This window comes from Streptomyces sp. NPDC001231, from assembly GCF_042896885.1.
GTDB lineage: Bacteria > Actinomycetota > Actinomycetes > Streptomycetales > Streptomycetaceae > Streptomyces.
In genome coordinates this window covers 1-41,429 of the sequence record NZ_JBIAXS010000048.1, presented here as the reverse complement: position 1 = coordinate 41,429, position 41,429 = coordinate 1, and the positions used below count along the sequence as shown (strand labels likewise).

36 protein-coding genes and 12 pseudogenes are annotated in these 41,429 nt (G+C 68.0%); 21 read left to right on the top strand and 27 right to left on the bottom strand.

Annotated elements, in window-relative coordinates; all coding sequences use genetic code 11:
- Positions 1 to 288 precede the first annotated feature (288 nt).
- The 4 genes from ACFY3J_RS36740 to ACFY3J_RS36725 form a co-directional block, all read right to left on the bottom strand.
- Positions 289 to 1,035: a Nif11-like leader peptide family natural product precursor gene (locus ACFY3J_RS36740; RefSeq protein ID WP_384183215.1), complete on the bottom strand. Its 747-nt coding sequence runs from the start codon at positions 1,033 to 1,035 to the stop codon at positions 289 to 291.
- Complete coding sequence (locus ACFY3J_RS36735; protein WP_384183212.1) at positions 1,032 to 1,490, bottom strand: NUDIX domain-containing protein; 459 nt, start codon at positions 1,488 to 1,490, stop codon at positions 1,032 to 1,034. Before ACFY3J_RS36735 ends, ACFY3J_RS36740 begins: the two co-directional genes overlap by 4 nt.
- A gap of 235 nt (positions 1,491 to 1,725) precedes the next feature.
- Entirely contained in the window at positions 1,726 to 2,280 is a 555-nt protein-coding gene (locus tag ACFY3J_RS36730; protein ID WP_384098232.1) for a dihydrofolate reductase family protein, read from the bottom strand.
- Positions 2,281 to 2,376: 96 nt separating this feature from the next.
- Positions 2,377 to 3,105 (bottom strand): helix-turn-helix domain-containing protein, encoded by a 729-nt coding sequence (locus tag ACFY3J_RS36725; RefSeq protein WP_390842692.1) that lies wholly within the window; start codon positions 3,103 to 3,105, stop codon positions 2,377 to 2,379.
- Positions 3,106 to 3,304: 199 nt separating this feature from the next.
- Between ACFY3J_RS36725 and ACFY3J_RS36720 the strand changes: the two genes are divergently transcribed.
- Entirely contained in the window at positions 3,305 to 3,940 is a 636-nt protein-coding gene (locus ACFY3J_RS36720; RefSeq protein WP_390842691.1) for a hypothetical protein, read from the top strand.
- A gap of 130 nt (positions 3,941 to 4,070) precedes the next feature.
- On the opposite strand, the gene ACFY3J_RS36715 is transcribed toward ACFY3J_RS36720, so the two are convergent.
- Together ACFY3J_RS36715 and ACFY3J_RS36710 are read right to left on the bottom strand one after the other, a co-directional pair.
- A complete protein-coding gene (locus ACFY3J_RS36715; RefSeq protein WP_390842690.1) occupies positions 4,071 to 4,319 on the bottom strand; it encodes a hypothetical protein in 249 nt (82 codons plus the stop codon).
- 37 nt (positions 4,320 to 4,356) lie between these two features.
- A complete protein-coding gene (locus tag ACFY3J_RS36710; RefSeq protein WP_390842689.1) occupies positions 4,357 to 4,563 on the bottom strand; it encodes a hypothetical protein in 207 nt (68 codons plus the stop codon).
- Between the two features lies 1 nt (position 4,564).
- On the opposite strand from ACFY3J_RS36710, the pseudogene ACFY3J_RS36705 reads away from it, so the two are divergent.
- From ACFY3J_RS36705 to ACFY3J_RS36690, 4 genes and pseudogenes are all read left to right on the top strand, one after another.
- Positions 4,565 to 4,951 (top strand): annotated as a pseudogene (locus tag ACFY3J_RS36705) (transposase family protein); the annotation flags it as partial.
- Positions 4,951 to 5,363 (top strand): annotated as a pseudogene (locus tag ACFY3J_RS36700) (alkaline phosphatase family protein); the annotation flags it as partial. The pseudogenes ACFY3J_RS36705 and ACFY3J_RS36700, both read left to right, overlap by 1 nt.
- Positions 5,364 to 5,756: 393 nt before the next feature.
- Entirely contained in the window at positions 5,757 to 6,467 is a 711-nt protein-coding gene (locus ACFY3J_RS36695) for a DUF4232 domain-containing protein (protein ID WP_390842688.1), read from the top strand.
- Positions 6,468 to 6,948: 481 nt separating this feature from the next.
- Positions 6,949 to 7,716 (top strand): transposase, encoded by a 768-nt coding sequence (locus ACFY3J_RS36690; protein ID WP_390842696.1) that lies wholly within the window; start codon positions 6,949 to 6,951, stop codon positions 7,714 to 7,716.
- Between the two features lie 59 nt (positions 7,717 to 7,775).
- On the opposite strand, the gene ACFY3J_RS36685 is transcribed toward ACFY3J_RS36690, so the two are convergent.
- The 4 genes and pseudogenes from ACFY3J_RS36685 to ACFY3J_RS36670 all read right to left on the bottom strand — a co-directional run bounded on the left by ACFY3J_RS36685 (position 7,776) and on the right by ACFY3J_RS36670 (position 9,791).
- Positions 7,776 to 8,084, bottom strand: coding sequence for a GNAT family N-acetyltransferase (locus tag ACFY3J_RS36685; protein WP_384183196.1), 309 nt, complete (start codon positions 8,082 to 8,084; stop codon positions 7,776 to 7,778).
- 72 nt (positions 8,085 to 8,156) lie between these two features.
- Positions 8,157 to 8,662 (bottom strand): annotated as a pseudogene (locus ACFY3J_RS36680) (carboxymuconolactone decarboxylase family protein).
- 34 nt (positions 8,663 to 8,696) lie between these two features.
- Positions 8,697 to 8,970: pseudogene (locus tag ACFY3J_RS36675) on the bottom strand (IS6 family transposase); the annotation flags it as partial.
- 248 nt (positions 8,971 to 9,218) lie between these two features.
- Positions 9,219 to 9,791 carry a dihydrofolate reductase family protein gene (locus tag ACFY3J_RS36670; RefSeq protein ID WP_384183194.1) on the bottom strand — a complete coding sequence of 191 codons (573 nt, stop codon included), beginning with the start codon at positions 9,789 to 9,791 and terminating at the stop codon, positions 9,219 to 9,221.
- A gap of 881 nt (positions 9,792 to 10,672) precedes the next feature.
- Between ACFY3J_RS36670 and ACFY3J_RS36665 the strand changes: the two genes are divergently transcribed.
- Together ACFY3J_RS36665 and ACFY3J_RS36660 are read left to right on the top strand one after the other, a co-directional pair.
- Positions 10,673 to 11,791: a ferredoxin reductase gene (locus ACFY3J_RS36665; RefSeq protein WP_390842687.1), complete on the top strand. Its 1,119-nt coding sequence runs from the start codon at positions 10,673 to 10,675 to the stop codon at positions 11,789 to 11,791.
- Between the two features lie 70 nt (positions 11,792 to 11,861).
- Positions 11,862 to 12,929, top strand: coding sequence for a fatty acid desaturase family protein (locus tag ACFY3J_RS36660; protein WP_390842695.1), 1,068 nt, complete (start codon positions 11,862 to 11,864; stop codon positions 12,927 to 12,929).
- A 322-nt stretch (positions 12,930 to 13,251) separates the two neighbouring features.
- Here ACFY3J_RS36660 and ACFY3J_RS36655 read toward each other — a convergent pair whose 3' ends face one another.
- Entirely contained in the window at positions 13,252 to 13,806 is a 555-nt protein-coding gene (locus ACFY3J_RS36655) for a TetR/AcrR family transcriptional regulator (RefSeq protein ID WP_384183188.1), read from the bottom strand.
- 330 nt (positions 13,807 to 14,136) lie between these two features.
- Between ACFY3J_RS36655 and ACFY3J_RS36650 the strand changes: the two genes are divergently transcribed.
- From ACFY3J_RS36650 to ACFY3J_RS36640, 3 genes and pseudogenes are all read left to right on the top strand, one after another.
- Entirely contained in the window at positions 14,137 to 15,063 is a 927-nt protein-coding gene (locus ACFY3J_RS36650; protein ID WP_390842685.1) for a zinc-binding dehydrogenase, read from the top strand.
- Positions 15,064 to 15,625: 562 nt separating this feature from the next.
- Positions 15,626 to 15,826: pseudogene (locus ACFY3J_RS36645) on the top strand (helix-turn-helix domain-containing protein); the annotation flags it as partial.
- A pseudogene (locus tag ACFY3J_RS36640) lies at positions 15,817 to 16,125 on the top strand (transposase); the annotation flags it as partial. The pseudogenes ACFY3J_RS36645 and ACFY3J_RS36640, both read left to right, overlap by 10 nt.
- Before the next feature lie 219 nt (positions 16,126 to 16,344).
- Here ACFY3J_RS36640 and ACFY3J_RS36635 read toward each other — a convergent pair.
- Positions 16,345 to 17,085 carry an SDR family oxidoreductase gene (locus tag ACFY3J_RS36635; protein ID WP_384183182.1) on the bottom strand — a complete coding sequence of 247 codons (741 nt, stop codon included), beginning with the start codon at positions 17,083 to 17,085 and terminating at the stop codon, positions 16,345 to 16,347.
- A gap of 592 nt (positions 17,086 to 17,677) precedes the next feature.
- Between ACFY3J_RS36635 and ACFY3J_RS36630 the strand changes: the two genes are divergently transcribed.
- Positions 17,678 to 18,361 (top strand): CatB-related O-acetyltransferase, encoded by a 684-nt coding sequence (locus ACFY3J_RS36630; RefSeq protein ID WP_384183179.1) that lies wholly within the window; start codon positions 17,678 to 17,680, stop codon positions 18,359 to 18,361.
- 261 nt (positions 18,362 to 18,622) lie between these two features.
- Here ACFY3J_RS36630 and ACFY3J_RS36625 read toward each other — a convergent pair.
- A pseudogene (locus ACFY3J_RS36625) lies at positions 18,623 to 18,922 on the bottom strand (integrase core domain-containing protein); the annotation flags it as partial.
- Between the two features lie 134 nt (positions 18,923 to 19,056).
- Positions 19,057 to 19,974, bottom strand: coding sequence for a zinc-binding dehydrogenase (locus ACFY3J_RS36620; protein ID WP_390842684.1), 918 nt, complete (start codon positions 19,972 to 19,974; stop codon positions 19,057 to 19,059).
- A 136-nt stretch (positions 19,975 to 20,110) separates the two neighbouring features.
- Between ACFY3J_RS36620 and ACFY3J_RS36615 the strand changes: the two genes are divergently transcribed.
- Positions 20,111 to 20,563 (top strand): winged helix-turn-helix transcriptional regulator, encoded by a 453-nt coding sequence (locus ACFY3J_RS36615; protein ID WP_384183172.1) that lies wholly within the window; start codon positions 20,111 to 20,113, stop codon positions 20,561 to 20,563.
- Positions 20,564 to 20,750: 187 nt separating this feature from the next.
- Here ACFY3J_RS36615 and ACFY3J_RS36610 read toward each other — a convergent pair whose 3' ends face one another.
- The 7 genes and pseudogenes from ACFY3J_RS36610 to ACFY3J_RS36580 all read right to left on the bottom strand — a co-directional run bounded on the left by ACFY3J_RS36610 (position 20,751) and on the right by ACFY3J_RS36580 (position 27,989).
- Positions 20,751 to 22,091 carry an insulinase family protein gene (locus ACFY3J_RS36610; RefSeq protein ID WP_390842683.1) on the bottom strand — a complete coding sequence of 447 codons (1,341 nt, stop codon included), beginning with the start codon at positions 22,089 to 22,091 and terminating at the stop codon, positions 20,751 to 20,753.
- A gap of 1,000 nt (positions 22,092 to 23,091) precedes the next feature.
- Positions 23,092 to 23,850, bottom strand: a pseudogene (locus ACFY3J_RS36605) (metallophosphoesterase family protein).
- Between the two features lie 74 nt (positions 23,851 to 23,924).
- Positions 23,925 to 24,446, bottom strand: a complete 522-nt coding sequence (locus ACFY3J_RS36600; RefSeq protein WP_390842682.1) for a hypothetical protein — start codon at positions 24,444 to 24,446, stop codon at positions 23,925 to 23,927.
- A gap of 157 nt (positions 24,447 to 24,603) precedes the next feature.
- Positions 24,604 to 25,008, bottom strand: a complete 405-nt coding sequence (locus ACFY3J_RS36595) for a hypothetical protein (RefSeq protein ID WP_390842681.1) — start codon at positions 25,006 to 25,008, stop codon at positions 24,604 to 24,606.
- Between the two features lie 196 nt (positions 25,009 to 25,204).
- Complete coding sequence (locus ACFY3J_RS36590; RefSeq protein WP_384183162.1) at positions 25,205 to 26,266, bottom strand: hypothetical protein; 1,062 nt, start codon at positions 26,264 to 26,266, stop codon at positions 25,205 to 25,207.
- Complete coding sequence (locus ACFY3J_RS36585; protein ID WP_384183160.1) at positions 26,263 to 27,138, bottom strand: patatin-like phospholipase family protein; 876 nt, start codon at positions 27,136 to 27,138, stop codon at positions 26,263 to 26,265. The genes ACFY3J_RS36590 and ACFY3J_RS36585 overlap by 4 nt, the downstream gene beginning before the upstream one ends.
- Positions 27,139 to 27,662: 524 nt before the next feature.
- Complete coding sequence (locus ACFY3J_RS36580; RefSeq protein ID WP_384183157.1) at positions 27,663 to 27,989, bottom strand: hypothetical protein; 327 nt, start codon at positions 27,987 to 27,989, stop codon at positions 27,663 to 27,665.
- A 116-nt stretch (positions 27,990 to 28,105) separates the two neighbouring features.
- Here ACFY3J_RS36580 and ACFY3J_RS36575 point away from each other — a divergent pair, with 116 nt between their 5' ends.
- Entirely contained in the window at positions 28,106 to 28,879 is a 774-nt protein-coding gene (locus tag ACFY3J_RS36575; protein ID WP_390842680.1) for a hypothetical protein, read from the top strand.
- A gap of 157 nt (positions 28,880 to 29,036) precedes the next feature.
- Here ACFY3J_RS36575 and ACFY3J_RS36570 read toward each other — a convergent pair.
- The 5 genes and pseudogenes from ACFY3J_RS36570 to ACFY3J_RS36550 all read right to left on the bottom strand — a co-directional run.
- Positions 29,037 to 29,360 (bottom strand): annotated as a pseudogene (locus ACFY3J_RS36570) (phosphatase); the annotation flags it as partial.
- A gap of 71 nt (positions 29,361 to 29,431) precedes the next feature.
- Positions 29,432 to 29,968, bottom strand: a pseudogene (locus ACFY3J_RS36565) (mandelate racemase/muconate lactonizing enzyme family protein); the annotation flags it as partial.
- Entirely contained in the window at positions 29,965 to 30,096 is a 132-nt protein-coding gene (locus tag ACFY3J_RS36560; RefSeq protein ID WP_390842679.1) for a hypothetical protein, read from the bottom strand. The pseudogene ACFY3J_RS36565 and the gene ACFY3J_RS36560, both read right to left, overlap by 4 nt.
- 332 nt (positions 30,097 to 30,428) lie before the next feature.
- Positions 30,429 to 30,782: a site-2 protease family protein gene (locus ACFY3J_RS36555; RefSeq protein ID WP_390842694.1), complete on the bottom strand. Its 354-nt coding sequence runs from the start codon at positions 30,780 to 30,782 to the stop codon at positions 30,429 to 30,431.
- A gap of 55 nt (positions 30,783 to 30,837) precedes the next feature.
- Positions 30,838 to 31,134 (bottom strand): annotated as a pseudogene (locus ACFY3J_RS36550) (site-2 protease family protein); the annotation flags it as partial.
- A gap of 312 nt (positions 31,135 to 31,446) precedes the next feature.
- Here ACFY3J_RS36550 and ACFY3J_RS36545 point away from each other — a divergent pair.
- The 8 genes and pseudogenes from ACFY3J_RS36545 to ACFY3J_RS36510 all read left to right on the top strand — a co-directional run bounded on the left by ACFY3J_RS36545 (position 31,447) and on the right by ACFY3J_RS36510 (position 40,364).
- Entirely contained in the window at positions 31,447 to 31,743 is a 297-nt protein-coding gene (locus tag ACFY3J_RS36545) for a hypothetical protein (RefSeq protein WP_384183152.1), read from the top strand.
- Positions 31,744 to 32,908: 1,165 nt separating this feature from the next.
- Positions 32,909 to 34,189, top strand: coding sequence for a lyase family protein (locus ACFY3J_RS36540; protein ID WP_390842677.1), 1,281 nt, complete (start codon positions 32,909 to 32,911; stop codon positions 34,187 to 34,189).
- Between the two features lie 169 nt (positions 34,190 to 34,358).
- Positions 34,359 to 35,012 (top strand): GntR family transcriptional regulator, encoded by a 654-nt coding sequence (locus ACFY3J_RS36535; RefSeq protein ID WP_384183147.1) that lies wholly within the window; start codon positions 34,359 to 34,361, stop codon positions 35,010 to 35,012.
- A gap of 354 nt (positions 35,013 to 35,366) precedes the next feature.
- A complete protein-coding gene (locus ACFY3J_RS36530) occupies positions 35,367 to 36,419 on the top strand; it encodes a PotD/PotF family extracellular solute-binding protein (protein WP_384183144.1) in 1,053 nt (350 codons plus the stop codon).
- A complete protein-coding gene (locus tag ACFY3J_RS36525; protein WP_390842676.1) occupies positions 36,416 to 37,312 on the top strand; it encodes an ABC transporter permease in 897 nt (298 codons plus the stop codon). Before ACFY3J_RS36530 ends, ACFY3J_RS36525 begins: the two co-directional genes overlap by 4 nt.
- A 2-nt stretch (positions 37,313 to 37,314) precedes the next feature.
- Positions 37,315 to 38,127, top strand: coding sequence for an ABC transporter permease (locus tag ACFY3J_RS36520; RefSeq protein ID WP_384183138.1), 813 nt, complete (start codon positions 37,315 to 37,317; stop codon positions 38,125 to 38,127).
- A complete protein-coding gene (locus tag ACFY3J_RS36515; RefSeq protein ID WP_384183136.1) occupies positions 38,124 to 39,248 on the top strand; it encodes an ABC transporter ATP-binding protein in 1,125 nt (374 codons plus the stop codon). The genes ACFY3J_RS36520 and ACFY3J_RS36515 overlap by 4 nt, the downstream gene beginning before the upstream one ends.
- Before the next feature lie 272 nt (positions 39,249 to 39,520).
- A pseudogene (locus ACFY3J_RS36510) lies at positions 39,521 to 40,364 on the top strand (IS5 family transposase).
- 24 nt (positions 40,365 to 40,388) lie between these two features.
- On the opposite strand, the gene ACFY3J_RS36505 reads toward ACFY3J_RS36510, so the two are convergent.
- Complete coding sequence (locus tag ACFY3J_RS36505; RefSeq protein ID WP_390842693.1) at positions 40,389 to 40,973, bottom strand: Clp protease N-terminal domain-containing protein; 585 nt, start codon at positions 40,971 to 40,973, stop codon at positions 40,389 to 40,391.
- Between the last annotated feature and the right edge of the window lie 456 nt (positions 40,974 to 41,429).

Here is a 41,429-nt window from a genome sequence, read left to right as displayed (position 1 = left end):
CACAGCAACCTCGTCCGGAGTCACACACTCCCAACGCCACACCGGCCCAGAAGGACACGCACCACCACACCCGACCTGACCAAGCCCTACTAGGAGCGGGGTATGACAGCCAACCCACCCGGTCCCTCGAACCCCGCTCCGCGACTTCCCCCGTCGCCGTGACCAGGCACTCGGGGCGGCACGCCGCATGGGCGCTCTCAGAGCTCGGCAACATTGAAGCGTCCCGACCAAGCAGGCGCTGTCCGTATCTGTCGAAGAACGCTCTCCGTTGTCACATACGTAGCCACTCTAGCGGCGCGGAAAGAGGAAGGACTCAATGATCCGGGTGTCGTACTCGTACCCGTGGACCCGGATTTCAGCAATGGCTACGAAGTCGCGCTGGTCTACTTCCGCCGCCAACTGAGCTGCCAGACTTGGGTTTTTCAGAAGTTGCGCTGAGCCAGCCGTGCCGAAGCCGTGGCAGCCCATCACGACGAAGGCTGCGGTCTTGTGCGAGGGATCAAAGGGGTTCTGGCATCGCACTACCAAGCCGTAGTCCTTGACCACCTTCTGGCCTCCAGCGCCGTACTCGGGCGCGTATCTACGGTTGGCGATGGTGATGGCGACCTCGTCCAAGCTGATGCCCACAGGCAAGGTGTCCTGAATGGCGTCGAAGGTCCGCCGGGAGACGTCGTTGACCGCCGGGCCACCCAATATGAGCAAATTCGCCGAGGAAAGCTCTGAGACCGGAGCTTCCAACGAGTCCGTGATCTTGTATTCGATGCCGATGTTCTCGAAGGTCGGAGTGAACTCCAGCAGGACCCTGACCTCGTTGATGCTCGCACGGTGCGTGCTACGAGGAAGCGGCCCCTCCCGACAGGTGAGTACCAGTCTCAGAGGGCGGCCGTTCTTCAGGATGGGCCGCCAAATCCTTCGCTCTGCCCGTGTCTTCCACGCTCCGGCCATGCGATGTGCGGTGGCGGTACCCACGACCAGGAGCAGGCCGCCAACAACCTCCGATGCAACAGACGGCACCCCGTCCATCAGCACGCTCACCGCTCCGCCCGGCCTTCTCTCGCCAGGAGCAGGATTCCCGCCACCGTGGGCGCATGTGTGAGCGTTCCTTCCAACACCTGGCCGAGCGCCTCCTCGACCGACATCCACACCAGACCGAACTCCGCGGTATGACGGGCGCCCATAACGAGCTTGTGTACTCGTACGAGATGTGTCCGGTGTACGGATACCGAGAAGTCCATGTCGAGGGTGAGGATCTCCTCAGCGTCGTCAGCAACGCATCCGGACTCCTCGAACAGCTCACGTAAGGCGGCCTCAACGTGCGACTCTCCCTCTTCCACCTTCCCCCCGGGCAGTTCCAGGGTGTAGCGGTCGTGCGTCGCACGGTCCTGGCGAACCAGCAGCATCTCGCCTGCACCGCTCACATGAAGGACACACACTGAGTCGGGGAAGATCAGCCGCCCGTCAATGAGGCGAAGGCTGTCTGGAAGTTGCATGGCCCCCCGTTCCATCGCGCTGCTTTCGAGGTACCAGTGGCTACCCCTCCGCGAAGGTCGACATGCCCAACGCCCGCGGATGGGTCACCCAGTGGTCTCCACAGCAAGTAGCGCGCCCGCCGTCGCAGCCAACCGGCCTTGGGGAACATCAACCCGTACGGCACGTTCCGCCTCGACATGGACAAGCGGATCGATCTCCTGCCCGTCCCTGTACCAAGCCCGCGCCGAGCAGCGCTCAGCGCGTCGGACGGTAGGTCGCGATGATCACTCCGCTGCTGGTCGGCCGGGCGCTCACCAGCTGCAACTTCTTCAGGGTGGCGTCGTCGGCGAACAGCTTCTTGCGGTCCTCGCCGGCCACCACCGGGTGGATCAGCAGTACCAGTTCGTCCAGCAGGTCCTGCTCCAGCAGCGAACGCACCAGCGTCGGGCTGCCCGCGACGGTGATGTCCTTGCCCTCGCCCGCCTTGAGCTCCTCGATCGCGGCCGCCAGATCGCCGTTGATGAGCGTGCTGTTCGCCCAGTCCTCGACACTGTCCAGCGTGGAGGAGACGACGTACTTGGGCGAATCGTTGATCCACTTGGCGAAGCCGGCGTCCTCGCCGCTGGTCACCGTCGGCCAGTACCCGGCCCACTCGGTGAAGGTCACCCGGCCCAGCAGAATCGTGTCGGCCGTCTCCAGCGTCTCCCCCAGCGCCGCGCCCATCTCCTCGTCGAAAGCGAACTGCCACTCGTTCGGCGACTGGGCGACACCGTCGAGCGAGACGAACAGACCCGAAACGACCTTGCGCATGATTCCTCCGTCATGAGTTCGGGGTCGTCTGCCCGGTCCCGGCCAGGACGGCCCTCTGACCGGGACGAGCCGACCCCGTCGGCTACGCCAGGAAGACTATGCGGGTATCGAAGCTGAGGTCTTGTACAGAAGCGACAGGGGCTCCGCCCTGTCCGGAGCGCTCAGCCGAGTGGCGGTCCGGCCGATGTACCGGGTCAAGGACCGCGCCAGATGCGGCTGGTCGAAGTAACCCAGCCGGTGCACGACGTCCTGGGCCGGCGCACCCTCCTGGATCAGTACCGCCGCCTCGCGGGCGCGGCGGATCTGCCGGATGGCGCCCCAGGTGAGGCCCGTCGCAGCGACCAGGCGCCGCTGGAGGGTGCGCTCGGAGACGTCGAGGGTGGCGCCGTCGAGCATGGCGGGCACAATCGGGTCGCAGTCCACGATGCCCTCACGCACCATGCGCCGTACGAACGCCTCCGCGTTGTCGTAGTCGGGCGGGTGCCAAGCGGAGCCCTTCAGCCAGACGGAGTGCCGCGTCACGTCGGGTATCTCCGCGCTACCGCCCACAAGCTGGCTGATCGGTATGTGCGGCATCGAGGTGCCGAGGGCAAAGCTGATGCCGAAGAACGTGGCGTCCTTGGGGACGGGGGCCAGACAGGCCTTGGGCTCCGGGCCCAGTACGGCCGCCTGGCCCTGACCGTGGTGCTCCCAGAAGACGAGCTCCCAATGCGATGTCGCGATCGACGTCATCCGGCCCACGTCGTCGCTGCGGCTGCGCCACACCCGCTCGATGTACGGCAGCTCCGACGGCCGGCTCTCGATCTCCAGACCCAACCGGATCATCCCCCGTTCACCGCTGCCTGAGCCGCCAGTGTGTCACGTCGTCCGGACGGCCAGAGCGCGTGCGAGATGCGCGGGGAGGATCGGCGCGGCTCGGCCTCAGCTCCTGCTGAGGCGGTCACGGCACCTTCCTCGCGGCGCAACCATGAGCGGCCTTCAGGCATGATGATCACCAACGAGTGATCCATGAGAAGGGGTATCCGTGCACGCAGACAGGCGCTGGGCCAGATTCGCCGTTGCCGCGGCGGGGGCGGCGATTTTCTTCATCACCGCCTGCGAGGGGCCGTCAGCCCTGGCAGACGGTGAGAGCTCGCCGAATCCCGACTTCGCGGCTTTCCAGGCCAAGCCCTGTCCAAAGCTGACCGATGCCGACAAGGCCAACGGCCACCTGATCACCACGACCGCCGGCCCGCGCGAAGGCATCACCGTCCGCCCCGGCGGCGAACCGCAGACCGTCCTCGTCAAGCTCTGCAACACCACCGGCAAGGCACTCCGCGACATCGCGCTCTCCGCGCAGATCGAGTCCAACTACGCGGGCGAGCAGCCACCCAAGCTGACGGTGGAGCGGCGCGAGGCCCCCGACGGCGACTGGCACCCCGTCGAACTGGTCGTGGCCAACGACTACCAGCCGTTGACCGGCGCTTCCGGTGCGCAGGACCTGCCCGCCCAGGGCACCCGCACCGTGGAGTACCGGATCAGCGCCGCCGAGGGCGCCCCCGCGGGCCGGGGACGGCTCGGTATCCATGCCGTCCGGGCCGACGCAGACCCGTTCGACATGGAGGACATGCGGGGCGGCGGCAGCGGAGGATTCCCGCTCACCACCGCCTCTCGCGAGTGATGGGTCCGACAACATCCGACGCACGGGGGCCAATCCTCACGAGCGGATGCGGGAGCTACGCACGACAAGAGCCGCGCTTCAGCAGGTCAGCGAATTCCTTCGGTCCCTCCACCCCGACGGCCCGCCGCCCTCACGGGCGGCTGGGCGCTTCGGACCCGCGACCCCGCCGGACCCGCTCCTGCACCTGTGCATGGAGTACGGTCATGCCCTCCGGCGGCACTGGGACCGGGCTTCCGGTGAGGGTGTACCACTCGTCGGCGTCCGTGTACTGGATCGCGATACCGGCGCGCCCGTCGGGCAGGAGACTGGTGGTGACGGTGAGCTCGCCGGTGATGACGCCGACCTCGTCGGTCATCGCGCCGCCGGGCCCGGCTTTCACCTCGTCGATGAGTCGTCCTGCTGGGGGCCGTGGTCGCTCATGAGGAGCAGGTACCCAGCATCTCGGTGAGCGTGTTCTTCTCGGCTTTGGTCACCGACAGCTCGTACGTCGCCTTCACGGACACCCAGGTCCGGGCGTAGGCGCACCAGTAGGTCTTGGACGGCGGCTGCCACTCGTCCGGGCCCTGATCGCCCTTGGACCGGTTCGACGTCGCAGAGACGGCCAGCAGCTGCGGGTGCGTCACGATCAACGTCAATCGGGCGGTCCTGGCACATCCGCTGTTCACGGCGATCTCCCGACGTCATCTGGCCTGCCTGATCGAGGAGTTGGCCCAGCCGTGGCAGGCCGGTGTTGAAGGTCGCCGTCACGAGGCACGGGGAGGGCCGAGTAAGCGGGCGGCGGGAGCCGGTGCCCGGCATCAGCTGGTCTTCGTCGACCGGCTGGTGGTCACCCTCATCCACCTGCGGCACGATCTCCCGCACTCGGTGCTGGGGCTGTGGTTCGGCGTCGACCACTCAACCATCCGCGCGATCGGAGAGATCCGGGCCCTCCTGGCAGGTCGGGGATGCGCGGTCCCCGACCGGTCCGGTCTGCGCCTGCGGACCCTGTCGGGCGTGTTCGCCTACGCCCAGGAACCGCGGTCGTCATCGCCTACGACGACTCCGACGGCTGGTACGACCATGCCTACGTCGCCCCGCGCAACGACTCCAAGGACACCTCCCTCGACTCCAACGGCAAGGCCACCGACAGCCCCGCCTGCCAGAAGGGCCCCAACATCCGGCGGCTACGCCGACCGCTGCGGCCCCGGCACCCGCCAGCCGCTGCTCGTGGTCTCGCCGTACAGCAAGGTCAACAAGGTCGACCACACCCTGACCGACCAGGCGTCCATCACCTGGTTCCTCGAGGACAACGGGCATATCGGCCGCCCCGGCGACCATTCCCTCGATGCCACGGCCGGCTCGCTGAAGGGCATGTTCGACTTCCGGCACCCGAACAACAAGCAGGTGCTGCTGAACGCGGACGGCTCGATCAAGCACGTCGGTCCGATCAAGTACGTTGCGCCGCTGACCATCAGCATCACGCCGGATCCGGCGATGGAGAACACCGCCGCCACCACCGATGCCTCCGCCTCTTCGGCGTGACATCACCGGCGCTGGCCGGGGCGGCACTGGCGGTGTTCCGCGGACGGGGCGGGAGCGCCTGGTGGCCTCCTCTGTGCTGCAGTAGCCGGAGGCGCTGCACCGATGACGGGCACGGCGTGAACACCGGTGTGCCTGCGCCCAGTTGCCTTGTTACCGAATGTGGACAGACCCGAGTGAACTACGCCCGCCCCGGCGTCATCTCATGGGGTGCAGCGAAACAGTCGATGTGGCCGGTCGCCCTGCAGGAGCAGGGGGGAGACGCCGCGTCCTGACAGACCATGGGGGAGCTTTCATCATGACCACGCACCGTGCCCGCCGTACCGCCCGTTCCGCCACCCTGGCCGCCGTCACCGCCGCGCTGGCGCTGGGCCTGACCGCCTGCGGCGGCGCCGACGATGGCTCGAAGGCGGCGGGCGGCGACCACGCCGCTGGTACCGCGCAGAGCCGGCCCGCGTCCAACGGGGACGGCAAGGGCAGCGCGGAGCAGGCCAACAGCGGTGGTGACACCAAGGAGGGGGCGCGCTCGGCGACCGCCTCGGGCGGGACGGACGAGGCCGTGAGCAAGGGCACAACGGCCGGCGCCCAGCAGTGCCGCGGAGACGAGATGCTGGTCACCGCGGTGCACCGGTTCGCCGGTCAGCAGGGCGACCACCTGCTGGTCACCGCGTCGAACGAGGGCGCCAAGCCATGCTGGGTCACCTCGTACCCGGCCGTGAAGCTCGGCGAGGACGTCGACGGCGCCGCACTGCCGCACTCGAAGAAGGACAACCCGGGCGGCGACAAGCACATCACGCTCCGGCCCGGAGGCAAGGCATACAGCGCGGTGAACCTCTTCGACTACGGCTCGAAGAACCACACGGCGCACTCGTTCGCCATCGCGCTGCGCGGCGCGGACGGTCACCACGGCCCCTTCTACTCCGTCGACACCAGGGGCCAGAAGCCGCAGTTCAGCTGGAACGAGGCCGACGTGCTGAACTGGAGCACCAAGAAGCCGTACGACTTCTGACGGCCCGTCAGCCAGTGACGCGTCACCGCCTTGCAGCACGTCTACGGTCAGCAACTCGCAAGGCTCCCCGGCGGCCAGTGACTCGGCGAGATCACCGGAGACCGCCCTTTGGATCCCGCTCGCCCTACCCTGCCCACCCACACGCTCAACTGGCCAATCGCAACGCTCAGTCACACGTATTCGGCGGGCCGCCGTACAGCGCCCTGGCCTCGGCCCCCTCCCGCTGGCGCACCACGAATCGAAACCAAAGACGACCAGCCGCGCGATGGGCATGGACGCCTGCGCCGTCGCGGCCGCCTTCGAGGAAGCCCGGTTCGAGGCGCGCCAGGACTCGCGGCACGAGCACTTGGCCGACGATGAGCGCGGCCAGGCGGAGCTTGCGGAATGGGAGCGCATCGGCCAGGTGCTCGCCGACACGGCGCCGGGCACCGTCGACGACCCGGACACCGACGACGTCGTCCAGGACGAGCTCGCCGGCCCGCTGGGTGTGGTGGTGACGGCGGCTGAGACGCAGTGGGTGGGCCTGTTCGCGGGACTGAACGGGTGGCAGTTCCGCAAGCTCGTGGGGCTCGTACGGCGTCGGGGCGGCGGCAAGCCCACCGGCGGACGGCCACGGGCCTTGTCATTGGAGGACCGCATACTGCTGGTGGTGGACTGGCGGACGAACCTCACGATGCGGCAGCTCGGCCCTTTATTTGGGATCTCGAAGTCCGCCGCTGACCGGGTCATCGACGACATCGCCCCGCTTCTGGCGCTGTCCCCCGTCCGGGGCCGGCACCCGACCGGCACAGTGCTGATCGTGGACGGCACCCGGGTCCCGACCCGCGACCGGAGCGTGGCCGCCTCCTGCAAGAACTACCGCTACTTCACCAACCATCAAGTCGTCGTCGACGCCAACACCCGGCTGGTCGTAGCGGCTGGACGGCCCCTGCCCGGCAACCGTCACGACGCCCGCGCCTACCGGGAATCCGGCCTGGACCGAGCTGCGAAGAACGCGCCCGTACTCGGCGACGGCGGCTATCGCGGCACCCCTGCGCTCATCCCGCACTGGCCACGCAAAGACCGACCACTCACACCTGAGCAGCAGGCTGACAACGCCGTCCACCGCCGCGCCAGAGCCCGTGTCGAACACGCCTTCGCCCGGATGAAGACCTACAAGATCCTCCGCGACTGCCGACTACGCGGCGACGGCGTCCACCAAGCCGTCCTCGGTGTGGCCCGACTGCACAACCTGGCGCTCGCTGGGTAAGCACCCACCTCGGCCCAAGTCCATCCCAGCCATGGCCCAACACCCGCTTACGGGCGTCGTTAGTCCGCAACCTTGCTGCGGCTCTGGTAGGCGAGGTCCTGATAGTCGGGGTGCCGGGCCATCCAGGCGGTGATGAACGGGCACACGGCGAGCACCCGCAGCCCGTCCGCCCGCGCGGCGTCCAGGCCCGCGCGGGCCAGTGCCGAGCCGACGCCCTGCCCGTTGAACTCCGGGTCGACCTCGGTGTGGGTGAAGACGATGAGCCCGCTCTCGCTGGTGCGCAGGTACTCGGCGAACCCGGCGAGCCGCCCGTCCACGCGGGCCTCGTAGCGATGGGTGTCGGGGGAGTCGGTGATTTCGATGGTCATCGTGGGCCTTTCGAGCAGTAGGGCGGGAGGGTCCGGCCATCCGTAAACGTAGGTCCGGAGGGGTTCGTACGGTCAGCGGGGCACCGGCCGCGGCGTGGCGGTCCAGCGTACGGGGTGTTTGCCGAGGATGGAGACCCGGTTGAAGGCGTTGATGGTGATCGCGGTCCAGATCACGGCGGAGGGTTCGGCCTCGGTGAAGACCTCGCGGGCCGCCCCGTACGCCGGCTCCAGCGCGGCGGCGTCCTCCGGGTGCGTGACCGCCTCGGCCAGGCTGAGCGCCGCCCGCTCCCGTACGGTGAACACCTCCGTGTCCCGCCGGCCCGGCAGGACCCCAGGCGCATCGGGGACTCCCCGGCGCGCAGGGCCGCCCGGATGTGGACGTTGAGGCAGGAGGCGCAGCCGTTGAGCTGGGAGACGCGTACGTTGACCAGTTCCAGCAGGGCAGGCTTGAGGCCAGCCGCGACGGCCTCGGTGTGCACCGCCTTGGCGGCCCGCCGGAACGCCTGGTACGACGCGGGCGAGGCCTTGTCGATGTAGACCCGTCGAGCACCTTGCTCCTGTACAGCGGGGCCAAGCACGATGTCTGTCGCGTTGAACGGATGCTGAGGTTGAAAGGCTGCTCCCCGTTGATCTTCACGAAGACCTCGTCCAAGTGCCACTTGTCCCCGGGCCGGGGCCGGCGGCGACGCAGTCCGTTCGCGTAGGCCTGGCCGAACTTGGCGGACCAGCGACGGATGGTCTCGTAGGAGACGATGACGCCGCGCTGGAGCATCAACTCCTCGACCCCGCGGAAGCTGAGCGGGAAGCGGAAGTACAGCCACACGCAGTGGGAGATGACCTCGACCGGGTACCGGTGCCCCCTGTACGACGGCGACGCGCTCCCCACGGACGATCCCCTCCACCATGATCAACTCGAAGATCCTCCCACGCCATTCGCCAATGTGACAGTGCCCTCTGGCGGGTTCCGCGACGGGCACACCGAACACCTCTGCCATCAGGGGGCTTCGCCGCCGACACCTCGCTGGACTTCTTCAACGAATTTGTGGCGTAGGACGCGAGCAGGTCGTTTCCGACGGGTGCCACGTCCGTGGGCGCGGTCGCTCAGGTCGAGGCAGGGCGAGCGCGGGAGCATCGTCAGCGGACGACGTCGAAGACGTTTTTCTGCAGGCCGTTGGCGTACGCCTCGTGCTCGACAAGCTTCAGCTTCTGGGTGTCCTTGTCCGTGTCGCTGAACAGACGCTTGCCCGCGCCGAGCAGAAGGGGGAAGACGAGCAGGTGGTAGCGGTCGATCAGGCCGGCGTCTGAAAGGTTCTGGTTGAGGGCGGCGCTGCCGTGGACGATGATCGGGCCGCCCTCGGTCTCCTTCAATGCGGCGATCTCGTCGAGCGAGCGCAGGATCGTGGTCTCGCCCCAGTCCGAAACCAGGTCGTCCCCGGTGAGGGTGGTGGAGACGACGTACTTCGGCATCACCTTGTAGTCGGCGAAGTCCTTCATGCCCGGCCACACCGGGCTGAATGCCTCGTAGCTGACCCGGCCCATCAGCATCGCGGTGGCTTGCTTCTGCTCCCGGCCTTTGATGTCGAATGCCTCGGGGAGGAACTCGATGTCCTTGAAGGTCCACCCCGAGTTCCGGTAACCGGGCTCGCCGCCCGGGGCCTCCACGACGCCGTCGAGCGAGACGAAGGCGGTGCTGATCAGGGTACGCATCTCAGGTCTCCTGGTGTCTTGTGGCTGGTTCTCAGCTGGTTCGGCCGGTGCACGCTTCGGCCGACCTCGGGGCGGCAGTGCACCAACTATCACTGGATGACTGCGGATCGCGGAAAAACTCATCGCTCCTCGCTCGCCTCCCGGCGGCCTCGACCATCCGGATCATCTCGGGGAAGCCACACGTGCCCGACCGCGAGACCTACAAGCAGCGCAACAGCAACGACCGATGCATCACCCGCCTCAAGCAGTGGCGCGGCATTGTCATCCACTACGACAAGCCCGCCACCATCTAACTGGCCAGACTCCGCATCACGGGCATCTTTATGTCGCCGGCTCGGTGATCCAAACGAAACCGCCCGGGAGCCGTGGAACCCCAGCGGAGCCGCAGCGACACACGAAGGCCCCGCCCGCTCAGTGCCGGTGGCGCGCTCCGAGCTGCGGCAACCGGCCCGCACCCAAGGAGCAGCGTGGGCGGCATGAAGGCCCGCCCGGAGCCGGCGGGAGCCGGCAGGAGCCGGGTTGCGACAAGGGTTGCGCCTACTGTTGCGTCATCTGTTGCCGCTATGACATCCCCGTTGCGGCCGCTTTCGCCCATGTCCCTGGCTGGAGTGAGAGGAAGGGACGGGGCGGGATGGGCGGCGCGGCCGCGGCCGGGGATCGATTCCGCCCGGGCTCACCCCTCCCGGTCGGTCCTTCAACCATCGCCTTAAGCCCATCGGGTGATCCTGCCGACGCGCCCGACCGGTTCGCGGAGTGCGTACGACTGGCGCACGATTGATCCCGGACGGGACAGTAACGCCTCACTGTGGTGTCTGGATCTCACCGGGCTGGACCGCCGACGATCGAACCCCGCGACCAAGGCGAAGGAAGGAATCCAGAGCATGGCGTTGCCCGTTCTCTCCACCTTGCGCGATCAAGCGGGGCGGCTCGCGCACCAGGCCGCGGGCCGGCTGACCACTCCGCTCCTGTCCGATGACTATCTGGCGCTGCTCGACCCCCTCCTGTCGGCAAGGTGGCCGGCCGGGCGGGTGCAGGCCATGCTGCAGGAGACCCCGGAGGTCACGACCCTGGTGATCCGGCCGGGGCGCGGCTGGTCCGGACACCGGCCGGGGCAGTACGTGCCGGTCGGGGCCGAGATCGACGGGGTGCTCACTTGGCGTACGTACTCGATCTCCTCTGCCCCTGGGGGGCGCCCCGGAGAGCCGTTCGCCATCACCGTGAAGGCGCTTCCGTGCGGCCGGGTCTCGACGCACCTGGCGCGCCGCGTGCGCCCTGGCACCGTGCTGCGGCTCGGCCCGGTCCAAGGGGAGTTCGTCCTGCCGGCCGGGGCGCTGCCCGGGAAGGTGCTGATGCTTACGGCCGGCATCGGCGTCACGCCGGTGATGAGCATGCTGCGCGCCCTTGCCCGGTCCGGGGGTCACGACACGGCGGACGTGGATGTGGTGATGGTGCACAGTGCGCCGGACGCCGAACGCACCGTCTTCGGGGCGGAGCTGCGCGCACTGCACGCCGGGCTCCCGTGGTTCCGGTTGTACGAGCACCGCACCCGCTCCGCCGGGCACCTCACGGTGGGCCGACTGTCCGCACTGTGCCCCGACTGGCGCGAGCGGGACACCTGGATGTGCGGCCCCGACGCGATGCTCGAGTCCTTCCAGCAGCATTGGCAGCGCGAAGGCAGCGGGCACCGGCTGCGCCTCGAACGCTTCCGTCCTTTGGCGCTGCTTCCCCCGGCCCGCGCGGGCGCGCCCGGCCGGGTGCGCTTCGTCCGCAGCGACGTCGAGACGGACGCGGGTGTGGACACCCCGCTGCTTGACATCGGCGAGGCCGCCGGAGTCCTCATGCCGAGCGGCTGCCGTATGGGCATCTGCTTCAGCTGCGTGAGCCCCCTCGTGGCGGGGCGGGTCCGTGACCTGCGTACCGGCGAGGTCCGCGGCGAGCCCGGCGAACTCGTCCAGACCTGCGTGTCGGCCGCCGCGGGCGCCGTTGCCCTCGACCTGTGAGACCCGCGAGATCTGCGCGGCCCGTTCACGCAGCCACCGTACCGAGAGAGTGAGAGGCGATCCCATGACCCTGCACGCCGTCCGATCCATCGCCCCCGAGGCCCCCGTCGACGTGGAATCCTTCGGCCGCGAGCTGGACGCCCTCCGCCGCGAGGTCCTCGCCGAACGCGGGGCCGAGGACGTCCGCTACATCCGCACCCTCATCGCCGTACAGCGCGGTCTGGAGGTGGGCGGGCGTGCCGCGCTCGCGGTCTCCCTGCTGCCGCCGGCCTGGCTGGCCGGCACGGCGATGCTGACCGTCGCCAAGGTGCTGGAGAACATGGAGCTGGGCCACAACATCCTGCACGGCCAGTGGGACTGGATGCGCGACCCGGCCATCCACTCCACCACCTGGGAATGGGACTTTCCCACCCCGTCCGCGGCGTGGAAACACACCCACAACGACCTCCACCACACCTGGACCAACGTCGTCGGCCGCGACCGCGACCTCGGCTACACCATCCTCCGTATGAGCGCGGACCAGCCCTGGCACCCCGCCCACCTGGTCCAGCCCTTCTACGCTGCCGCGATCGCCCCGGTCTTCGAGTGGACCATCGCGCTGTACGACCTGGAACACGACGCTGTCCTCGACGGCCGCAAACCGCTGCGCGTCTTCCTCGGCGACCTGACGGACATGCTCCGCAAGGCCGCCCGGCAGGCCGGCAAGGACTACCTGCTGTTCCCGCTGCTGGCCGGCCCCTCGGCACTGCCCTGTCTGCTCGGCAACCTCACGGCCAACACGGCCCGCAGCATCTGGGCGCACACCGTCATCTTCTGCGGCCACTTCCCCGACGGCGCGGAGTCGTTCACCGCGGACGAGATCGAGGGTGAGACCCGCGACGAGTGGTACCTGCGCCAGGCCCTCGGCTCCGCCAACATCGAGGGCAGCCCGGTCTTTCACATCCTCACCGGCAACCTCAGCCACCAGATCGAGCACCACCTCTTCCCCGACCTGCCCAGCAACCGGTACGCCAGGATCGCCCCACGGGTGCGCGCACTGTGCGAGAAGCACGGCGTTCCCTACACGACGGGGCGGCTGGTACGGCAGTACGCCTCCGTCTGGGCACGCATCTGGCGCATGGCACTGCCGGGCTCATAGATCACGACACCAGGGCAGCCGGTCACCTGGGCAGGGGCCGGTCCCACCTGCCGTGACACCTGCATCTGGCGCCGGCCACCTGCCGTGGTCGGGCCACTGGAGGTGCCGCCGGGCGAGCCTTCCGACCGCGCCCCAGCCACGCGCGCCGAGCCTCCTGCTTTCCTGGCGCCGCACTGAGCTCTGGCGCACGAGCATGGGGACGCGGCAGGGCGGCCTTGCGGAGGCCGCCGCCTCCGGCGACAGGACGGGCCACCAGGCTGCGCGCGGTCTTCGCCGTCTGGTCCTACGAGCAGTGGGCCAGCCAGCCAGGAACAGGATGCCGCTACTCGGCCGGGGTGCGCAGGCCGGCCAGCATCACCTCGTGCGCGCTCTCACGCTGCCGGGGAGTTGAGGCCGAGTCGGCCATGCGCATGAACGCCGCCACGTCTTCGGCGGTGACATCCCCGCGCAGTTGGCCGCTTTGCCAGGCTCGGTCGGCGACCGGGGTGATCAAGGAGGCGGTGAGAGTCCTCCCCCGCTCGGCCGCCTGCGGGCTCGTCTTGCACAGAGCGTCGAACAACCGCAGCCCCGCGTCATCGAGTACGCACCCGCGGGTGAACACCGCGCAGAAGGCCTCCCAGTCGTCGGCGATGGCAGCGGCCTCCTCCGCGACCTGGCATGCGCCGCGCGCCAAGTCCTCCAGCAGCTGGAGGACAAGGTCGTCCTTGGTCGCGAAGTGCCGGTAGAAGGTGGTTGCTCCCACTCCCGCGGTCCGGGCGATGGCCTCGATGCTCAGGTCGGGTCCCTGCTCGGCGAAGGCCAGGCGGGCCGCATCGAGCAGCCGCCGCCGGTTGCGAACTTGATCTTTGCGCGGTGCACGCGGTGACGTGGCGGTCAATCCAGGCTCCTGATCGGGACACCCACCGAGGCGGTAGTGGTTGCCCCGCTCGGTAGCACGATGGATTCGGTAGTGATGCTACCGCTTCTTCCGACAGGTGCGGCCGTTCGGTCCCGCCCGCCAGAGTGCAGACGCGCGGCGCCAGGCGCCCGCACCATCCTCGCCAAAGCAGACCCGCCACCCAGGCGGCGCGCCCCGATTCACGGGATTCGCGGCGGGTGAGGCCACCCTCCGACAGTCGCACCGCAGACCGATCCGGTTGTTCCACTACCGCTTCGTGCGTTACGGTGAAACGGTAGGTGTACTACCATTTCTGCGGAAGGTGCTTTCATGCGCGCGCTCATCCCGACCGGCAACCCGGAGACCCTCGCCGAGCTAGGGGAGGTCGATCTCCCCACCCCGCAGCGCCACGAAGCGCTGATCCGGGTGACCGACGTCGCACTCAACCGGGCGGATTTCTTGTACCTGAGCGACCCTTCGACCACGTTCCGCCCCGGTATCGACGCGGCCGGGGTGGTCGCGGAGGCCGCAGTGGACGGCAGCGGACCGTCGGAGGGCAGCCGGGTGGCCCTCCACCTGCCCTCAGGAGGAGGCGCCGCCGAATACGTCGCCGCCTCGGCGGACCGCCTCGCGGTCATCCCCGACAACGTGGACTCCGCCTCCGCGGCCGCGCTCCCCCTGGGCGGGCTGGTCGCCCAGCGACTCCTCGCCCTCGCCGGCCCTCTGAAGGGGCGCAGGATTCTCGCCACGGGCGTGGGAGGCGGAGTCGGCCAGGTCCTCATCCAGCTCGCTGTTGCGGAAGGAGCCGAGATCACCGCCGTTGCCGCGCAGGGCCAGCCGACCGACCACATGGCGGCGCTGGGCGCCAAGATCGCTCTCGACATTGATGCCGTCGAGGACACTGCCTTCGATATCGTCCTGGAGTCCGTGGGTGGCGACCTGGGGTCGAAGACAGCCCACAAGCTGCGCCCCGGCGGCCAGTTCTTCTGGTTCGGTCAGGCCAGCGGCAAGCCCATCACTCTGGACTTCTTCCGGCAGGTCCAGGGGGGCGCCTCTCTGACCTTGCGCCACTTCGTCTACGGCGACGGTGACGGGAGTCGTGACGCCCAGGACATGAACGCGCTACTGGACCTGGCTTCGCAAGGGAAGCTCCAGGTCGAGATTGGTCGCCGCGACAACTGGGCCGGCGCGGACTCGCTGCTGAAGGAGATGGCAGCGGGCCGCCTACGGGGCAAGGCGGTACTCGGCGTCGGCTGAACCCTTCTGAGCCAGCCGAGCCCGCTCCGACTCGGCTGGCCAGCACGGATGCGACCGGACCCAGCACAAGATCAACCCAGCTGACGTGGGCCGCTCGCGCTCGTGACGGTGAGGACGCCATTCGGCGGAAGGATGACCTGGGCGGTTGCTGGATCGCTTAGGGGCTCTGGACCGGCAGCCCCTCCCCGCCCGTCCTCGCCGTCTACTTCATCCGGGACGGCGGGGGCGCGCAGCGGACGGGTGCCCGGGGCCGACGGTCGGGTGAAACCGTAACTGGTCAAGGCTGAGCACCTGTCGGCAAACGGCGCGACGACTGGCACACCCCTACTACTGGGGCAAGCCCGGCCGCTTCGAACAGCGCACCCCGATCACCCTGGACGCCACGACCACCCAGCACCTCATGGACGCCTCCCGCGGACTCACCGGCGCCTGACACCGCGCCCTCAAGCCTGAACCTGCGCGCACACGGCCCTGAACAGGCCCATCTGCGCGCGGGTTTCGCTGTTTCGCCGTCCGGGATCTCACGAGCCCGCACGCTTCCCTACGCAGAACAAGAAAGACCATGCCTCACCGCAATGCACACCTGACCGAAACCGGCCGCCTCCGCCTGGCCCTCTGCGTGGTACGCGACGGCCGGCCACTACGCCGGGCGGCCGAACGCTTCCAGGTCTCACCCACCACCGCGAAGCGATGGGCCGACCGCTACCGTGAACAGGGCGAAGGCGGTATGTGCGACCGATCGAGCCGCCCAGTGACTTCGCCACGGCCGGACACCTGGCCGCCTACGCCGGCCTGGCACCGGTCACCAGCACCTCCGGCTCCTCCATCCGCGGCGAACACCCCGCCCGACGAGGCTGCAAGCAGCTCAAACGCGCCTTCTACCTCGCCGCGTTCGCGTCACTCTCACAACCGGAGTCACCCGCCTACTACGACAGGTAGCGCCGCGAGGGAAAGCACCACATCGCAGCTCCGATCGCCCTCGCCCGACGGCGCATTGACGTGCTCTTCGCCGTGCTCCGAGACGGCACGTTCTACGAGCCCCCGACCCCCGCCACAGCTTGACGAAGCGGATAGAGGCGCCTTTTTAGCCCTCACGTGGGCGGAGTCGAGGACGACACGGGAGACATCGATGAGGCCGGCATCGTCCACGCCTACGAAACAGCGTCCAGAACAATATCAACTACGCTGACATCAGCCGCATGACCGTGTGCAGGACTCGGGGTGAAGGCCCGGTCCGCAGCAAGCTGACGGACCTCATGCAAGTTCGAGGTTAAACACTGTTCAGGCAAGACCGCCGTTGCTGAACAGGACCTGGCCATTGACCCAGCGGGCCGGTCCCGCGAGGAAGGCAACCGCCTCGGCGATGTCCTCGGGACGCCCCAGACGTTCGAGTGGCACCGCGTTGGCGAGGTTTTCAATGACCACCTCCTCCTTACCATCGAGAAACAGCGAAGTGGCCACGGGGCCGGGGGCGACGGCGTTGACAGTGATGTCCTTGCCACGCAGCTCGCGAGCGAGGACCAGGGTAATGGCCTCGACGGCCGCCTTGCTCGCCACGTACGCGCCATAGGCGGGAAACTGGGTGCGGGTCAGCGAGCTGGAGAAGTTGACGATCGTCCCGCCGGCGCGGAGCCGTCGGGCAGCCTGCTGGTCGACGACGAACGTGCCGCGGATGTTCGTGCGATGGATCTGGTCAAGGTCACTTAGGTCCAGGGTCGCAATCTGGCCGGGCCGCATGATGCCGGCAGCGTGCACCGTGACGTCGATGCCGCCGAAGGCGGCTTCGACGGCGTCAAAGGCGCCGGCCATCGCATACTCGTCGGCGACGTCGCCGCCAACGGCGATCGCCCGCCCGCCGCCCGAGGTGATCTCGTCGACCAAGCGGTGGGCCTCGTCCTTGTTGCTGACGTAGTGCACGCCAAGAGCCAGGCCGTCCTTGGCCAGCCTCCTGACGATCGCGCGGCCGATGCCGCCGGACCCGCCGGTCACCAGGCCGACCCGAGGGGAAGGATTTGGACTCATGAACTCTTTTCTCCATCGACGCTGTGTGAGGTCGTTGAGTGGCGGTTTGCATCTCGGATTCACCTGAATCGCAACAAATGAATTCGGTGAAAGTGGGGCGCTATCCGATGAAATAATTCCAGGCCCCCTTGCGTATGTCGAAGATTTTCAGGGGGGTGACATCACTCTCCTCCTCAGGTTCATCGTTGCAGTCCGAGGCCGACTCTGGCAGCGGATGGCAACGAGCGCCAAATTGATGGCTCCATTCGGACCACGCAAGGTGCGGCCGGTCGAGACACATCCGGCCCCTCCAAGGGAACTGTATGGAGCATCTGGTGGTAGTGGAAACGCCAGCGGCCGTAGTCCACGATGTTTCGGCCAACTGACCGCTCAACCGCTCCTTTGGAGTGAAAAGGAAGGAGAAGCGCGCGTGTCTGTGAGGGATGTGGATATTCCTCACGTGTGCACCTGGGCGTTCACAGCAGCCGCATGAGCTGGTGTGAACTTTCGAGCCGGCGTCAGCCGGGAACGGGGAATACGTGGTGCGCAGGCCATTGGGATTCCTACCCACCGGGGGGAAACTCCGTCCGCTACTAGCTGAGAGTAAACGAACATGTCGAATGACCGTCATTGGTCGAGGCCGCAGTACCTTCATGAAGCCGTAACCAACCCCAACATCCACGTGCGAGGCACCCACAGCTACTACAGTCACGCCTGGTCCGGCGACTTCGAGCAGTCTGTGGTGCGCTACCTCTACGGAGACGAATACAGTCGAACGGGTTGGGAGCCCGCTTGGCCCATTGACCAACTGCACATCGGAGACTACGTGTGCATCGGAGGCGAAGCTGTGCTCCTCATGGGTGGCAACCACATCCATCGCGCAGACTGGTTCAGTCTCTACCCCTTCCATGACGTTCGCGTCAGGGCTTACCTGGGCAAGGGCGACACGGTGGTCAAGGACGGCGTTTGGATCGGCATGCGGGCCATGATCATGCCTGGCGTGACACTCGGTGAGGGTGCCGTCATCGCTGCTCAAAGTGTGGTCACTCGTGATGTGCCGCCCTATACCGTTGTGGCTGGCGCTCCGGCCAGGGAAGTCCGTAAACGTTTCACCCCAGAGGCCATCGACCGGCTCCTGGCGCTGGAGATCTACCAGTGGAGCGACGAGAAGTTCAATGCTCTCCGGTCGGTGATCTGCGGATCCAGCATCGACGCCCTTGAGGAGGCGTCCCAGGCATGGGACGCCTCGATTTCAGCAACTGGCCGGCATGCGACAGGAGTCTTGACCCAGGGCTGACGCGGAATCCATCCGCTTGCCGCTCAGCGGGCTTGATCAGCCTTCAGTCGGGCGTCTGCGCGGGCGGCTCCAGCGCGTGGATGGTTGGCTGAATACCACACACGCGGTACTTGTACGGCTCCTGCAACGCCCGCGGTAGGCGGATGCCGCATCGGCGCCAATGCGGATTTCCTGCATTCGGTGGACGACCGGCGCTAGTACTGCAATCACGTTATGGGGTTTGGCCTCGGTGGGTCCTTGACCCCGAATCCTGGACACGGGCTATGCGGCTGGTGTCAGCGTAGTCGATGTTGTTCCGGAGGTTGTCTCGTAGGCGATCGGGCTGCGTTGCCCGAGGCGGGAGTGACGGCGTCGGGTGTTGTAGCGGTGCAGCCAGCGGAATGCGTCGAGGCGGGCCTCGCGCTCGCTGGACCAGCTTTTCCGGCCCTGGAGCGTCTCGCGTTTGAACGTCGCGTTGAAGGACTCGGCGAGCGCGTTGTTCGCGCTGGAGCCGGTCGGGCTCATGGACTGGCGGACGCCGGCTCTGCGGCAGGCGTCGGCGAACGCCCAGCTCGTGTACTGCCCGGACTCAACCGGTCGGCGCAACACCGGCTTCCTGGACCGATAGTAGATGCTCGTTCAGGGCTTCGGCCGGTGTCTTCCAACCGAGGGAGCCCTCTCGGTCACGGTCCGACTCGCGAGACGACGCCGCGCTGTCACGGGACGAGAACGATCCGGCCGCGGACGCTGCCCTTGGCCATCGCCTGGTACGCATCGGCGGCTTCGTCGAGCGGCGCGACGGCGTGGACGCGAGCCGGCAGTTCCCCCGTCGCCACCCGTGCGAGCAATCGGGCGAGAAGCGCTCCGTCGGGATGTGCGAACACGACCTCGACCGCGATGCCGCGCTCCTCGGGAAGCCGCGAGGCCGGCTGCACGCCGACGAAACGGCCACCGTTGCGCACCGCCCGAAGGGCGTGCTCCTGCAGGGCTCCGGCGTCGGCAACGGCGTCCCAGCCCCGCCCGAGATCGGTGGCGAAGTCGGCGCCGATGCCCCGAACGAACGGCTCGTCGGACGCTCGGGCCATCCCGGTCACCTGCCAGCCGCGGTCCTGGGCGAGTACGGCGACGTGCGCGCCCACCGCACCGGCCGCGCCGGTCACCAGCAAGCGCCGAGCCTCGCTCGGCGCCTCACCGAGGAGGTCGACGAGCTGGGCCGCGGCGGTGACGTTGAGCGGCACCGCCGCCGCCTCGACCAGGTCCATGCCATCCGGGACGACGGCGACATTCGCGGCGGCGACGACGAGGTGCTCGGCATGGGACCCGTGGTCGCGGTCGAAACCGTCGACGAACCCGGCAACACGGGTGCCGACTTGCAGCTCGACGCCCGGTCCGGCCGCGTCGACAGTGCCGGCGAAGTCCCAGCCGAGACCGGTGTAGTCCGGCTGGTGGACCAATCCGAGCTGGTGAAAGACGCCCCCGGCCACCCCAACGTCGACCGGGTTGATCGCCGCGGCGGCAATCTTGACGCGGATCTCCGCCGGCCCCGGCTCGACAACCGGGACGTCGATGGTCTCGATCGACCGGGGCCCGGACGGAACGCGGACCACGGCGCGCCGAGACGTCGTCTGGCTCATCGTCATCTGCTCCTTCGTGGAGGTCTTGTGAGGTGGTCTTGCACTCGCTGTTGTGCAGCACCACCATGGGGCACCTACTTCCCAAGGGAAAGTAGGCACTTTGAAGTGCGTAAGTCACTGAACGGAAAGGTGGGTCGTGCCGACCAGCACCGCGTCCCAGCGGCGGGCCGAAGCCAAAGCGGAGTACGACGCATTCCTCGCGGCATGTCCCAGCCGCCAACTCCTGGAGCGAATCTCCGACAAGTGGGTCGCCCTCGTGCTTGCCGCCCTGGGCGGGGACGGCCCGCGCCCCGGGGCTGCCTCCGGCGACGAACCGCGGCCCATGCGCTTCTCCGAGCTGTCACGCCGGATCTCGGGCGTGAGCCAGAAGATGCTGACGCAGACGTTGCGCTCACTCGAGCGCGACGGGATGGTGACCAGAACCGTGACCCCCACGGTGCCCGTCACCGTCACCTATGAGCTGACCGATCTCGGTCGCTCGCTCCAGGGAGTCATGCGGGGAATCAAGGAGTGGGCGGAGGGCCACATGGAGGAGGTTCTCACCCATCGCAACGGCTACGACCACAGGCAGAGCGACGCTGCCGACTGACGGTAGCTCCTCCTCGATAGGTGCTGCACCCGCCGACCGCAGGATCGGGTCAAGGTGGAGCGCCCGCCGGCGAAGCCGGTGGACGAACGGCCTTGACCCGGTTCGAAGGTCGGCCAGAATCACGGCCTGGCTCTCGTCGGCACCCCGGTCGGGCTAGCTCTGCTGCGGGGCAGGGCCGCGACGGCCGTCAGTCGTCCCGGCTGGGAAGGAGGCCTGATGTTTCGTAGCGCAGCGCCTCCGGTACGGCGGCGTCGATGGTGGCGACGGCTGGCTCGATCTTCGCCCACAGCTCCGGTACCACCGGGATGAAACAGCCGCGGGAGCCGAACACAATGCGGCCCGTGCCCCGCACCTCCACGCCCACCACCTCGTCAAAGGGCACATGATGCACGTCGTCGTCGGCGTCGCAGCACCACAGTCCGGAGCGGCCGACTCCGAGCCGGGCCGCACGCGCGGCGGAAGAGACGGTCCGCTGGAACAGCGAGGGCTTGAACACCCGCACGTCCGGCGGGAACACACGCGTGGTGGAGCAGATCTCCTGGGTGAGAGAGGTGCCGTTGAGCCGCCGCAGTTCCACCTCCGCATGGCACGGGACGGCGAGGAGGGCGGTGGCGAGCGCGGTGGTGAACGCCTGCCCTGCCTGTTCCGGGGTGACCTTCGCCAGGGCGTCCAGCCGTGTCGGCGCGTCTTGGTAGTCGAGCCCGAGCAGCAGGCACGCGGCCGCTTCGCCGAGTTCGGAGGACATCGACCGCGGGTCGAGCCAGGCCTCGCGGAACCCGGCTAGCTCCTCAGCGAGTTCCTCCTCGGTGACTCCGGCGCTCGCCATCCGCAGGGCCTCCTGCCACAGCAGCTCGGCCACGCGCTGTTCCTGGCCCTCCCGGGCGTCCAGACACAGGGTGTACTCGACCTGTCCCGCCCCCGTGTGGACGCGAGCGCCGCCCACCTCGTACGACAAGCCCTCCTGGTGCCGTGCCCGCTGCCGGAGCCGTTCCTGGAGCACGGCGTGGGCGAGCACGAGCGCGGGGTCGTCGAGATCGCCGTGGAAGGCCAGACCGGGACCGGGTACGTCGGCCTGGAACCAGGCCGGGCCCGCCTTGAGCACCGGCTGCGTCCTGCCGCGGTCAGGTCGTGGGCCGCGCGGCAGCGGAAGGCGCAGCCCTGCCGGCGGGGGACCCGTCAGCACCAGGACGGCGTTGTCCGCGTGGAAGTAGCGGGCAGCGACGTCGCGGACGGCTTCGGCGGGGATGCGGTCGGGCCCCGGCCCGTCCCAGGAAGCCAGTCCGGCGCCGACCGTGCCGTACCGGAACGACAGCAGTTCCGCGCTGGTCGGGTCGGTAACGCCGGCGCCCTCGGCGGCGAGTACACCGGCTTCGCGTTCCATCCGGTCCAGCGGCAGCTCGGACAGCGCCTCGCAGACCCGGGTGAGGAACTCCGCCACCTGCGCTGCGCTGCCCGAAGCGGTGAAGTCCGTGAGGGAGAGCGTGACCGACGCGTTGTGCTCGTGATGCAGCCGCGGCAGCGTACTCATCGCCAGGTGTTCGACGAGATGAGTCACTCCCAGATGCCTGAACGTCTCGTTGCTCACCCCGCACCCGAATATGAGGGCGGCTTCGAGAGGGCCGGGAGCCTCCGCCCACAAAACGGGCACGTCATCAACCACGTCACGCTGCATGGCGGGATCATACGCTCGACACATGCTACGGCCGACGCTCCACCCATCCTGGCGCCGGCCTGGGCTGATCCGGGGCTGTTCGCAGTGCCCCGATGCCTTCGAGATTCATGGCATGACCGGGGATTTTCACCATGAGCACCTCGATGCTCCCGTGGCAAGTGCCCAGTGACTTCGAAACTCGTGAACATCACCCGACTGCGGATCTGGGTGCCTCCCAAACCTGTGAACAACTGACGACGCAGCAACTCGTGAACAAAGCCAGACGGGTCTGCGGCCGACGCCAGCGCCACCATGGTCGGGGTTGGTCGGGTGGCGGGCGTGCCGTCCAGTCGGGCCGGTGGCCCTACGCGACGTATCCCGTGAAAGCTCCGGCGAGGAGAAGGACGAGGACGCGCAGATCGAGGAGACCGTTCACCGGGTCACTGCCGAGCTGGGAAGCAGGCCGGCATCGACGTGAAGCTCGCCGGGCACTCCGCCCGGGCCGGGGTTCATCGCCACGGCGATCGAGCAGGGTAAGCGCCCCGACGAGGTCCGCCACCAGAGCGCTCACGCCGCCAAGGGGGCCCGAGCAGACCGCGCCGCCAGTTGTGGTTGCGGGGGAGTAGCTTGTGCCGCGGTGTGGCCGGGGCGGGCACGTCGGTCCTGCTACCTGGCAGGTACTGGACCATCCCAGGCCCGCCTGCGGCCACTGACCTGGAGGAACGCGCGGAGCCTCACAGGGCGCTCCCAATGTCCGGGTTCCATGCTGGGATGGAAGCATCTGAAGCGCCGCTTACGAGGCCTTCGGGACTGGTAGGCGTCGTTGGTTGAGTAGTCGGTGTTCGACCTGCCTTCTGTCATCCAAAGAGATTGGGTGTCACGGTGTGTGGTCGCGTCCGTCCCGTGGGCCGAAGGCTTGGAGAGCGTCTTCGTCGGTTGCGCGAGCGTGCAGGAAGTAGTCGGCCCACTCGGTAATTTCGGGGTAGGAGGAGTCCTGGCTGACCTGGATGGTGGCGGCCTCGATGTCGAAGTTCGTGGTTCGCAGATCGACGCCTGGGCCCAGGACGGCCCAGTGGGCTCCGGATCTTCCGTAGGGCATGCCAACGCTGCCGGGGTTGATTACGAGGCGGCCGTGGCGAGGCGGACGAACGGCATGTGGGTGTGGCCGCAGACCACGGTGCGGATGTCGGTAGCGAGTCCGCTGAAGATTTCTTTCCAGCGGTCGAGGTGGGAGTCGACCAGGACGACCTCTTCATCGTCACGGGAGGTGGCATGGCAGAACAGGACCTTCCCCAGGCCGCGCACGGGCAGGGAGAGTGATCGTGGCAACGAGCCGAGAAGGTCGAGGTGGTCGTCGCGGAGCTGTTCGGCAGCCCAGGGGGCGATCGGATCGGGGATTGAGTCGCGTTGTCCCCGGCGGTACTCAAGGAGTTCGCGGTCGGCGTTGCCACTGATCCAGGCGACGCGGTCGCCGAGACTGGTCAGCAGGTCGAGAACCTGTCGGTTGCGGGCCGGCGGTGATGTCGCCGGTGAGCACGATGCGATCGGCGGCGCGCACCTCTGGTTCGGCGAGCACAGCCTCCAAGGCCGGCAGGACTCCGTGAATGTCAGACAGGACAGCTACTCGGTTCAGCATGGTCACCACTGTGGGGTGAAGACAGCCAAGAGGTGGGATCGTTCGCCTGACGCGTAGCTGAAGGTGGGGCCGCTTCAGCGGGCGTGGTTGCCGGGCGCGTAGCTCTTCCACGGTGCTCCGGCTCCGGTGGCGACCCGGGTGGCGCTCTTGTTGGGGTAGCCGAGTGCCTGGGCGACCACGGGTGGTGGGGCTTGGAGGACGAGCTGCCGGATGGCGGCTGTTCGGCCGTGTCCGGAGGGGATGCCGATGGCTTTCAGAGGGTGGCGCAGGCTGCCTGATGCCATCGGCTGACCGGCGCGACGGCCGGGGAAGAGCCATGCAGAACCGCGATTTGCGGCCGGGGTGTTGTCCGGCAACGCCGCAAGGCAGTCCAGCAGCAGGCTGGCGAGCGGTTCGGGGATCGGGGTCGGCGGGTCGCTAAGCCGGAGCGCGACGTGCTGCCCGTCGTGGAGGACGTCATCGATGGTGAGTCGGATGATCCGGTTGAGCGGCTGTGCGTAGAGCAGGACTAGGCAGGCCGCGACCCGGGTCCTGAGCTGCACGGTTTCGTCGGTGAGGACGCGTTGAAGCAGCTCGATGCGTCGGTGCAGGGCCATCGGCCCATCGCCTCGCGTGGTCCGGTAAGGGATGGTCAGTCGCGGCATCCGGTGGGTGGCCATGCACCAGCGCAGAAAGGCTTGCGCCGGCCGCCCACCGTGGCCGCGCTCTGTGGCGTCCGAAAACCAGGGGCACCTGGTTGCGGCCCTCTGCCAGTCACGAGCAGTCGAACCAGTGCCCAATGGGGCGGTCCGGGCAGGTTCGGCACTCGAAGATGTACACGCCTCCGACGTCGCCGAGGCACAGGCCTGCGGGATTGTCCGCGGCTTCTGTCCAACCGCTGTCGGTTCTGTCCTCCACCGGCAGCCACGTACGCCAGGACTCTCCGTCGAATTCCTCGCTCGCGACGGTCAGCAAGTGCTTCATGCGCTCGCCGCAGGCTTCGCAGTCGGGCCAGCAGGGTTCCTGTGTCCAGTCGGGGTAGCCCCCCAGCTTGATCCCGGGCGCCTCAGCCAAGTGATACGAGTAGTACAGGCCGGTCGTTGGCTTCAGCTCCTCGAAACGGGCCTGCAACGCGTTATGCGTGTCCCGGGAAAGGTCCCAGCTGGGGTACTCGGTCACCTGCTCCGGGTGGACCACACACGGGTCCGGATACCAGTCCTTCGGGAGGGCTTCCACCGGCTCCGGAGTAGGCAGAATGTCTCCGATAACCCCAGAGTCCCTCGAAGATCGTTGTCGTTTCACCGGGTGGGGTGGATGACGCCTGCGTGGGCGGGAGTTGGTGGATTCCGGGGCCGGGGGAGTGCGGGTCTGGACCTCACGCGCGCGTCGCGTCCGGGGTGGCGTGATCGGCGATCCAGCGGTCGACGCGGGCCCACTGGGCGAGCAGCCACTCGCTGCGGGCATCGTCGCCCGGCGGGACGCGGCTTGGGGGTATGCGCCACCAGTACACCCGCACGCTGTCGCGTAGCGGCAGCCGGCTCCAAGCGGTGCGCGCCGAGTGGACGACGTCGAGGCCGGTGTGGGCGACGAAGACCACGTCGGCCGTGGGCGCGGCGGCGATCGCGGCGAGGGCACCGGCGTCCTGCGGCGGCAGGACATGGTGCATTTGTTCCGCGCGGGACGCCCGGCGCGGCAACCCCCGGCGCCGCAGCGAGGCGATCGCGCGTCGGCGGCGGCGCGGTGTGAAGTTGCCGCCCTCCGGAAAAATCACGAGGGCGTCACCCGGGCCCAGCCCGGCCGCCAGGCCCCTGATCGCGTCCTCGGCCCGGCCGCCGAAGGGTGGAAGGAAGCAGTGGGGGACCCGCCCGATGAGGACGTCGAGAGCGGGATCGGTGCGTAGTGTCCGCTTCAGGACCGTGTGGGGGCGCAGTCCGACCTGGCTGAGCAATGTCTGAAGCAGCAGGAAGGAGTCGCCGACCCCGGCGTGGCGTGCGAAGACCAGGATCGGCGCCGCCACGTTTCCGGCCTCGCCTGGCGGCGGGGGCGTCACTTCCACCCGGAGCCGGAAGACCCGCTCGCCCGCACGTCGTAGCAGCCGCAGCAGCCTCTCCAGCACGGCGAATGCATCGGCGGCGCGCCGCTCCTGGCGGTCCCGCCTGTCGGGCAGCCGCCGCGCCCATAGGCCGGCGGCGGCCACCAGCCCGGCCAAATCCACCAGGAGGTACACCAGGGCGAAGCCGGTGATCCGAACCGGCCTCCAGGGGCCGCGCGTGGCGAGCGAGACCGGCGCACAGAGCACGCCCGTGGCGACGAGGAGCGCGGCCACCACAGGGACGAGGACGACCAGCAGCGCGGTGGTGGTCGTGCGGCGCAGCCCGGTGACCATCGCACCGGTCAGCCGCGCCGGGCGTATTCGGGGCACACCCGCATCGGTCATGGCGCGCCGTCGGGTGCGCTGAGAGCGGTCTCGAGGTACCGGGAGGTGGCCGCGTAGGCACGCTCGATGCGCTCGGCAGTCCGGCCGAAGCTGCGGTACCGCAGCTGCCGCAGAGTGGCTGTGCCCTCCTCGGGGCCCGAGCCCGAAGGCAGCACGTGGACCGTAACGCCGGGCGGCAGGTCCGCCATGTCGCGGGCGAACCGGTGTCTGCGAGCGATCTCGAACGCCACCAGCGCCACCTGCCAGGGAGCCCGCGGCGGGGAAAGGGCTCGCTCGACACGGCCGACCTGCAGGACGTAGACCTCGGTCGCGCCGAGGGCCACTGCGCGGCCGACAGGGATGCTGTTGACCAAGCCGCCGTCGACGAAGTGCTCGCCGTCGAGCCGGACGGGCGGCAGCAGCCCGGGCACTGCGCACGAGGCGAGTACCGCGTCCACCAGCGGCCCGGTGGCGAACCAGTGCTCGGCGGCCCGTTCGATGTTCGCCGCGACGCACTGGAACGGCAGGGCCAAACCCTCGATATGAGTCACCGGAAGGTGGGAGGAGAGCAATTCCCGCAGCGGCGTGGGGTGGTACAGGTGAGTGCCACTGCGCACGGCCGTGCTCAGCCGCCCGAGCAGCGACCCGGAGAACACGCCGGCACGCCCAAGGCCGGTCCACAGGTCAGCGAGCTGGGCCACCGACGCCCGCGACGGGTCGGCCGCGACGGCGGCGCCGTTGATCGCGCCAACCGAGGTGCCGACGACGAGGTCCGGGTGCACGGCGGCGGCGAAGAGCGCCTTGAGCATGCCAACCTCGTAGGCGCCGAGTGCACCGCCGCCGCCCAGCACGAAGGCACGGGTCGGCGGGCGGGTGAGCCGGCTGTCCTCCATGGCCGAAGGGTGCCCCGACACGGCGCCGCCAACCACCAAGGGACCCGTCACCGACCACGGCCTGCTGGTCCTGCGCGCCGACTCCGCGTTCTACGCGAGCGCCGATGGCTACCGGGCCGCGGCGGTCCCACAAGTCGGGACCCACCTCATGGCGGCGTCGCTGCGCGTCGTCGAAGAGACGGCCCACCCGCTGCCGGGGCCGCTGCAACTGCCGGTGCGCTTCGTCGAGCACCACCTGGTGCACAGCTATGAGGCTTACAGCCCATCGTCGGCCAGCTCGAGCGCCGCCGTGATGTGCTGGCCACCACGCGGGGCCAGCCGCCCGTATTTGACAGCCGGAGGGATCGTTGAGCAGGCCGTCGCGTGGAGGAGCATCCGTCCCCCCGGCCCATACGCGAACCCTGTGAGGGCCCGAGCACCTGACCGACTCGGGTCCTCATCCATACCCGGCCACACCGTCCCGACCACGACCGCCCGAACCCCGACCACAGCAGGTCTACGCCCATCGGCGCCCCGGGGCTGCGTCAGAAATGTGGCTGATCAGCGCCTTCCCCGCTGTTGTCGTACGCGTTGATGAACGCAAACTTGTACTTGGGTCTGCAGACGCCGCCCGCGCTGTGCAGCGCCTCATCACCAATCACCTGGTGAGGAGCCGCCGAGAAGACACCCTCAGCGTGCCCAACGACCTTCCCCTGCTTCTCGAGGTAGTCGTATCGGATGCCGTACGCCATCGAGTGCGCGGCATGGTTCTTGAGCCAAAACGTAATTTGGGGGGTAGCGCCCGTTTCACAATCGCTCTTGACCCAGTACAGGTCGCGCGTCGGGTGCAGATAGTTCTTAAACCCCCACACCGCGGACGGCGTACATGGGGGTGCATTCCCCCCGGACCTGAGTAACCGTACTCATGCCGACCGGCCGCCACGGCGGGACAATTGGCGGGAAACTGCGGCGGGAGAGTGAGGGCGGGATGGCGAGATTCATCGCGGCGGTGGTGGCGCTGGGGGTGACCGCGGGAGCGCTGGCGCTGGTGTACGCGGTGGGTGCTCCGCTGCCGGTGGTGCTGGGCGCGGCGGCCGGGGTGCTGAGCCTGCTGTGGCTGCTCGTGCTGCTGACCGTTCCCTGGAACGTGTACTTCCGGGCGCAGACGGTGCTGACCGAGATCGCGGTGAGCCGGGACAAGGGCCTGGAGGTTCCGTCTACGCGCGATGTGGAGGCGGCACGCATAGCCCGCACAATGCTGCGGGTCGCCGTGGCGGGGCATGTGCTGACCGCGGCCGGGGTGGTGGCGGTAACGTCGACAACGGGTCACCGGGCCGGGTACTGGATCGCGGGGTTCTTCCTGCTCAGCATGGTCTTCCGGCCGGCGGGCGCCTGGTTCACGCAGTTGCGCAAGCGGCTGGGCACCCTGCTGAAGGACGTGACCTTCCCGCGTGATGACGTGGTGCGGCTGCAGGAGCGCATGGGGCACACGGACCGAGGCGTCAAGGTCCTGGAGGAGAAGACCGAGGAGCAGTATCGCGCGCTGGCCGAACTGCGGCGGGCCGTGGATGCGTTGGGGGTGTCCCTGTACGGTCGCGCCGACGAGGCCGACCGCAGGATCGCCGCGCTGGCCCGGGAGTTCGAGATGACGGTGAACCGGCTCACCGACAACGAGGAGATCATCACCGGGCTCAAGGCGTTCCTGCGGCTGCTGCGGACGGGGCACGCCAGTACCATCGGCAGGGCCAGCGCGGACGCCTGACGGGCCGTTTCCTGACGCGGTGGCTTCGGCGCGCCGAGGGCCGCACAGGCTCGGACCAACAGCCCGGTTCAGCAACAGTGGAGCTTCGCCACGGCCTGGAAAAAGTTACCGGTCGTGTATGCCTTCACAGAATCGTGAAGTACAGCGTTCCGGCGTCCCCCAGCTGCTGCACACCGGCGGCGATGGGAAATGGGCCACCGTCGTCTCCTTCCCCCGCGACTCGTGGGTGCACTTCCTCGACAGCCACCGCGTCCACGATCACGTCCGGCACAGGCAGGTCCGTCCGCAGGAAACGGCCACGCACCCTGTGCTCGTCGTTCGAAGTCACCAGCGCCCAGGACCCTGGCGGCAGGCCGTGCAGCAGCTCGGATGCGCCGTCGAAAGCCGCATAGACGCCGGATCGGACGTCCTCGTCTTCCAGGTCGTGCAGCGTGGCCAGGCACTCGCGCGGATCTTGGTCCGTAGCAACCTGAGCGAACGTACTGGTGATCTCACCCCGCACCGTGGACGGCCATGTCGAGCGCATCCTGGGCAAGCTCGGCTTCGCCTCCCGACGTCAGGACCGAGGGCTTCACGCAGGGCGCGGCAGGCCGCCACGTCGTCGGCGTAGGGGCGGCGTCCGACCTTCACCTTGAACGTGGTGATGCCGTTGCTGTCCCGGATCCGTTCGGCGGGCGCGAAGCCGACCATGTGGCTGACGCGCATGCGGTCGGTGTAGCCGCCGAGCAGCCCGGAGACCGGCATCCCGGCGGCCTGGCCGAGGATGTCCCACAGCGCCATGTCGAGGGCGGACTTGGCGGTCGGGTTGCCTACGGTGCGGTCCAGGCGTTCGTGGACAGCCTCCCGCTCCAGCGCTGTCAGTCCCAGGATCTGTGGCGAGAAGATCTTGTCGATCACCGTGATGATCGACTCCTGGGTCTCACCGTAGGTGTACGGGCGTGGCGGGGCCTCGGCCGTGCCGATGAGCCCTTCGTCGGTGTGCACCCGGACCAGGACGTGGTCGGGGGTATGCACCTCGCCGCTCGCGAATTTCAACGGTTTCGCATAGGGAATGGCATAGGGAATTGCCTCCACCTGGACGATCTTCATGCCACTCCTTGGGGCATCTGCGGGCCTGGCCCGAGAAATGCGTCGTTGCGTTCCAGCACCCCGAGGAGATTCAGCAGCGGCGGTGATCCGTCGTCCTCGCGCCAGGCCAGGGCCAGCGGGACGGACAAGGCGTCCGTGATCTCCTTGTACCGGACCCCCTCGCGGGGTGCGGAGCGGATGGAATCCGGCAGGACGGCGATCCCCAGGAAGGGATGGGCAGTCCGCCTCCGGAGCCGAGGCGCTCCAGGATGGAGATCAGCAGGTCGTCTGGTGCGGCGAGTGTGCACTGCGACAGTGGGGTCGCCACGTGCCGTACACGCAGCGACGGCCGCTGCCCGGACGGCACGGCAGTCAGTCGGTGCCGTACGACACCGCTGGGGCGGCCCTCGAAGTCCAGCAACGGCAGCACCGAATGTCCTGCCTGGGCGGCTACCTCGGACAGGAAGCGGTCCACGGTCAGTCAGTCGGGACCGGTGACCACCGGACTGGTCATCGCCTCTGTCACCTGTACGCCGCGAAGGCCGTGAACAGTTCGGCCCACCGTCGTTCGGCCGCGGCGGTGCCCGTCACGAACAAGCCGATGACCATCAGTCACAATCCGCCCGACACACCCCTCACGAAGGCCACCCACCGCATGAGGGCCCAGCACCATGCCGACGACCTGTCCGCTGCGTCCGGCCGCCCGCTGGGCCCGTTCGCGGTCCCGCGTAGGCCACCACAACACGGCCTGCAGCACCCGACCCCCGTCCAGTGGCGCGGAGGGCAGCATGTTGAAGGCGCCCAGCAGCAGGTTCGTGCCCCCCAGCCAGCCCAGTACGGGAACCGGTACCCCAGCCGAGCGTCGCGTCCACCGCGGCCGAGCCCCCTATCGCAGCCCCGCCGAGCAGAAGGCTGGCGACCGGCCCGCTGCCGGCGACTGCGAATGCTGCCCGCGCCGTCGTCGGCCGGTCCATCCGGGTCAGTCCACCGAGCGCCCACAGTGTCATGTCCCGCACGGGTATCCCGGCCCTGCGGGCCGTCAGCGCGTGCGCCGCCTCGTGCACCACCAGGCTCACCACCAGCAGCAGAGCGCCAGCCACCCCGGCGACCGCGTACGCGGCGGGTGCCAGGCCCGGCGTGTAACTGGGCAGTGTCCGGCTGGCCAGACCGGATGCAAGGAGCAGCATGATCAACGGCACACTCCAGTGCGCCCACACCGCCGCCCCGCGCACACTCCCGATCCGGATCGAACCCCTCATCGCTATCACCACCGACAGACACACGGGGCGCAGTTGAGAACGCGCTCCAGGCCCCCCTTCCATGGTCCTTCGGCGTCTCACGATCGAAAGCAGTCCTACGACACCAGGCCGGCGCGGTCCGGAACTGCGCCTGGATCCTCCGCAGCGCCGCGATCGCCGCCGAGGCAGAAGCAGTGCTTTGGACCTACGGTGGTCTGACAGGGGTCGACAAGCCGAACCGGCGTTGCGGAGGAGGCTGCGATGGAGGAGCACTTCGTCTGGGTAACGACGCGCCGGCTTCAGCCGGGCACCTTGGCGGAGTTCGAGAGGGCATGGCGTCCCGCCCCATACCCGCAGGGTCTGCGCCGCGCCTTTGCGTACTGGTCCGAGGACGGACGGGAGATCACCGGGGTGTCGTTCTGGGACTCCAAGGAGGTATGCGACTCCTGGCGGGCCTCCGCGCCGGAGGCGCAGCGGCGTACGGCCATGGCCCCGTACGTCGTCGAGGAGCGGGAAGGTTTCTACCGCGGCCGTGAACTGGGCATCCCCCAGGAGTAGCCGTTCGCGAGCGGGTGCCGCTGCAAGCCGCAGCGGTCCCTCCGGCGACGCATCGACGGTGGGGCAGTCGGTCACGACCGTCAGGTGGTCATCACGGCATCGCAGTCGGGGCAGATCACGGACGCGTACCCTGCGGGGTACCAAGGCGCCCCAGGGTGCTCGGATGGCTGCTGGCAGGCCGTCTCCATAGCGAAGGTGTCCTTGCCGCAGAGAGTCCGCGGTCCAGTCGCGGTGGGCGTCCCCGGGGCGGTGGGCGCCGCATGCACCCGGCGGACGGTCCGTGCCTCACCAGGCGCCCCGCCCGGGGAGGTGCGCGTGCCCACCGGCTTGTCGAGCTCGTACACGAGGACGATCGCGCCCATGCCTCTACGGTAGACGGCCTCATGGCCAATCCGCGGTGGGCCATCGTGCTCAGTCTGGGGCTGAGCGTGGGGGTAACAGCGCTGCAGTTGGTCTTCCCTCAGGAGTCCGAGCACCGGTTCGGCTGGTGGAAGAACCGGTGGGCCTACCGCTACCGCCGCCGTTACAGTAACCCGCTGCCGCTCATTACGCGACAGATCACGCCCTGCCGGCCGCCGCACCTGGTCTGCTGCTCGGGGGACAACTCCACCGTCAGGAACTCTCTTTGCTATGAGGGTGCGCCGCACCTGCCAAGGACGTGTTTCGTGGCGAAGGCCGCGGAAGAGGGCTTCGCATGATCTCCCTGGCCGGCTCGGAGCCTGACCTCTTCGACCAGGCGGGCGCTACCGGAGGACCTTGAGTCCGGGGTGGGGTCGGCAGGTCGTTCCGGCATTCGGTCTCGAGCGGACGGTACAGGCCGCTTCTGAGTGCGAGGTGCGCCGTCGTCGCGCTGGCTCGGTCATTGCTCAACTGGTCCTTTTTCCTGCGTGGTCGACTGCCGGTCCATGCCGCCTGCCTGCCCGGTCGACACTGCTTGGGCGCCTTTGTGTCGACTCGCGTCCGCCGTCCTCGGACAGGGGTGATCGAACTCTGACCCCGCCAAGGCGGCAGCTAGGTAACTAGACAACCTGGTGACTAGACAGTCTGGTTTCCTTAGTCGTAAGGTCACTCGCAGGTGGCCAAGATTCACCTGTTCCGACTTGAACATCTGGGCTTTTTGCTCCCTTGACGTTCTTTGTAGCCCGCCGATTGATCGAGGTAAGGCATGACTGAGTCGAATGACACCGCCGTCCCCGCGCTGTGGGGTCCGATGACTGCGCTGGTACTGCAGAACTCGCCGGCCTCCGGCCCGCGGTTGCGGGACCTCCCTGCGTTCGTCCGCGCATTCGGCGAGGTCAAGCTGGCTGCGGTGCGCGCGAACAGTGACCTCGGCGTCCTGGACGAGGTGCGCGTGAGGGTCATCGCAGAGGCGGCGAGCGAAGTCGCGCAGGGTGGCCTGATAGATCAGTTCCCGGTGCGACTCGTCGCCACCGGTGGCGGTACCGCGACCAACATGAACGTCAACGAAGTGCTGGCGTCGCGGGCGACCCAGCTGCTCTCGGGCGACGCGGATCTCACGATCCACCCCAACGATCATGTGAACCGGTCTCAGTCCTCGAACGACACCTACCCGACCGCGACGAAGGTGCTCCTGGTGCGCCAGGCGTACGCGGTCACGGCGGCCCTGCGGGAGCTTGCGCGCAGCTTCCTCCGGCAGGCAGAGCAGAATGCCGGAGTGGAGCGGATGGGGCGCACCTCCTGGCAGGACGCCGTCGTCGTCCCGGTGTCGGCGACGCACCAGGCGCACGCAGCGGCGGCTGAACGGTTCGCCGACCAGTTCGAGGCTGCCGCGCAGATGCTGCTGGCGGTTCCGCTCGGAGGGACCGTGCTCGGAACCGGCGTGGGAGCGCCGGAGGGATTCAAGGCTTCAGCGGTAGAGCACCTGGCCGACATCACGGGTCTGCCGCTGCGGCCGAGCGCAAACCCCATCGATGCGTTCGTGCACGCCGACGGCTACGCCGCGCTGGCCGACACCGCAGCCCGGTGTGCCAGCATCCTGTTCAAGCAGTGCCACGACTTGCGCATCCTCAGCTCGGGCCCGAACGGCGGACTGTCGGAGCTGTCGCTTCCCAAGCTTCAGCCCGGATCGTCGATCATGCCGGGCAAGGTCAACCCGGCCGTACCCACCATGGTTATCCAGGCGACCTTCGCGATCCGAGCGGCCGCCACGGGGGTGGGCATGGCCGTCGCTTCCGGCGACCCCGATACCTTCGGGCACGGGCCCGCTGTCGTCGCTGGTCTCTCCCCGGCGCTTACCGAGCTGGCCTCCGTGGTGTCCGTGCTCACCGACAAGTGCATCGAGGGACTGCGCTGGAACAAGGAGCGGCTCGCTGCACTCGGTGCAAGTCCCTTCGATGTCGCGATCGCGCGGGCGGAGAAGGACGGATATGACGCAGTGGCCGGCCGCTCGGCCCGTACCTACCTGTCGGCACAAGAGGAAAAGTAATGAACGTGTACACCAGCACCAGAGCCGACACCGCGCGATTCGGGGCAGTGCCGGCTGACGGGTCGACCGGAAACGGGTGGTATGCCGAGTTTGTCGGGCAGGCGGTCCCAGACCAAAGCAGTCGTGCCCGGCATGAGGTGCTGCAGCGGGGCTCTAGGATGGGGCACTGATGCGACCGGCGACGAAACTGCAGCGGACGAGCCTGGTGGACCAGGCCGTCGAAACGCTGCGCACCGAAATCATCGACGGTTCGCTGCCCCCCGGCACGCCGCTGCCCGAAGCGCAGGTCAGTGAGTGGATGGGCATCGCCAGGCCGACGGTCCGTGAGGTGCTGCTGCGGCTGCAGAACGATGGCCTCGTCCAGAAGCAGGGCCGCGGAGTGGCACTCGCGGTCACCCGCATCACCCGTGACCAGATGGTCGACATCTACATCGCGCGGTTCCATCTCGAGGCGGCCGGCGCCCGGTCGTTCGCGACCGCCGCCCCGTCCGCCCGCGAGGAACTGGACCAAAGCCTTGAGGCGCTCGACGCAGCGATCGCATCGGCCGACCGGCTCAACCAACTCCGCCTCGAAGCTCGCTGCCACACCGCAGTTGTCGGCTTGACCGGCTCGCAACGCTTGGTCACTGCCCACACACAGCTGATGGTGGAGGCTCGACTGGCCGCCATCACGGCGGGCGATGTCGATCACGAGATCGTCATGGCCAATCACCACAAGTTCGTCGACCTGCTTCGGGCAGGGCAGGCAGAAGCCGCCTGCCAGCAACTCGAGGAACGCATGAACGCTGCCCGCGGCCGGCTCCTGAAGAACCTTCCTGAATGATCAACCGGGCTCGCCATCGTTTCGCGGCCCACACGTTGACCCTCTTGAGCGCACAGCACCACCGCCACCCACACGGCTGGTAGCGCGCCTCAACGATCAGCTCCCCGGCTCCGCCTTTCCCCGCCGGAGCTGGGGAGCTTTCCTCGCAATCCGTTGACCCTGGCCAGTCTGCCGACGACGGTTGCCGTCACTGTCTCACATCTCCGTTACACAACCTCTCGGATAACGGAGATAAAGGTTCTCCTATTCCGCCAGCGAACGGGATGAGCATCCCATTCCTGGTGTTCAGCGATCAATCAAGTACATACGGCATCGATGTATCCACACTAGTTTCAAATTGGAGGTGCGGCCGACATGAAGAAGTTCATCAGTGTGGCGCTCGTGCTCGGGCTCTCAGCGTCACTGGCCGCCTGCACGTCTACCGGCCCGGACGCCGGCGCCGGTGGAAAGGACGTAGTTGTCGTCCAAGGCTTCGGCGCCGAGTACGAAACCCTCTTCAAAGAACAAATCGCGAAGCCCTTCACGAAGAAGACCGGCATCCAGGTCAAGTACAGAGCTGGGGGAGCCGGAGCGGAGACCTACGCCGCCATCCGGGCCGCTAGCGGCGAACCAGGCTTCGACCTCGCCGTGATGACCTACTTCGAGCTCGACCAGGGCCACCAGGACCACCTGCTTGCCCCGGTGACCCTGAAGCAGGTGCCGAACATGGCACACGTGCCCCAGAAGCTGCAGAAACACACCTACGGTGTCGGTGCCATCCAGGACGTCCAGCAGGTCTCCCTGATGTACAACCGCGACGACTTCCCGAAGCCGCCCACCAGTTGGGACGTGATGTGGGGCCCCAAGTACGGCAAGGGCGCGCTGGTCTTCAACCCGAACAACATCCTCGGGGTCTACGCCCTGCTCAACCTCGCCGACATAGGCGGCGGGGGAATCACCAACATGGGCCCCGGCTTCAAGCGGACCGAGGAGATGGCCAAGCACGCCCTCGCCACCCCCACGACCTCGGCCGAGGCCGTGCCGTTCATGGCGAAGCAGACCGCCACGGCCTTCCCGTACTTCGACGGCCGCGCCGCGATCTACGCCAAGACCAACAACTACGACTTCACCGTTCCCCGTGAAGGCACATACGCGCACCTGGGCGGTCTCGGTATCCCGGACGGTGCCGAACACAAGGACAACGCCTACAAGCTCATCGACTACTGGCTTTCCAAAGAGGTCCAGGAGCGCTGGGCGCGTGCCTACAACGTCGGGCCCGCAATCAGCGGCCTGACCTTCCCCGCGGACTTCGCGGCCAAGCACATCACGACGCCGGAGAAGCTTGCCAAGGTCAAGATCGCTGACGCGGCGACGGTCAACAAGCACCGCACCCAGTGGCAGCAGGAGTGGCAGGAGGCAGTGCGATGACCACCTCCCTGACGGCCTCGCCCCCGCGCGTGCCGGTGCCGGCGCCGGCACGGAAGCGTTCCAGGCTGCCATTGCTCACGTTGCCCGCGACGGTCTGGGTGCTGGCGGTGTTCGCCGTCCCGACCATGATCCTCCTCGCCAGCAGCGTGCTGACCTACGACGGCGCCAAGGTCACCACGCATCTCACCTTCGAGCACTACACCGATCTGTTCGGCGACAGCTACTTCCGGTCGGTGCTCTGGGACACCATCTGGACCTCCGTCGTGGTGGGCCTGGCCTGTACGGCCATGGGGCTCCTCGTCGCCCACTTCCTCGTCCGGTCCCGCTCGCGTCTGCGCACGCTCGTCCTGCTCATCGTGGTCTCGCCCCTGGTATCCAGCGTCGTCGTCCGTACCTACGGCTGGCTGGTGCTGCTCCAGGACGACGGGCTGCTCAACAAGATTCTCCTCTGGGCAGGAGTGACCGACGCACCCGTCGCGTTCATCGGGACCTGGTTCGCTGTGATCGTCGGGCTCGTGCACGTGCTCCTGCCGTTCGCGGTGTTCACGGCGATGTCCAGCGTGCAGAGCGTCGATCCCGCACTGGAACGCGCATCCCGCGACCTCGGTGCGGGGCCGGTCCGCACCTTCTTCCAGGTCACGCTGCCACTGATCCGGCCCGGCTTGATCTCCGGTTTCATGCTGACCTTCGCGATCAGCCTCGGCGCGTTCGCCACGGCCGCCGTACTCGGCGGCGGGCGGGTCCAGACCCTCGCCACCCTGGTCCGCTACCGCGTGGTGATCAGCCTCGAATGGGGCCAGGCCGCGGCAGTCGCAGTGGTCATCCTCGCGGTGAGCGCCATCACGGTGTCCGCACTGCTGTGGGCCGGCAACCGGTCACGAAAGGGGCTCTGACCATGACCATGCGCTTTCGTCCATGGATCCTGCTGCGCTCCGTACTTCTCGCCCTGGTCATGCTCTTCATCGCCGTGCCGATGGTCGTCGTGGTGTGGACCTCCATCCAGCCGGACACCTACCCGGCCTTCCCGCCGAGCGGACTCTCCTTGCGGTGGTGGCACTCTGCGCTCACCCGCGAGTGGCTGCTGCCCATGGCCCTGTCTGCCCAAGTCGCACTGGCATCCGCGCTGTGTGCCCTCGTCATGGGCACAGCCGCTGCGTACGCCCTGTCCCGCGGCCGGGGCCGTGGCCGCGCCGCGCTGGAGGGCTTCCTGGCCACCCCCCTGCTGCTACCGGAGATCGTGATCAGCCTCGGCGTCGTCCAGCTGATCTCGATGCTGAGCGCGCGCGGACTGATCGGCTCCCCCCTGCTGGTAGTGACGCACACGGTGATCGGCATCCCGTTCGTCCTGCGCACCGTGGGCGTCAGCCTGCTCGGGGTCAACCCCCTGTGGGAACGAGCCGCCCGCGATCTCGGTGCCACGCCCCTGCGCGCGTTCACCTCGGTCACCCTGCCGCTCATGCGATCAGGCATGTTCGCGGGAGCACTCTTCGCCTTCATCATGTCGTTCAACAACGTCGAAGTCTCCCTGTTCCTCACCACACGCGACGCGAACACCCTGCCCATCCAGCTCCTGCAGTACATGGAGTACGAGTACTCACCCACCCTGGCCTGCGTCGCGGTCACCAGCGTCCTCGGCATCTGTGCCATCGCAGGCATCGCATCCCGGTTCACCCACCTGACCGAGTTCATCCACGGAGGTACCAAGTGACCGCACTCAGCACCGACAAGCGGCCGGCCACCCAGGCAAGAGCCGGCGGATACGCGGTCACCCTGGGCGGCATCCGTAAGCAGTTCGGCTCCTCGGTAGCCGTCGAAAACCTCGACCTCGATGTACGCCCCGGCGAGTTCCTCACCCTGCTCGGACCCTCCGGCTGCGGCAAGACCACGACACTGAACATGATCGCGGGCTTCCTGACCCCGGACAGCGGACAGATCATGCTCGACGGGCAGGACGTACACCAACTGCCACCGGACCGGCGCGACACCGCCATGGTCTTTCAGCAGTACGCACTGTTCCCTCACCTGACCGTCGGCCGAAACGTCGGCTACGGACTGCAGATGCGCAAGCGCCCCAAGACGGAGATCCGCAAGCGCGTGGCCGAGGCGCTCGAACGTGTCGGGCTCGCCGGTCACGAGGATCGCCTGCCCAGTCAGCTCTCCGGCGGGCAGCAGCAGCGCGTCGCGCTGGCCCGGGCCATCGTGGTGCAGCCGAAGGTGCTGTTGTTCGACGAACCGCTGTCCAATTTGGACCTGAAGCTGCGTGAGCAGCTCCGCCTGGAGATCAAGCACCTGCAGCGTGAACTCGGCGTCACCTCAATCTTCGTGACGCACGATCAAACCGAGGCACTGGTGATGAGCGACCGGATCGCGGTGATGCGAGCCGGCCGGATCGACCAGCTCGACACGCCGGAGACGATCTACCGGGAACCGGCGAACGCGTTCGTTGCCGGATTCGTCGGCCAGTCCAACCTGATTCCCGGCGTCTGTACGGAAGCCGGAGCCGACCGATGTGCCGTCCGGTTGCCCACATCGAACATCGTGCATGCGCTGCATCCCGGGACGGTCACGGCGGGCGACTCCGTCCGCGTCCTGCTCAGGCCGGAGGCACTCCGCCTGGGCGGGGAGAGCGCGGCAACGTCGATCGCCGGCCAGGTGGTCGAGGTCGTCAACGAAGGCAACATCGCCACTGTCGTCGTTGAGATCGCAGGAGACGTCCGGCTCCGGGTCGCCGTGTCCGACCCGGCCGCGCTCAGCCTTCCCGCGCGCGGCGACATGATCTCCGTCTCTGTTCCGCCAGGCGCCGCTCGAGCGCTGCCCGCAGAGGACTGAAATCTCACACCTCTGAAGCAGCAGAGACCGCGACGGGAGCGGGCGCGGCCCACCTGCCACCCCTGCTGGCTCCGCTCGGTTCCAGCGCCGTTGCCCGAGCGGAAGAGTCCCGGCCGCCCCACCCAACGCGGCCGGGACTCGGCTTCCTACGCAAGAGGGATCGGTGCCTCAGAGCTTGCGCAGATAGGCGCGATGGAGCGCCCCGGTGGCAGAACAGGCACAGGCCCTGGCGACCATGGAGCTGCGACGCTCTGTGATCACCGGAGAGACCTGTGCCTGCACTGCCATCATGGCCGACCAAGCCCCTCTGGGACCCATTCTCGGCGCTGCTACCCACGCGGCCGGTCTACGACCCGGCCCACCCACTGGGCTGTCACCGCCCGCGGATCAGCGATCGGATCGTCTTCGAAGAGTTGCTGCAGGTCCTACGGTTCGGTTGCTCCTACCAGGCCATCGCCGACACCACCTGCTCGGCCACCACCATCCGCAGCCGCCGTGACGAGTGGATCCAGCTCGGCGTCTTCGCCCGGCTGAAGCGGATCACCCTGGAGGCGTACGACCGCATCATCGGCCTCGTGCTGGACCAGATCGTCATCGACGGGGCGATCACCAAGGCGCCCGGAGGCGGAGAAGCCGCTGGACGATCCCCCGTCGACCGAGGCAAACAAGGACTGAAACGCTCGGGCATGACGGATGGTTACCCGAATCCCGCTGGGCCGCGTCCTGGCCGGAGCGAACTGCCACGACTCCCCGCTGCTCGCCACGACCCTGGACCTTCTGGACGACCTCGGCCCACTGCCCGACGACATCACCGTGCACCTGGACGCCAGCTACGGCTCAGGCAAGAGCCGTACCACGCTTGGGACACGCGGCCTCCACGGCCGGATCGCACACAAGGGCGAGAAGGCCCCCGTCCAGGCCACCCGGCGTTTGCACGTAGAGTGCACCCACGCCTGGCAGAACGCCTTCCACCGGCTGGCCCGCTGCTACGAGCGCAGGATCGGGGTCATCGATGCCTTCTTCGACCTCGCCGACACCATCATCACCGTGCGTAGCCTCATCCGCCGAGCCTGGACCACTCACCGCTGGGACGACCGCCCCACTCGGCGACCATGACCCCACGCGCATCCGCGTGACGTCTTAGGCTGCTGCGTGCCAGCGCTCCAGGTCCGTCCAGAATCGGCGAAGGTCGACGCCGAGGCGGTGAAGGATGCGCACGGACTCGTTGGAGCTGTCCGCGAGTAGCCCCCAGAGCAGGTCTTCGCAACCGATGTGGGTTCGGTCGCCCCGACGGCGAGCCGTCGTTGCGGCCACCTCGATCACCTTCCGGCCCTGCCCATTTAGCCGGAGGATGCCGAGCGGACCTGTGAGCGTCAGGCGCAGGGGGAGGGCGCGTGAGCGGCGGAGCCCCCACAGCACCGGATCATCCGAGCGGAGAGAGGTCGCGTCAAAGGCACGACGCCGGACCTCGTCGAGGTCGATGCCAAGGTCGGCGAGTAACTCGCCATCACGTTGACGTCGATCGGTCTCCCCACGCTCTTCAACCTCGGCGAGCACGGCGAAAGGAGTGAGGTCGAGCGCCTGCAGTGGCAAGCAGGTGGAATCGACCTTAGCGAGGGCCGCCAGGAGATGTCCGGTGCCGAGGACATCCCGGCCAGCGTCGATGGCCAGAACCCCCGCCCGCACGACAACTCGGCGCGCGGGCTGAGTGAACCCCGTGAGCATCGTCACCTCTGACCCCCAGAAATCCGACTCTCGACGTGACCAGCGTGCTTTCTGTGTGCGGACTGCCGCTTCACGCCAAGTGCAGAGGCGATGGCTTCCCACGACCAGCCCTGGGCACGGGCGTTGCTCACATGCAACGCTTCCAGTTCGTCCAGCAAACGGCGCAGAGCAGCCACCCCGGCCAACCCTGCCGCTGGGTCGCTGCTGTCGACGGCAGCAGCCAGTTCAGTTACCGACTCCATACTGTCAGCATAGGCTGACACGTAGAGGGGTGTCAGCACTGGCTGACAAGGAATCGGCGTGAGGCATCCAGAAGCGCGACCAGAGGTGCTCCATCGCGTCTATTTGCGTGAGCTCTTAACTTGAAATTAAACCTTCGGTGATCGTTCGGGGATCGAGTGGTTCACCCACATGGGAATCTGCCGGACATGACGACGACCTCCCTTTCACGCTGTG

Bases quoted from the DNA above. Each gene is read 5' to 3' on its own strand.
- ACFY3J_RS36735 (WP_384183212.1), bottom strand. From the start codon at position 1,490: ATGCAACTTCCAGACAGCCTTCGCCTCATTGACGGGCGGCTGATCTTC.
- ACFY3J_RS36730 (WP_384098232.1), bottom strand. From the start codon at position 2,280: ATGCGCAAGGTCGTTTCGGGTCTGTTCGTCTCGCTCGACGGTGTCGCC.
- ACFY3J_RS36725 (WP_390842692.1), bottom strand. From the start codon at position 3,105: ATGATCCGGTTGGGTCTGGAGATCGAGAGCCGGCCGTCGGAGCTGCCG.
- ACFY3J_RS36695 (WP_390842688.1), top strand. From the start codon at position 5,757: ATGACCACGCACCGTGCCCGCCGTACCGCCCGTTCCGCCACCCTGGCC.
- ACFY3J_RS36685 (WP_384183196.1), bottom strand. From the start codon at position 8,084: ATGACCATCGAAATCACCGACTCCCCCGACACCCATCGCTACGAGGCC.
- ACFY3J_RS36670 (WP_384183194.1), bottom strand. From the start codon at position 9,791: ATGCGTACCCTGATCAGCACCGCCTTCGTCTCGCTCGACGGCGTCGTG.
- ACFY3J_RS36665 (WP_390842687.1), top strand. From the start codon at position 10,673: ATGGCGTTGCCCGTTCTCTCCACCTTGCGCGATCAAGCGGGGCGGCTC.
- ACFY3J_RS36650 (WP_390842685.1), top strand. From the start codon at position 14,137: ATGCGCGCGCTCATCCCGACCGGCAACCCGGAGACCCTCGCCGAGCTA.
- ACFY3J_RS36635 (WP_384183182.1), bottom strand. From the start codon at position 17,085: ATGAGTCCAAATCCTTCCCCTCGGGTCGGCCTGGTGACCGGCGGGTCC.
- ACFY3J_RS36630 (WP_384183179.1), top strand. From the start codon at position 17,678: ATGTCGAATGACCGTCATTGGTCGAGGCCGCAGTACCTTCATGAAGCC.
- ACFY3J_RS36620 (WP_390842684.1), bottom strand. From the start codon at position 19,974: ATGAGCCAGACGACGTCTCGGCGCGCCGTGGTCCGCGTTCCGTCCGGG.
- ACFY3J_RS36610 (WP_390842683.1), bottom strand. From the start codon at position 22,091: ATGAGTACGCTGCCGCGGCTGCATCACGAGCACAACGCGTCGGTCACG.
- ACFY3J_RS36600 (WP_390842682.1), bottom strand. From the start codon at position 24,446: ATGGCCCTGCACCGACGCATCGAGCTGCTTCAACGCGTCCTCACCGAC.
- ACFY3J_RS36590 (WP_384183162.1), bottom strand. From the start codon at position 26,266: ATGACCGATGCGGGTGTGCCCCGAATACGCCCGGCGCGGCTGACCGGT.
- ACFY3J_RS36585 (WP_384183160.1), bottom strand. From the start codon at position 27,138: ATGGAGGACAGCCGGCTCACCCGCCCGCCGACCCGTGCCTTCGTGCTG.
- ACFY3J_RS36575 (WP_390842680.1), top strand. From the start codon at position 28,106: ATGGCGAGATTCATCGCGGCGGTGGTGGCGCTGGGGGTGACCGCGGGA.
- ACFY3J_RS36545 (WP_384183152.1), top strand. From the start codon at position 31,447: ATGGAGGAGCACTTCGTCTGGGTAACGACGCGCCGGCTTCAGCCGGGC.
- ACFY3J_RS36540 (WP_390842677.1), top strand. From the start codon at position 32,909: ATGACTGAGTCGAATGACACCGCCGTCCCCGCGCTGTGGGGTCCGATG.
- ACFY3J_RS36535 (WP_384183147.1), top strand. From the start codon at position 34,359: ATGCGACCGGCGACGAAACTGCAGCGGACGAGCCTGGTGGACCAGGCC.
- ACFY3J_RS36530 (WP_384183144.1), top strand. From the start codon at position 35,367: ATGAAGAAGTTCATCAGTGTGGCGCTCGTGCTCGGGCTCTCAGCGTCA.
- ACFY3J_RS36525 (WP_390842676.1), top strand. From the start codon at position 36,416: ATGACCACCTCCCTGACGGCCTCGCCCCCGCGCGTGCCGGTGCCGGCG.
- ACFY3J_RS36520 (WP_384183138.1), top strand. From the start codon at position 37,315: ATGACCATGCGCTTTCGTCCATGGATCCTGCTGCGCTCCGTACTTCTC.
- ACFY3J_RS36505 (WP_390842693.1), bottom strand. From the start codon at position 40,973: ATGCTCACGGGGTTCACTCAGCCCGCGCGCCGAGTTGTCGTGCGGGCG.